The sequence below is a fragment of the Micromonospora sp. CPCC 205558 genome (genome assembly GCF_036902955.1).
Classification (GTDB): Bacteria; Actinomycetota; Actinomycetes; order Mycobacteriales; family Micromonosporaceae; genus Micromonospora.
In genome coordinates this window covers 1-55,943 of record NZ_JBAKHR010000041.1, presented here as the reverse complement: position 1 = coordinate 55,943, position 55,943 = coordinate 1, and the positions used below count along the sequence as shown (strand labels likewise).

The 55,943-nt window shown below is 71.2% G+C and carries 59 protein-coding genes, 3 pseudogenes and 1 riboswitch (1 of these 63 running past the window's edge); of the genes and pseudogenes, 40 read left to right on the top strand and 22 right to left on the bottom strand.

Annotated features, from left to right (window positions below; translation table 11 throughout):
* The 3 genes from V6U86_RS30600 to V6U86_RS30590 all read left to right on the top strand — a co-directional run.
* Positions 1-1,410, top strand: the 3' portion of a protein-coding gene (locus V6U86_RS30600; RefSeq protein ID WP_334509433.1) for a ComEC/Rec2 family competence protein. 969 nt of this gene lie to the left of the window's left edge; only the last 1,410 of its 2,379 coding nucleotides appear in the window; its start codon lies off the left edge, out of view; it ends in the stop codon at positions 1,408-1,410.
* Between the two features lie 134 nt (positions 1,411-1,544).
* On the top strand, positions 1,545-2,525 hold the full coding sequence (gene holA, locus V6U86_RS30595; protein WP_334509450.1) for a DNA polymerase III subunit delta: 981 nt from the start codon (positions 1,545-1,547) through the stop codon (positions 2,523-2,525).
* On the top strand, positions 2,522-2,944 hold the full coding sequence (locus V6U86_RS30590; RefSeq protein ID WP_334509431.1) for a hypothetical protein: 423 nt from the start codon (positions 2,522-2,524) through the stop codon (positions 2,942-2,944). The genes holA and V6U86_RS30590 overlap by 4 nt, the downstream gene beginning before the upstream one ends.
* A 245-nt stretch (positions 2,945-3,189) precedes the next feature.
* On the opposite strand, the gene rpsT is transcribed toward V6U86_RS30590, so the two are convergent.
* Together rpsT and V6U86_RS30580 are read right to left on the bottom strand one after the other, a co-directional pair.
* Positions 3,190-3,456 (bottom strand): 30S ribosomal protein S20, encoded by a 267-nt coding sequence (gene rpsT / locus V6U86_RS30585; protein ID WP_030336508.1) that lies wholly within the window; start codon positions 3,454-3,456, stop codon positions 3,190-3,192.
* A 158-nt stretch (positions 3,457-3,614) separates the two neighbouring features.
* Positions 3,615-4,601 carry a phosphotransferase family protein gene (locus V6U86_RS30580; protein WP_334509429.1) on the bottom strand — a complete coding sequence of 329 codons (987 nt, stop codon included), beginning with the start codon at positions 4,599-4,601 and terminating at the stop codon, positions 3,615-3,617.
* Between the two features lie 61 nt (positions 4,602-4,662).
* Between V6U86_RS30580 and V6U86_RS30575 the strand changes: the two genes are divergently transcribed.
* From V6U86_RS30575 to V6U86_RS30540, 8 genes are all read left to right on the top strand, one after another.
* A complete protein-coding gene (locus V6U86_RS30575) occupies positions 4,663-5,199 on the top strand; it encodes a DUF4240 domain-containing protein (protein WP_112588292.1) in 537 nt (178 codons plus the stop codon).
* 116 nt (positions 5,200-5,315) lie between these two features.
* Positions 5,316-7,193: a translation elongation factor 4 gene (lepA, locus tag V6U86_RS30570; RefSeq protein WP_334509424.1), complete on the top strand. Its 1,878-nt coding sequence runs from the start codon at positions 5,316-5,318 to the stop codon at positions 7,191-7,193.
* A 660-nt stretch (positions 7,194-7,853) separates the two neighbouring features.
* Positions 7,854-8,138: a GlsB/YeaQ/YmgE family stress response membrane protein gene (locus tag V6U86_RS30565; RefSeq protein WP_334509422.1), complete on the top strand. Its 285-nt coding sequence runs from the start codon at positions 7,854-7,856 to the stop codon at positions 8,136-8,138.
* 916 nt (positions 8,139-9,054) lie between these two features.
* Positions 9,055-9,339, top strand: a complete 285-nt coding sequence (locus V6U86_RS30560) for a GlsB/YeaQ/YmgE family stress response membrane protein (RefSeq protein WP_279519895.1) — start codon at positions 9,055-9,057, stop codon at positions 9,337-9,339.
* Positions 9,340-9,587: 248 nt separating this feature from the next.
* Positions 9,588-10,874: a sugar ABC transporter substrate-binding protein gene (locus V6U86_RS30555; RefSeq protein WP_334509421.1), complete on the top strand. Its 1,287-nt coding sequence runs from the start codon at positions 9,588-9,590 to the stop codon at positions 10,872-10,874.
* The gene (locus V6U86_RS30550) at positions 10,871-11,857 is read left to right on the top strand and encodes a carbohydrate ABC transporter permease (RefSeq protein ID WP_334509419.1); all 987 of its coding nucleotides are present in this window, start codon (positions 10,871-10,873) and stop codon (positions 11,855-11,857) included. The genes V6U86_RS30555 and V6U86_RS30550 overlap by 4 nt, the downstream gene beginning before the upstream one ends.
* Positions 11,854-12,684: a carbohydrate ABC transporter permease gene (locus V6U86_RS30545; protein ID WP_334509417.1), complete on the top strand. Its 831-nt coding sequence runs from the start codon at positions 11,854-11,856 to the stop codon at positions 12,682-12,684. Before V6U86_RS30550 ends, V6U86_RS30545 begins: the two co-directional genes overlap by 4 nt.
* 55 nt (positions 12,685-12,739) lie before the next feature.
* Positions 12,740-13,381 carry an MOSC domain-containing protein gene (locus V6U86_RS30540; protein ID WP_334509414.1) on the top strand — a complete coding sequence of 214 codons (642 nt, stop codon included), beginning with the start codon at positions 12,740-12,742 and terminating at the stop codon, positions 13,379-13,381.
* 95 nt (positions 13,382-13,476) lie between these two features.
* Here the strand turns inward: V6U86_RS30540 and V6U86_RS30535 are convergent, their stop codons facing one another.
* Both V6U86_RS30535 and V6U86_RS30530 read right to left on the bottom strand, forming a co-directional pair.
* The gene (locus V6U86_RS30535) at positions 13,477-14,379 is read right to left on the bottom strand and encodes a phytanoyl-CoA dioxygenase family protein (RefSeq protein WP_112604298.1); all 903 of its coding nucleotides are present in this window, start codon (positions 14,377-14,379) and stop codon (positions 13,477-13,479) included.
* Positions 14,380-14,601: 222 nt separating this feature from the next.
* Positions 14,602-15,462, bottom strand: a complete 861-nt coding sequence (locus V6U86_RS30530; RefSeq protein WP_334509410.1) for a hypothetical protein — start codon at positions 15,460-15,462, stop codon at positions 14,602-14,604.
* Between the two features lie 325 nt (positions 15,463-15,787).
* Between V6U86_RS30530 and V6U86_RS30525 the strand changes: the two genes are divergently transcribed.
* A complete protein-coding gene (locus V6U86_RS30525) occupies positions 15,788-16,552 on the top strand; it encodes an SDR family NAD(P)-dependent oxidoreductase (RefSeq protein ID WP_334509408.1) in 765 nt (254 codons plus the stop codon).
* A 77-nt stretch (positions 16,553-16,629) separates the two neighbouring features.
* On the opposite strand, the gene V6U86_RS30520 is transcribed toward V6U86_RS30525, so the two are convergent.
* Positions 16,630-17,439 carry an enoyl-CoA hydratase-related protein gene (locus V6U86_RS30520; protein ID WP_334509406.1) on the bottom strand — a complete coding sequence of 270 codons (810 nt, stop codon included), beginning with the start codon at positions 17,437-17,439 and terminating at the stop codon, positions 16,630-16,632.
* Between the two features lie 19 nt (positions 17,440-17,458).
* Here V6U86_RS30520 and hemW point away from each other — a divergent pair, with 19 nt between their 5' ends.
* The gene (hemW, locus tag V6U86_RS30515) at positions 17,459-18,682 is read left to right on the top strand and encodes a radical SAM family heme chaperone HemW (protein ID WP_334509448.1); all 1,224 of its coding nucleotides are present in this window, start codon (positions 17,459-17,461) and stop codon (positions 18,680-18,682) included.
* A gap of 66 nt (positions 18,683-18,748) precedes the next feature.
* Here the strand turns inward: hemW and V6U86_RS30510 are convergent, their stop codons facing one another.
* The gene (locus V6U86_RS30510; RefSeq protein WP_334509404.1) at positions 18,749-19,378 is read right to left on the bottom strand and encodes a DUF4870 domain-containing protein; all 630 of its coding nucleotides are present in this window, start codon (positions 19,376-19,378) and stop codon (positions 18,749-18,751) included.
* Between the two features lie 225 nt (positions 19,379-19,603).
* Here V6U86_RS30510 and hrcA point away from each other — a divergent pair, with 225 nt between their 5' ends.
* The 3 genes from hrcA to V6U86_RS30495 all read left to right on the top strand — a co-directional run bounded on the left by hrcA (position 19,604) and on the right by V6U86_RS30495 (position 22,583).
* Entirely contained in the window at positions 19,604-20,626 is a 1,023-nt protein-coding gene (gene hrcA, locus V6U86_RS30505; protein WP_030336470.1) for a heat-inducible transcriptional repressor HrcA, read from the top strand.
* A gap of 75 nt (positions 20,627-20,701) precedes the next feature.
* A complete protein-coding gene (dnaJ, locus tag V6U86_RS30500) occupies positions 20,702-21,847 on the top strand; it encodes a molecular chaperone DnaJ (RefSeq protein WP_181518639.1) in 1,146 nt (381 codons plus the stop codon).
* A gap of 1 nt (position 21,848) precedes the next feature.
* Positions 21,849-22,583, top strand: coding sequence for a 16S rRNA (uracil(1498)-N(3))-methyltransferase (locus tag V6U86_RS30495; protein WP_334509401.1), 735 nt, complete (start codon positions 21,849-21,851; stop codon positions 22,581-22,583).
* A 60-nt stretch (positions 22,584-22,643) separates the two neighbouring features.
* Here V6U86_RS30495 and V6U86_RS30490 read toward each other — a convergent pair whose 3' ends face one another.
* Positions 22,644-23,405, bottom strand: a complete 762-nt coding sequence (locus V6U86_RS30490; protein ID WP_334509399.1) for an SDR family NAD(P)-dependent oxidoreductase — start codon at positions 23,403-23,405, stop codon at positions 22,644-22,646.
* A gap of 47 nt (positions 23,406-23,452) precedes the next feature.
* On the opposite strand from V6U86_RS30490, the gene V6U86_RS30485 reads away from it, so the two are divergent.
* The 10 genes and pseudogenes from V6U86_RS30485 (at position 23,453) to V6U86_RS30440 (ending at position 31,900) form a co-directional block, all read left to right on the top strand.
* Positions 23,453-23,812: a histidine triad nucleotide-binding protein gene (locus V6U86_RS30485; protein WP_088949690.1), complete on the top strand. Its 360-nt coding sequence runs from the start codon at positions 23,453-23,455 to the stop codon at positions 23,810-23,812.
* A gap of 14 nt (positions 23,813-23,826) precedes the next feature.
* Positions 23,827-25,194, top strand: a complete 1,368-nt coding sequence (locus tag V6U86_RS30480) for a serine hydrolase domain-containing protein (protein WP_334509394.1) — start codon at positions 23,827-23,829, stop codon at positions 25,192-25,194.
* A gap of 131 nt (positions 25,195-25,325) precedes the next feature.
* A pseudogene (locus V6U86_RS30475) lies at positions 25,326-26,072 on the top strand (PhoH family protein); the annotation flags it as partial.
* 207 nt (positions 26,073-26,279) lie between these two features.
* Positions 26,280-26,834, top strand: a pseudogene (locus V6U86_RS30470) (LAGLIDADG family homing endonuclease); the annotation flags it as partial.
* Positions 26,835-27,089: 255 nt separating this feature from the next.
* Positions 27,090-27,455 (top strand): annotated as a pseudogene (locus V6U86_RS30465) (PhoH family protein); the annotation flags it as partial.
* Positions 27,456-27,470: 15 nt separating this feature from the next.
* Entirely contained in the window at positions 27,471-27,944 is a 474-nt protein-coding gene (gene ybeY, locus V6U86_RS30460; RefSeq protein ID WP_030491788.1) for an rRNA maturation RNase YbeY, read from the top strand.
* A complete protein-coding gene (locus V6U86_RS30455) occupies positions 27,920-29,344 on the top strand; it encodes a hemolysin family protein (protein WP_334509445.1) in 1,425 nt (474 codons plus the stop codon). The genes ybeY and V6U86_RS30455 overlap by 25 nt, the downstream gene beginning before the upstream one ends.
* Positions 29,337-29,723: a cytidine deaminase gene (locus V6U86_RS30450; protein ID WP_112619633.1), complete on the top strand. Its 387-nt coding sequence runs from the start codon at positions 29,337-29,339 to the stop codon at positions 29,721-29,723. Before V6U86_RS30455 ends, V6U86_RS30450 begins: the two co-directional genes overlap by 8 nt.
* 5 nt (positions 29,724-29,728) lie before the next feature.
* On the top strand, positions 29,729-30,625 hold the full coding sequence (era, locus tag V6U86_RS30445; protein WP_442935034.1) for a GTPase Era: 897 nt from the start codon (positions 29,729-29,731) through the stop codon (positions 30,623-30,625).
* Between the two features lie 153 nt (positions 30,626-30,778).
* A complete protein-coding gene (locus V6U86_RS30440; RefSeq protein WP_334509386.1) occupies positions 30,779-31,900 on the top strand; it encodes an acyltransferase family protein in 1,122 nt (373 codons plus the stop codon).
* Here V6U86_RS30440 and V6U86_RS30435 read toward each other — a convergent pair.
* A complete protein-coding gene (locus V6U86_RS30435) occupies positions 31,887-32,696 on the bottom strand; it encodes a DUF4097 family beta strand repeat-containing protein (protein WP_334509384.1) in 810 nt (269 codons plus the stop codon). The genes V6U86_RS30440 and V6U86_RS30435 overlap by 14 nt on opposite strands.
* A gap of 102 nt (positions 32,697-32,798) precedes the next feature.
* On the opposite strand from V6U86_RS30435, the gene recO reads away from it, so the two are divergent.
* The 5 genes from recO to V6U86_RS30410 all read left to right on the top strand — a co-directional run bounded on the left by recO (position 32,799) and on the right by V6U86_RS30410 (position 36,212).
* Positions 32,799-33,665, top strand: coding sequence for a DNA repair protein RecO (recO, locus tag V6U86_RS30430; RefSeq protein WP_334509381.1), 867 nt, complete (start codon positions 32,799-32,801; stop codon positions 33,663-33,665).
* Positions 33,666-33,669: 4 nt separating this feature from the next.
* Positions 33,670-34,482 (top strand): isoprenyl transferase, encoded by an 813-nt coding sequence (locus V6U86_RS30425; protein WP_334509379.1) that lies wholly within the window; start codon positions 33,670-33,672, stop codon positions 34,480-34,482.
* Between the two features lie 71 nt (positions 34,483-34,553).
* Positions 34,554-34,739, top strand: coding sequence for a hypothetical protein (locus V6U86_RS30420; protein WP_334509377.1), 186 nt, complete (start codon positions 34,554-34,556; stop codon positions 34,737-34,739).
* A 487-nt stretch (positions 34,740-35,226) separates the two neighbouring features.
* Positions 35,227-35,454, top strand: coding sequence for a thioredoxin reductase (locus V6U86_RS30415; protein WP_334509376.1), 228 nt, complete (start codon positions 35,227-35,229; stop codon positions 35,452-35,454).
* On the top strand, positions 35,451-36,212 hold the full coding sequence (locus V6U86_RS30410; RefSeq protein ID WP_334509374.1) for a pirin family protein: 762 nt from the start codon (positions 35,451-35,453) through the stop codon (positions 36,210-36,212). Before V6U86_RS30415 ends, V6U86_RS30410 begins: the two co-directional genes overlap by 4 nt.
* Before the next feature lie 280 nt (positions 36,213-36,492).
* Here the strand turns inward: V6U86_RS30410 and gndA are convergent, their stop codons facing one another.
* The gene (gene gndA, locus V6U86_RS30405) at positions 36,493-37,935 is read right to left on the bottom strand and encodes an NADP-dependent phosphogluconate dehydrogenase (RefSeq protein ID WP_334509372.1); all 1,443 of its coding nucleotides are present in this window, start codon (positions 37,933-37,935) and stop codon (positions 36,493-36,495) included.
* 189 nt (positions 37,936-38,124) lie between these two features.
* Positions 38,125-38,421: a thiamine-binding protein gene (locus tag V6U86_RS30400; RefSeq protein WP_196919265.1), complete on the bottom strand. Its 297-nt coding sequence runs from the start codon at positions 38,419-38,421 to the stop codon at positions 38,125-38,127.
* Positions 38,422-38,711: 290 nt separating this feature from the next.
* Here V6U86_RS30400 and V6U86_RS30395 point away from each other — a divergent pair, with 290 nt between their 5' ends.
* Entirely contained in the window at positions 38,712-39,209 is a 498-nt protein-coding gene (locus V6U86_RS30395) for a hypothetical protein (RefSeq protein WP_334509367.1), read from the top strand.
* Positions 39,210-39,423: 214 nt separating this feature from the next.
* On the opposite strand, the gene V6U86_RS30390 is transcribed toward V6U86_RS30395, so the two are convergent.
* From V6U86_RS30390 to V6U86_RS30380, 3 genes are all read right to left on the bottom strand, one after another.
* Positions 39,424-40,224, bottom strand: coding sequence for an energy-coupling factor transporter transmembrane component T family protein (locus V6U86_RS30390; RefSeq protein WP_334509364.1), 801 nt, complete (start codon positions 40,222-40,224; stop codon positions 39,424-39,426).
* Positions 40,221-41,651: an ABC transporter ATP-binding protein gene (locus V6U86_RS30385; protein ID WP_334509362.1), complete on the bottom strand. Its 1,431-nt coding sequence runs from the start codon at positions 41,649-41,651 to the stop codon at positions 40,221-40,223. Before V6U86_RS30385 ends, V6U86_RS30390 begins: the two co-directional genes overlap by 4 nt.
* Before the next feature lie 115 nt (positions 41,652-41,766).
* Positions 41,767-42,354: an ECF transporter S component gene (locus tag V6U86_RS30380; RefSeq protein WP_442935033.1), complete on the bottom strand. Its 588-nt coding sequence runs from the start codon at positions 42,352-42,354 to the stop codon at positions 41,767-41,769.
* Between the two features lie 75 nt (positions 42,355-42,429).
* Positions 42,430-42,534: riboswitch (TPP riboswitch) on the bottom strand.
* Positions 42,535-42,641: 107 nt separating this feature from the next.
* Between V6U86_RS30380 and V6U86_RS30375 the strand changes: the two genes are divergently transcribed.
* From V6U86_RS30375 to V6U86_RS30360, 4 genes are all read left to right on the top strand, one after another.
* Positions 42,642-43,472 carry an alpha/beta fold hydrolase gene (locus tag V6U86_RS30375; protein WP_334509360.1) on the top strand — a complete coding sequence of 277 codons (831 nt, stop codon included), beginning with the start codon at positions 42,642-42,644 and terminating at the stop codon, positions 43,470-43,472.
* A gap of 117 nt (positions 43,473-43,589) precedes the next feature.
* The gene (locus V6U86_RS30370) at positions 43,590-44,339 is read left to right on the top strand and encodes an SIS domain-containing protein (RefSeq protein WP_334509358.1); all 750 of its coding nucleotides are present in this window, start codon (positions 43,590-43,592) and stop codon (positions 44,337-44,339) included.
* Between the two features lie 119 nt (positions 44,340-44,458).
* On the top strand, positions 44,459-44,962 hold the full coding sequence (locus tag V6U86_RS30365) for a DUF6328 family protein (protein ID WP_334509355.1): 504 nt from the start codon (positions 44,459-44,461) through the stop codon (positions 44,960-44,962).
* A gap of 86 nt (positions 44,963-45,048) precedes the next feature.
* The gene (locus V6U86_RS30360; protein WP_334509353.1) at positions 45,049-47,055 is read left to right on the top strand and encodes an acyl-CoA dehydrogenase family protein; all 2,007 of its coding nucleotides are present in this window, start codon (positions 45,049-45,051) and stop codon (positions 47,053-47,055) included.
* A gap of 47 nt (positions 47,056-47,102) precedes the next feature.
* Here V6U86_RS30360 and V6U86_RS30355 read toward each other — a convergent pair whose 3' ends face one another.
* The 9 genes from V6U86_RS30355 to V6U86_RS30315 all read right to left on the bottom strand — a co-directional run bounded on the left by V6U86_RS30355 (position 47,103) and on the right by V6U86_RS30315 (position 52,056).
* Entirely contained in the window at positions 47,103-47,270 is a 168-nt protein-coding gene (locus tag V6U86_RS30355; protein ID WP_167337361.1) for a hypothetical protein, read from the bottom strand.
* A gap of 9 nt (positions 47,271-47,279) precedes the next feature.
* Positions 47,280-47,888: a hypothetical protein gene (locus V6U86_RS30350; RefSeq protein ID WP_334509350.1), complete on the bottom strand. Its 609-nt coding sequence runs from the start codon at positions 47,886-47,888 to the stop codon at positions 47,280-47,282.
* Between the two features lie 91 nt (positions 47,889-47,979).
* Complete coding sequence (locus V6U86_RS30345; protein WP_334509348.1) at positions 47,980-48,423, bottom strand: GNAT family N-acetyltransferase; 444 nt, start codon at positions 48,421-48,423, stop codon at positions 47,980-47,982.
* Positions 48,424-48,436: 13 nt separating this feature from the next.
* Positions 48,437-48,835, bottom strand: coding sequence for a Fur family transcriptional regulator (locus tag V6U86_RS30340; RefSeq protein WP_334509346.1), 399 nt, complete (start codon positions 48,833-48,835; stop codon positions 48,437-48,439).
* Complete coding sequence (locus V6U86_RS30335) at positions 48,832-49,131, bottom strand: ArsR/SmtB family transcription factor (protein WP_030338189.1); 300 nt, start codon at positions 49,129-49,131, stop codon at positions 48,832-48,834. The genes V6U86_RS30340 and V6U86_RS30335 overlap by 4 nt, the downstream gene beginning before the upstream one ends.
* Positions 49,132-49,174: 43 nt before the next feature.
* The gene (locus V6U86_RS30330) at positions 49,175-50,041 is read right to left on the bottom strand and encodes a metal ABC transporter permease (RefSeq protein ID WP_334509343.1); all 867 of its coding nucleotides are present in this window, start codon (positions 50,039-50,041) and stop codon (positions 49,175-49,177) included.
* A 3-nt stretch (positions 50,042-50,044) separates the two neighbouring features.
* Positions 50,045-50,806: a metal ABC transporter ATP-binding protein gene (locus V6U86_RS30325; protein WP_334509341.1), complete on the bottom strand. Its 762-nt coding sequence runs from the start codon at positions 50,804-50,806 to the stop codon at positions 50,045-50,047.
* On the bottom strand, positions 50,803-51,744 hold the full coding sequence (locus V6U86_RS30320) for a metal ABC transporter substrate-binding protein (protein ID WP_334509339.1): 942 nt from the start codon (positions 51,742-51,744) through the stop codon (positions 50,803-50,805). Before V6U86_RS30320 ends, V6U86_RS30325 begins: the two co-directional genes overlap by 4 nt.
* A gap of 54 nt (positions 51,745-51,798) precedes the next feature.
* Positions 51,799-52,056 carry a hypothetical protein gene (locus V6U86_RS30315; protein WP_030338196.1) on the bottom strand — a complete coding sequence of 86 codons (258 nt, stop codon included), beginning with the start codon at positions 52,054-52,056 and terminating at the stop codon, positions 51,799-51,801.
* 29 nt (positions 52,057-52,085) lie between these two features.
* On the opposite strand from V6U86_RS30315, the gene V6U86_RS30310 reads away from it, so the two are divergent.
* The 4 genes from V6U86_RS30310 (at position 52,086) to dusB (ending at position 55,662) form a co-directional block, all read left to right on the top strand.
* On the top strand, positions 52,086-52,427 hold the full coding sequence (locus V6U86_RS30310; RefSeq protein ID WP_334509335.1) for an antibiotic biosynthesis monooxygenase family protein: 342 nt from the start codon (positions 52,086-52,088) through the stop codon (positions 52,425-52,427).
* Between the two features lie 24 nt (positions 52,428-52,451).
* Positions 52,452-52,931 (top strand): hypothetical protein, encoded by a 480-nt coding sequence (locus tag V6U86_RS30305; protein WP_334509332.1) that lies wholly within the window; start codon positions 52,452-52,454, stop codon positions 52,929-52,931.
* A 114-nt stretch (positions 52,932-53,045) separates the two neighbouring features.
* Entirely contained in the window at positions 53,046-54,425 is a 1,380-nt protein-coding gene (locus tag V6U86_RS30300) for a glycine--tRNA ligase (RefSeq protein ID WP_334509329.1), read from the top strand.
* Positions 54,426-54,489: 64 nt separating this feature from the next.
* On the top strand, positions 54,490-55,662 hold the full coding sequence (dusB, locus tag V6U86_RS30295) for a tRNA dihydrouridine synthase DusB (RefSeq protein WP_334509327.1): 1,173 nt from the start codon (positions 54,490-54,492) through the stop codon (positions 55,660-55,662).
* Positions 55,663-55,943 lie beyond the last annotated feature (281 nt).

Here is a 55,943-nt window from a genome sequence, read left to right as displayed (position 1 = left end):
CTTGCCGCCGGTCGTCCTCGGGCGGCGCTTCCCGCGTTGGCCGCCGCCGTGACCGTGCTGGTGCTCGTCGACCCCGAGTTGGCCGGGGATCCCGGGTTCGCGCTCTCCGTGCTGGCCACCGGTGGCCTGCTGCTGCTCGCGCCACGCTGGCGGGACGGGCTGCGGCGGCGAGGCGTCCCGCCCGGGCTGGCCGAGGCGCTGGCCGTGCCGGCGGCCGCCCAACTGGCCTGCGGTCCGGTCGTCGCCGGGATCTCCGGCACGGTCAGCCTGGTGGCGGTGCCCGCGAACCTGCTGGCGGTGCCGGCCATCGCACCAGCGACCGTGCTGGGCGTGCTGGCGGCCGTGATGTCGCCGATCTGGCCGGCCGGTGCCGAGTTCGTCGCCTGGCTGGCGAGTTGGCCGGCGTGGTGGCTGGTGGTCATCGCCCGGCAGGGTGCCCGACTGCCGGGCGGCACCCTGCCGTGGCCGGGCGGGGTGCCCGGTGCGCTGCTGCTGACCGGCCTGACCGTCGCGCTGCTGATCGCGGTGCGCCGGCCACTCGTCCGACGGCTGGTGGCGGTGGTCGGGGTCGCTGCCGTGCTGGGCGCCCTGCCGGTTCGGCTGGTGGCTGCCGGCTGGCCGCCCGCCGGATGGGTGGTGGTGGCCTGCGCGGTGGGCCAGGGCGACGCCCTGGTGCTCCCGGTCGACTCCGGCCGGGCCGTGGTGGTGGACGCCGGGCCGGAACCGGGTGCGGTGGACGGTTGCCTGCGTCGGCTCGGCGTACGGGAGGTGCCCCTGCTGGTGATCAGCCACTTCCACGCGGACCACGTGGGCGGGGTGGCCGGGGTGTTCCGCGGGCGGCGGGTGGGTGCCGTGCTGACGCCGTCGTCCACCGAGCCGGAGAGCGGCCGGGACCTGGTTCGGGCGGCGGCCACCAGCGGGCGGGCGGCGCTGCTGACCACCGTGGCCGGAGCTCGCCACCCCGTGGGCGGGGTCGATCTGCTGGTGCTCGGCCCGCCGTACCCGCTGGGCGGGACCAGGTCCGACCCGAACAACAACTCGCTGGTGCTGCGCGCCACGGTGGCCGGGGTGCGGATCCTGCTGGCCGGCGACGCGGAGACCGAGGAACAGCACGCGATGGTGACGCGGGCGGCGCCCGGTCAATTGCGGGCGGACGTGTTGAAGATCGCGCACCACGGTTCGGCGTATCAGGACCAGGGTTTCCTCGATGCGGTGCGGCCGGCGGTGGCGCTCGTGCCGGTGGGCGCGGGCAACACCTACGGGCACCCGAGCCCGGGGCTGCTTGCCCGACTGGGCAGGGGCGGCGTGCGGGTGCTGCGCACCGACACGGACGGCGATGTGGCGGCGGTCCGAACGGGCGACGGCCTGGCGGTAGCCCGGCGAGGTGTGCCCGCAGGCCGGCAACCCTGAGCAGCACTCAGATTCGGTGGACGATTTGCGAATTAAATGGTAATCGAGGTGGATGTCTGGATTTGCACTGTGTGCGGGCTGCGCCGATCAAGCAGCGAATGAGCAGGCACGATCCCGCCGCAGGCCGTGCGAATATGGGCGTCGTGACCCCCGCCAGCCTCGCCCCCATTCTGCTCGTCCTCGGTGACGAGGAACTGCTCGCCACGCGCGCGGTCACCGAAGCTGTCGCGAAGGTTCGTGGTGTCGACCCCGAAGTGGACGTCCGCGAATACCAGGCCAGTGCGCTCACCGTCGGTGAGATCGCCGAGATGCTCAGCCCGTCGCTGTTCGGGGGGCGGCGGCTGCTGATCCTGCGTTCCGGCCAGGATGCCCGCAAGGACCTGGTCGCCGCACTGTTGGCGTACGCGAAGAATCCCGACCCCGACGTCCAACTGCTGGTGCTGCACCTGGGGGGTGCCAAGGGCAAGGCGTTCGCCGACGGCCTACGGGCGGCTGGCGCGACTGTGGTTCCGGCCGCCAAGCTCAAGGGGCACCGCGACCGGGTGGCCTTCGTCCGCGACGAGATCCGCCGGGCTGGCGGAAAGTGCACCGACGACGCCGCCGAGGCGCTCATCGCCGCGGTCGGCAACGACCTGCGCGAGCTGGCCGCCGCCTGCTCCCAACTGGTCGCCGACACCGATGGGCGGATCAGCGCCGAGACGGTGTCCCGTTACTACCGGGGCCGGGTCGAGGTGACCGGCTTCACGGTCGCGGACGCCACCATGGTCGGCGACGTGCCGGCCGCGCTTGAGGCACTGCGCTGGGCCCTGCACGTCGGGGTCGACCCGGTGCCCATCGCCGACGCCCTGGCCGACGGGGTGCGTACGGTCGCCCGGGTGGCATCGGCCGGGCGGGGTAATCCGTACCAGCTCGCCAGCAGCCTCGGCATGCCCGCCTGGAAGATCGAGCGGGCGCAGCGGCAGGGGCGGGGCTGGACGCCGGAGGGCCTGGTCCGGGCCATGCAGGTCGCCGCCGAGTGCAACGCGGCCGTCAAGGGCGGCTCCGACGACCGGGCGTACGCCCTGGAGCGGGCGGTCTTCTCGGTCGCGGCGGCCCGGCAGGGCAGCACCAGGTGACGGGGGCGAACCGCCCAGCCTGGGCCACCATCGGAGTGAACGAGGAACGTTACCGGCCGCTCTATGCCCGGCTCCTCGGCCTGCGGTTCGTCAACCCCGGCGGCGTGCTGTGCTTCCTCTTCTTCGAAGGTGCCATCGCCCTGGCGGTCCTGCTCGCCCTCGCCGAGTTGGTCACCTGGTGGGCGGTGCTGGTGCTGCCGGTCGTGGTGGCCGCCATGGTCAAGCTCAACGACATGGTGGCCGCGATCGTGGTCCGCTCCGCCGCGCTCGTGCCCGAGCAGGAACGGGATCGGTTTCGCCGGCAGATGGAACCGGTGGTCGGCCGAGCCCGGGTGGAATGGGTCTCGCACAGCGTGCCCGGCGTGGTGATCACCGCCGACCCGGTGCCACCTCCTCGGCGCACCGACCCGTCAGACTGAGCGCCGACCCCGTCGCGGCAATGACGCGCCGGAAGGCCGGCCCGGGCGAACGGCGGGCGGCCAGGGCGACGCGCCGGAAGGGCGGCCCGGCGACGCGCTGAATGGCCGGCCAGGGCGACACAGCGGAAGGCCGGCCAGGGCGACACAGCGGAAGGCCGGCCCGCAGGAACACGGCCGGCCTCTGGACACACGGAAGCCCCGGGCCTGGGCCCGGGGCTTTCCGAATCAGTCTGACGGTAAAGTCGTCAGGCGGAGAGCGCAACCACGCGCTTTGCGATCGCGGACTTGCGGTTCGCGGCCTGGTTGGAGTGGATCACGCCCTTGCTGACAGCCTTGTCCAGCTTGCGGGAGGCGTCCAGCATGAGCGCGGTCGCCTTCTCGACGTCACCGGCCTCGGCAGCCTCGTGGAACTTCCGGACGGCGGTCTTCAGCGACGACTTGACCGACTTGTTACGCAGCCGGGCCTTCTCGTTCTGCCGGTTGCGCTTGATCTGGGACTTGATGTTCGCCACGCGACAGCCTCGTCTTGATAGCTCGGGTTGGTCAGCTTATTGCGCGTGGTGACGAACATGCGTCATCGCCGCGCGAAAAGCCAGGTTACCAGGTCGCCTGGGACGAGCCAAAACGGCTCGGTCTGAACGTCGTTCGCCCGGCGCGCCGGAGGGCGCTGTCACCGCCAGCCCCGACGGCGGGCCAGCCAGTCGAGCAACTGCTCGCCGCTCCACCGTTGGTGGGCCGGCTGGTGCGGCGAGGCCGTCGGCGGTGCCGCCGCAGCGCCGGTGAGGTAGTAGCCGGCCAACGCGGCCAGGGTCGCGTCCAGGGCGTCCGCAGGCGCGCCGGTGGTGGCCGGGTGCGCGGCGAAGAGCCGGTCCGCATCCAGCCCACTGGCGTACGCGGTGAGCAGCAGGCCGGCCAGGTCGAACCAGGCCGGCCCGGAGCAGACCCAGGTCCAGTCGCAGAACCAGGCTCGGCCGTCCGCGCCGATCAGCACGTTGTCGATCCGCAGGTCGCCGTGGATCAGGCCGGTCGCCTCGGCGGCGTACCGGGGGAGGAGCGACTCCAACTCCACCAGCTCGGGCAGTCGGCCCAGGATCGGCGCGGGCAGTGGCGGGGTCGGCTCACGACCGGCGGCGACCTCCTCCCACCAGAGGATGTCCGACCGGGCCAGGTCGGCCAGGTGCGGCAGGCCGAGCGCGGTCAGCTCGCCCGGCGGGTCGGCCAGGGCGGCGGCGACCTGCGCGTACCCGGCGAGGGTGGCGTCCAACTCGGCGGGCGCCCAGGGCAGGCGTGGGGTGTGCCCGTCGACGGCGTCGGTGCAGAGCACGAACCAGCCGGCTGCGGAGAGGGTCCACCGGGGGCGGGGCGCCGGCAGGTCCGCCGGCAGCCGGTCGAGGATCGCGGCCTCTCGGGCGTACCAGTCGACCAGGTGCGGTTGCTCGGCGGCGGGTGCCGCCTTGACGAAGGCCCGGCCACCGGCGGCGGTATGGAGAACTGCGGCGAAACCGCGGGTGAAGCCCGCGGCTGCGACCCGGGCGGTTACCACCGGCGCGCCGAGCCGTTCGGCGACCGCGGCCCGCAGCTCCGCCGGCAGCGCCGACCAGGACGGTCGCTGGGCGCTCGCGTGGTACGGCACCGGCGGCAGCAAACGAGGGGACACCCCACCATGCTGCCCCGGGGTGCGTGCGCGACGCGCGGCGACACTGCCAGACTGCCAAGCCATGAGGACCGAGGACTTCTGGCAGCTGATCGACGAGGCGCGGGCCGGGGGCGGGGGAGAGCCCGGGCCGGTCGCCGCGCGGGCCGTCGCCCTGCTCGCCGAGCGCGACCCGGAGGACATCATCGGGTACGCGCGACACCAGACACGGGTGTTGGCCGCCTCGCACAAGGCGGATCTGTGGGGCGCGGCGTACCTGATCAACGGTGGTGCCTCGGCCGACGGCTTCGAACACTTCCGGGGCTGGCTGATGACCCAGGGTCGGGCCGTCTTCGCCCGCGCGGTCGCCGAACCGGACTCGCTGGCCGAACTGCCCCAGGTGCGGGCGGCCTCGCTCAGCGGTGAGGAGTTCTCCGCCGAGCAGATGCTCTCGGTGCCCTGGGACGCGTACCGCAAGGCCACCGCGACCGAACTGCCGGCGGACCGCGACCCGGTGCGGACGCCCGACCTCAACGACTTCTGGGACTTCGACGACGAGGACGAGGCGCGTCGGCGGCTGCCCCGGTTGGCCGCGCTCTTCGTCGAGCCGCCGATGGAGTGAGGGGTCCGCGGGCCGTTCCATCGCCCGCGCAGCGGGCGCACCCCGGCGGCGTGGGAACATAGAGGGGGTCGGCGGCGCGCCGGCCTGTTCACGTCAGCCGACCAGAACGGACCGCTGTGCCACCGAAGCTCGATCCCGGCGCGAACGCCCCTGGTGCCACCGACCCCGGTCGCATCCGGAACTTCGGCATCATCGCCCACATCGACCACGGGAAGTCGACCCTGGCCGACCGGATGTTGCAGCTCACCGGTGTGGTCGACCCCCGACAGATGCGCGCGCAGTACCTGGACCGGATGGACATCGAGCGCGAGCGCGGCATCACCATCAAGAGCCAGGCCGTCCGCATGCCGTGGACCATCCGCGAGGGTGAGCGGGCCGGCGAGCACGCCGTGCTCAACATGATCGACACCCCGGGGCACGTGGACTTCACCTACGAGGTGTCCCGGTCGCTTGCCGCCTGCGAGGGCGCTGTGCTGCTGGTCGACGCCGCCCAGGGCATCGAGGCGCAGACCCTGGCCAACCTCTACCTCGCGCTCGAGAACGACCTGCGCATCATCCCGGTGCTCAACAAGATCGACCTGCCGGCCGCCCAGCCGGAGAAGTACGCCGAGGAGTTGGCCCACCTCATCGGCGGCGACCCCGCCGACTGCATCCGGGTCTCCGGCAAGACCGGCGAGGGCGTCCCGCACCTGCTCGACGAGATCGTCCGGCAGTTCATCCCACCGGTCGGCGACGCCGAGGCGCCCGCCCGGGCGATGATCTTCGATTCGGTGTACGACGTCTACCGCGGCGTCGTCACCTACGTCCGGGTCATCGACGGCCGGATCAGCGCCCGTGACCGGATCAAGATGATGTCCACCGGTGCCGTTCACGAGCTGCTGGAGATCGGCGTCATCTCACCCGAGATGGTCAAGGCCGAGGCGCTCGGTGTCGGCGAGGTCGGCTACCTGATCACCGGCGTGAAGGACGTCCGGCAGTCCCGGGTCGGTGACACGGTCACCATCAACAGCCGGCCGGCGGCCGAGCCGTTGGGTGGCTACAAGGACCCGAAGCCGATGGTCTACTCCGGCCTCTACCCGATCGACGGGTCGGACTACCCGAACCTGCGCGAGGCGTTGGACAAGCTCAAGCTCAACGACGCCGCCCTCGACTACGAGCCGGAGACGTCCGGCGCGCTCGGCTTCGGCTTCCGCTGCGGCTTCCTCGGCCTGCTCCACCTGGAGATCATCCGGGAACGGCTGGAGCGCGAGTACAACCTCGACCTGATCTCCACCGCGCCGAACGTCGTCTACCGGGCGATCACGGACGACGGCGAGGAGATCGTCGTCACCAACCCGAGCGAGTACCCCACCGGCAAGATCGCCGAGGTTTACGAGCCGGTGGTCCGGGCCACCGTGCTGACGCCCAACGACTACGTGGGCGCGGTCATGGAGCTCTGCCAGGGCCGGCGCGGCACCCTGCTCGGCATGGACTACCTCTCCGCCGACCGGGTGGAGCTGCGCTACACGCTGCCCCTCGCCGAGATCATCTACGACTTCTTCGACCAGCTGAAGAGCCGTACCAAGGGCTACGCTTCGCTCGACTACGAGCCCTCCGGCGAGCAGGCGTCCGACCTGGTGAAGGTGGACATCCTCCTGCACGGCGAGCCGGTGGACGCGTTCAGCGCCATCGTGCACAAGGACAAGGCGTACAACTACGGCGTCACCATCGCCGCCAAGCTGCGTACGCTGATTCCGCGCCAGCAGTTCGAGGTGCCGATCCAGGCGGCTATCGGCAGCCGGGTGATCGCCCGGGAAACCATCCGGGCGATCCGGAAGGACGTTCTCGCCAAGTGCTACGGCGGCGACATCAGCCGCAAGCGCAAGCTGCTGGAGAAGCAGAAGGAAGGCAAGAAGCGGATGAAGATGGTCGGCCGGGTCGAGGTGCCGCAGGAGGCCTTCATCGCCGCCCTCTCCTCCGACTCCGGCGACGGCAAGGCCGCCGGCAAGAAGTAGTTCGCGACGCCGTACGCGCCCGGGTGCCACACGCGCCCGGGCGTGTCGCGTTTCAGGGCGTCTCGTGCGCTCGTTTGCCGCTGCGTGTCGCTGTCGCCAGGGGTGGTGCCGTTGGCGACAGGGCCCTCGGATGTTGGGTTGTGGCGAAGATCCGCATTGGCGCGTCTGCCTGCCAGATTTGCCCTGTTCCGCCCGCTCTGCGCTGTTCTGCCCGCTCTGCGCTGTTCCGGCTGCTCTGCGCTGTCCCGCCCGCTCCGCGCTGTCGTGGCCGGTCTGCGCCGTCGTGGCCGGTCTGCGCTGTCGCGCCCGCTCTACCCGCCGTGATCGCCGGTTGCGCGGCGAGTGTGATTGCCGGTTGGCCGGCGTGGTCGCCGGAGTGGCGGCGTGATCGCCGGAGGGACGGCGGATCGCCGGTTGGGCGGCGAGTGTGAGCCGGGCGCGAAAATTCTGCCGTCGCTGTCGTGGAGGGAGACGGGCCGACGAAACAGCCTCCTACCTGTGTGGACGTACCCACGCGTCAACCGACGCACCTCAAAAACATCGACGGGTGGCGCTGCCGCTCAAGGTGAGTCGGTTTGGGTTTTCGCCGGGTCGGGCACTTAGCCGTCACGACAGGAAGCACGCACATCGTGTGTCAGACATTCTTGAAGGAGGGTGGCCGTGGAGCTCACCGTGTGGGGCATCATCACTGCGATCGTTGTTGGTCTCATCGTTGGCGCGCTCGGCCGTCTGGTCGTCCCGGGCCGGCAGAACATGCCGATCTGGCTGCACCTGCTGATCGGCATCGGCGCGGCGCTGCTGGGCACCGTTCTGGCGCGGGCCATCGGCATCGCGACCGAGACCAGCGGTGTCGACTGGGGCGAGCTGCTGGTGCAGGTCGTGCTGGCCGCGATCGCTGTCGCGCTGGTGGCCGGTGTGGGTGGCCGCCGCCGCGTGACCCGGTAACCACCGAGCATCAAGCCGCACCACCGCGCTATACCTCTGATGGGCGCCCGGCCGACAGGTCGGGCGCCCATCGGCGTTCTGCCCGCCACGATGGAACTCGCCGCTATCGCCCACCACGACGGCCTCGGCCCGACGGCTCCCGCCACGACGGCTCCCGCCACGACGGCTCCCGCCACGACGGCTCCCGCCACGACGGCTCCGCCTGACGGCCCCGGCCCGACGGCTTCCGCCACGATGGCCTCGGCCCGACGGCTCCGGGGTGTGGCCCGGCATTTGCCCTTGTGCGGTCGACGGTCGGGCGTTGCGTGGCCCGGCAGTTGGCGTTGTGCGGTCTGCCTGAGGCCGGTGGCGTGTCCGCCCGAGGTCTGCCGGTGCCATCTCAGGCGTCCCGGCGGGCTGGATCGCGGTGCTCGACTCGGGTTTGGTGATGTCGGGGTGTCCGGGGCGGGATCGCCGCACAAGCCACCCACCGACCCCCACAAAGGTCCCTCTCGCAGCCGCGCATCGAGAGATCTTGGACAGTTTCCGTTACGGCCTAACGGAAACTGTCCAAGATCTCTGGTCAACTCTTGGTTGGACGACGTCGGACGCCTCCGCTGGATGCAGCGGCGTCGATTGGCCGACGCCGGCGGCCTCCACCGGCGGCCTTCACCGGCCGCCTCCGCTGGCGGCCTTCACCGGCCGCCTTCACCGGCCGCGGTGGCGTCGATGACGCTGGGTCGGAACGTGGCCGGGTGGTGGGGGCGGGGCGAGGTGGCCGGGTGGTGGGGGCCGTCGGGTGGAACGTGTTCATGTCGGCCAAATCGTGATCGTCTGGTGAGCGAAGTCGGTTTGGATTTTCGGTGGGTCGGGCAATTAACGGTCACGACAGGAAGCACACGCATCGTGTGTCAGACATTCTTGAAGGAGGGTGGCCGTGGAGCTCACCGTGTGGGGCATCATCACTGCGATCGTTGTTGGTCTCATCGTTGGCGCGCTCGGCCGTCTGGTCGTCCCGGGCCGGCAGAACATGCCGATCTGGCTGCACCTGCTGATCGGCATCGGCGCGGCGCTGCTGGGCACCGTTCTGGCGCGGGCCATCGGCATCGCGACCGAGACCAGCGGTGTCGACTGGGGCGAGCTGCTGGTGCAGGTCGTGGTGGCGGCGATCGCTGTCGCGCTGGTGGCTGGCGTGGGTCGCCGCCGCAGCATCACCCGATAACGACCCGGCATCATCTGGCAACAACCCACCACTGGTGGGACAGCACGACTGGAAAGAGCACCCGGCTGAGCCGGGTGCTCTTTCGTGTTGAAGCGCCCGACTTTGGCCTGACGTCCGAGTGTCGATCGATGGGCCGCTGCGGTACGTTCGCCACGCTTCGGCCAGTCCCACCACTGTCGTAAAGGAATTCTCCGTACTAGGGTGCGGCGGAGAAGGTTAGTTCCAGGCGGCGCGAGGGGAGAAGTGGCGTGAACAGGTGGAAGCGGTTGGCTCCGGTCACCGCCATGGTGGCCTCGGCCGCGATGGTGCTGACCGGCTGTGGAGGCTCCGGCGACGACGCGGCCGACGACAGCAAGCTCACGGTCTGGATGATGGGCGAGGGCGGGGACGCGCAGAACTCCTTCCTCGACGCGGTCGAGGCCGAGTTCCGCCAGAAGCACCCCGACACCGATGTGGTCGTGCAGTACATCCCCTGGCTGGAAGCGCCCAAGAAGTTCCAGGCCGCGCTCGCCGGCGGTGAGGGCCCGGACATCACCGAGCTGGGCAACACCGAAACTCAGGGTTGGGCCGCCCAGGAGGCGCTCGCCGACGTGAGCGGTCGGATGGGCGGCTGGGCCGACGGCAAGGACCTGCTGCCCGACCTGGTGCGCAACGCGCAGCTCGACGGCAAGCAGTACGGCGTGCCCTGGTACGCGGGTGTGCGGGCGATCTACTACCGCACCGACTGGTTCGCCGAGGCCGGCGTGCAACCCCCGAAGACCTGGGACGACCTGGTCAGCGTGGCCAAGGCCGTGCAGGCGAAGAAGAAGGGCACCTACGGCATCGCGTTGCCGGGCAATTCCGAGCTGCCCTTCTACTCCTTCCTCTGGGGTGCGGGCGGCGAGATCGCCAGCAACCAGGGCGGCGCCTGGAAGTCCGGCTACACCACGCCCGAGGCGCAGCGCGCCGTCAAGTTCTGGACCGACCTGGTGACCGTCCACAAGGTGGCCCCTCCGGCTGCCGCGGGTTGGAACGAGATCGACGCGCGTACCCAGTTCGCCACCGGCAAGGCCGCGATGGCCTTCGCCGGTAGCTGGCAGCAGGGCGCCATCAAGAAGGACAACCCCGAGATCGAGAAGGTCTGGGGTACGTTCCCGATCCCCGGCCCGGACGGCAAGGCGGCACCCGGTTTCGCCGGTGGCTCGGACGTGGCGATCTGGAAGGACAGCGAGCGGCAGGACCTGGCCTGGGACTACCTGACGGTGCTGCTGAACAAGAAGAACGCGCAGAGCTTCGCGAGCAGCCTCGGCTTCTTCCCGGTCTACCAGGATCTGGTTTCCGGTGACGCGTACGCGAACGACAAGGTGATGGCCGCGTTCGCCACGACCATGCAGAACACCAAGCTCACGCCGCTCACCCCGAAGTGGGTGGAGGTCAGCCGTACCAAGACGGTGACCCAGGCGATGAACAGCTCGGTCATGAAGGGTCAGAAGACGGTCGAGAAGGCCACCGCCGACGCGGCCGCCGAGATGGAAGGCATCTTGAACAGCAAGTGAGCGTCCTGACGAAGACCTCGCAGACGACCGCCGCGCGGGAGAACCCCGCGCGGCGGCGTCGCCGGGTGGACCGCCTGCCCTACCTGCTGCTCCTGCCCGCCCTGCTGATCATCGGGGTGCTGCTGCTCTGGCCGCTCGGCCAGGTGGTGGTGATGTCCTTCTTCCGGCTGAACAGCGTCCGGCAACTGCGCGGCGATCGGGAGTGGCCGTGGGTGGGGTTCGCCAACTACACCGACATCCTCTCCGATCCGTTCTTCCTGACCGTGCTGCGCAACACGGTCCTGTTCGCCGCGGCCAACGTGCTGCTCACGATGGTGCTCGGCACCCTGGTGGGACTGCTGCTCAACCGGCTCGGTCGCAAGATGGCGACGTTCGTGGCCAGCTGTGTGATGCTCGCCTGGGCCACGCCGGCGCTGACCGGCACCATCGTCTGGAAATGGATCTTCGACGATACGAGCGGCCTGGTCACGTGGCTGTTCAATGCGTTGCCGGACGGGCTCTCGAACAGCCTGTTCGGGCGCAGCGACTGGACCGGCTACGGCTGGTTCAACTCGCCGCTGCTCTTCTTCGCCATCCTCACGCTGGTGGTGGTCTGGCACTCGTTCCCGTTCATCGCGGTGAGCGTGCTCGCCGGTCTGAAGAGCGTTCCGAGTGAGCTGCACGAGGCGGCCCGGGTGGACGGCGCCAGCCCGTGGCGGGTTTTCTGGAAGATCACCTTCCCGTTGTTGCGCCCGGTCTTCGGAATCCTGATCGTGCTCTCCACGATCTGGGACTTCAAGGTCTTCACCCAGCAGTTCGTGCTGGCCGGCGGCACCCAGGACCGGCCGACGTTCATGCTCGCCATCTACTCGTACGCCGAGGCTTTCTCTCCGCCGCCGAAGTACGGGCTCGGCGCGGCCATCGCGGTGATCCTCACGCTGATCCTGCTCGTGGTCACCGGCTTCTACGTACGTATGGTGCTCAGGCAGGAGGACGAGTCGTGAAGAAGGTCGCCCTCAACGGTGCCGGGCTGCTGGTCGCGCTCTTCGCGGCGTTCCCGGTCTACTGGATGATCTCCACTTCGCTGAAGCCCAGCAACGAGATCTTCTCGGCCACCCCGCAGCCGGTGCCGACCCATCCGACGTTGGCGCACTACCGGGAGATCCTGACCGGCAACCTGATCCCTGGCGTCAGCTTCCTCGACTTCTTCCTCAACAGCGTGCTGGTCGCTGTCTCCACTGTGGTGCTCAGCGGTCTGGTGGCGTTGCTCGCCGCGACCGCGGTGGCCCGGTTCCGGTTCCGGCTGCGGACCAGCTTCCTGATCATGCTGCTGGTGGTGCAGATGATTCCGTTGGAGGCGTTGGTCATTCCGCTGTTCCTGATGATCCAGCGGCTGGGGCTCTACAACACCCTGCCCAGCCTGATCCTCACGTACCTCGGTTTCTCGCTGCCGTTCGCGGTCTGGATGCTGCGCGGCTTCGTCGCGGCGGTGCCGAAGGAGTTGGAGGAGGCGGCGGCGATCGACGGGGCCAGCCGGGCCCAGACCTTCCGCAGGGTGCTCTTCCCGCTGGTCGCGCCCGGCCTGGTGGCCACCAGCATCTTCTCCTTCATCACGGCGTGGAACGAGCTGATCTTCGCGTTGACGTTCATCAACGACCAGAGCAGCTACACACTGCCGGTGGCGATGACCTTCTTCTTCGGTCGGGACGACACCAACTGGGGGCCGGTGATGGCCGCGTCCACCCTGTTCACCCTGCCGGTCATCATCTTCTTCCTGCTGGTGCAGCGTCGGATGGTCTCCGGCCTGGTGGCGGGCGCGGTCAAGGGCTGACCCGCGCCGTGCGGGCTCGACCGACGCCCTCCGGCGCGCCGTTAGGCTGACCGTCATGACGGGCAGGGTGGCAGCGGTGAACCTCGGCATCGTGACCGAGGCGGGGTGGGCCGGCGACGCGAGTGGTCGCAGCGGCATCGACAAGCGACCGGTGGACGGCCCGGTGTCGCTGCTGACCGGCGGCGTGGCGGGTGACTTCATCGGCGAGCGGGCCCATCACGGTGGTCTTGACCAGGCGGTCTACGCCTACGCGGAGGAGGACGCCGCCTGGTGGGTGGCCGAACTGGGCCGCGCCGTACCGCCCGGCGGCTTCGGCGAGAACCTGACCACCTACGCGGTCGACGTGACGGGTGCGGTGATCGGCGAGCAGTGGCAGGTGGGTTCCGCCCTGCTCCAGGTCACCAAACCGCGCACCCCCTGCACCACCTTCGCCGGGTTCTGGGGCGTACCGGATCTGATCAAGCGGTTCACCGTCCGGGCGTCGCCCGGGGCCTACCTGCGGGTCCTGCGTGAGGGCGAGGTCGGCGCGGGCGACCCGGTCGAGGTGGTGGACCGGCCGGCGCACGGTGTCACGATCGGCGAGGTCTTCCGGGCGACCAGCCTGGAGCCGGAGCTGTTGCCTCGGCTGCTCGACGCCGAGGGCCTGCCGGAGCCGATCCTGGAGAAGGTCCGTCGCCGCCTCGCCTCCCGGGGCTGATCGGCCGTCCAGGGCGCTCGCTCAGGGACTGGACGTGGAACGGCCCCCTGCCATCGCATAGCGTGAGCAGGGGGCCGCGTCCTACGAGCAGGGGGTCAGCGGAGCCAGGGGATGTTGCGGTCGAGCAGGCCGCGCTCCTTGAGCTCCTTGCGCAGCGGGATCTCGTCGTCGACGTACCCGTCCCAGTTGATGCCCCAGTAGTTGGCGGTGTGGGTGCCCTCACCGATCAGCTGGCGCTGCACGGGGGTGCGGTTGCGGTACCACTCGCCGTTCACGTCGGGGTGCAGCTCGTCCAGCGGTCGAATCCACCGGTAGGTGTAACCGACGAAGAGCATCTTGCGGGTGATGGTCGACAGGTTCGTCGACCGCGAGTGCCACTGCCGGCGGTCGAAGATGAAGGCGTCGCCCGGGTTGGCGGTGATCTCCACCGTGCCCTCCGGGTCGGGGTTCTGCACGGTGAGGTCCGCCGGCCGGGGCAGCGAGTTCTTCAGGTGGCTGCCCGGGATGACCTTGGTGGCGCCACGGCCGGTCTCGGAGAGGTCCGACAGCACGTACGCGACCTTCAGCGAGAACATCGGCCGGGGCAGGTTCGGGTCCATCGTCTCCGGGTCGGAGTTCTGCCGGTACCCGTCCTGGTGCCAACCCCAGTACGGCTTCTCCGGCTCCGCGGCCGGCGGGGTGACGTCCAGGTGGTTGTGGTGGGTGTAGATGTTCCAGCCGGCCAGCCCCCACATGTACGGGAAGGCGATCGGGTGGGTCAGCAGCTCACCGAAGAGCTCGTCGCGCTCCAGGAAGCCCAGCAGGTGCAGGGTGCCGTCCTTCTTGGTGGTGCCCTTCGCCTGCTCCTCCGCGTAGACGCGGTCGACCGCTGCCTCCAGCGCCGCCCGGTGGTCCTCCGTCAGGACGTTGCGCAGCAGGAGGAAACCCTGCTCGTGGAACTCCTTGCGGTCAATGTCGCTGATCGGTTCGTAACCGGTCCGGTCGCCGTAATCGAACACCGTGTCGTACCCCTCCCCATGAGGTGAAACCTTTTCTGGCACAGGCCGCCGATCGTAACGCGGCGACCCGGGCATCGGGGAGGGTGTGTTCCGGGATCGGGCGGCAGCGGGACCCCGCGCAGCGAGAGAAACGCACAGAGTGAGATCTGGGCGATCAATAGCGTGATTTCATGCACTTTGCCGGATTGTGCGGTCACTGCCGGTTAAGAGATCCGGGGGTGGTCAGCCCTCGTTGAACACCTCGGCCACCACCTGGCCGGCGGGGCTCTGCTGGCCGTTCACCCGGCCCCACGAGCCATCGCGTGCGGTCCACTCCAGGTCGCCGAAGCGGACCCGCTTCACCCCGTGGTCCTGGGCGTGCGACACCAGCCAGTGCGCGTACCGCCAGCCGTCGCGTTGGTCGCCCGGGGTGACCGCCAACCCGGTCGGGTCGGTCGGGTCGGTGCCCTTCAACCCCCAGTCCAGCACCAGGTTGCGGGTCAGCTGCGCGGCTGCCGCCGCGCCACGCATCACCGGGGTACGCCCCACCGTGCAGGCGACCGCGCCACTGGCGTCGCCGAGCAGCGCCCGGCTGAGCACCTCGGAGTTGTCGGCCCACTTCTGGTACGCCTCGGGGAAAGCCGAGCGCTGCACCCGCTGGGCGGCATCGGTGACCCGCATCTTCTCCCAGCCGCGCACCTTCTTCAGGGCCGCGTAGAACCGGTTGGCCGCGTAGCGCGGATCGCGGATCTGCGCCGGGGTGCCCCAGCCCTGGCTCGGTCGCTGTTGGAACAGGCCGACCGAGTCGCGGTCGCCGTCGGCGAGGTTGCGCAGCCCGGATTCCTGGTACGCGGTGGCGAGCGCGACCACGACGGCCCGCTCGGGCATTCCACGCTTCGCGCCGATCGCCGCGATGGTCGCCGCGTTGGCCATCTGGTCGGCGTCCAGCGCGACCCGCCCATCGGCCTGCACGGTGCACTTCCGCGCCACCAGGGGCAACTTGAGGTTGTCGCCGACCTGCCGTACGACGAGCCAGATCGCGATCACGGCGACGAGGATGAGCACCACTCCACCCGCCACGGTTGCCCGAGTTCGCACCCACACCCCCCGCTCGACAGTCTGCCAAGCGTACGTCCCCGCACGCCCTCTCCGGGTCGTCCGAGCGGTTCGGGCCCGACTCACCCCACTCCGACCGGTTCGGGGTCGGCTCCCTTGCCGCGTACCGGTTGGCGACGTTCCCGCTTCGGCGGCGATCTCACCTGCTCGGTGGTTCTGTCACCCGTCGCGGTGGGCGGCTGTTGTGCGCGTCACCGGGTAAGCGACAACGGGAAGCGATTGACGGGTCAAGGACTTGACGCTGTTGACATGTCAATCCGACCGACCGCCCATCGCTGGGCCCGCGTTGGTCACCGAAATGAGGAGGAGTTCCATGGGAACGCTCGATGGCAAGGTCGTGCTGATCACCGGCACCGGCGGTGGCCTGGGCCGCGTCGCGGCGCTGACCTTCGCCCGCGAGGGCGCGAAGGTCGTCGGGGCCGACCTCCAGGTCGCCGGTAACGACGAGACGGTCGAACTCGTCCGTCGCGCCGGCGGCGAGATGACCGGCATCGCGCCGGTCGACCTCACCGACCCCGAGCAGGTACGCAAGCTCGTCGACGACGCTGCCGCCGCCTACGGCGGGCTCGACGTCGTCTACAACAACGCGGCGGCGCTCCGCTTCGGCCCGATGCCCGACTTCTCCGTGGCGGACTGGCGCTACACCATCACCGGCGAACTCGACATTCCGTACTTCGTGTCGAAGTTCGCCTGGCCGCACCTGGTCCGGCGCGGCGGCGGTGTCATCATCAGCGCCGCCTCCATGGCCGGGATGATCGGCGGTCACGTCCCGCCGATGGTCGGTCACACCGCCGCGAACGCCGGCATCATCGGGATGACGCGACAGCTCGCGCTCGAAGGGGCGCCGCACGGCATCCGCGCGGTGGCGGTCAGCCCCGGGCCCACCCTCACCCCGGCCAGCGAACGCGATCTCGGTGACAACCAGGAGGCGCGGGACGCGATCACGGCCAAGACGCTCCTCAAGCGGTTCGCCCGACCCGAGGAGGTCGTCGAGCTGGTGGTCTTCCTCGCCTCCGACCGGGCGTCGTACATCACCGGGGCGAACTACCCGGTCGACGGCGGCGCGACCGCCTGGTGACCCGACCGAAACCGGGGCGCCGCCCACCAACGGCGGCGCCCCGACGCTCACCGACGAACCGGCCGACGCCCCCGGTCCTACCCGGCGTGATCGCCGGACTCAGCGTCCACGGCGGGCACCCAGCTCGCCGGTCGACGTTCGCGGAAGGCCATGACCCCCTCGCGCCCCTCGTCCGAGAGGAAGTAACCGGTCGAGACGGCGGACAGCCGGGCCAGCTCGGCACGCAGCTCGGCGGTGCCCGGTCGACGCAGCAGCTCCTTCGCGCCGGCCAACGCACCCGGTGCGCCGCGTACCAGCGAGTCGCAGTAGCCCCGTACCGCGTCGTCCAGCCCGTCCGCCGGAACCGACGCCGTGACCAGGCCGATCTCGGCGGCCCGGCGACCGTCGAAGGTGTCCCCGGTCAGGTACAGCTCGGCGGCGGCGCGGGGATGCAGCCGGGGCAGCACGGTCGCCGAGATCACCGCGGGGATCACCCCGATGCGTACCTCGGTGAACGCGAACGTCGCCTCGTCGGCGCAGACGGCCAGGTCGGCGGCGGCGATCAGGCCGAGCCCACCGGCCCGCGCCGGCCCGCCGACCCGGGCCAGCACCGGCTTCGGGCACTCCCAGAGCGCCGCGAGAACGTCGCCCAGCATGCCGGCCGGCACCGTCCCGCTGGCGTACGCCGCAGCGGTCTCCTTCAGGTCCGCGCCCGAGCAGAAGACCGGGCCGGTGTGGTCGAGCACGATCACTCGGACCGCCTCGTCGGCCACCGCGTCCGCCAGCCCGGTCAGCAGCTGCGTCATCAGGCCGGTGGAGAGGGCATTGCGGTTGTGCGGGCTGTCCAGGGTGAGGGTGGTCACCCCACGGGCCGTGGCGACCCGCACGAGGACGTCGGGAGAGGTCATGCCGGGCACACTAGTGGCCATGCCCGGCGTCCTTCCAGATGGTGAGACCGTCCCCGTCGACGGATCGTTGCCCGCCACCGCCACCCGTGCGGTCGGCGCGCGCGGCTTCGGCGTGTACGTACACGTGCCGTTCTGCGCCAGTCGCTGCGGCTACTGCGACTTCAACACCTACACGGCTGCCGAACTGGGCGGCGGTGCCAGCCGCGAGGGGTACGCCGACACCGTCCTGGCCGAGCTGGCCCTCGCCGCCCGGGTGCTGGGCGACAACCCGCCGCCCCGGGTCGACACCGTCTTCGTCGGCGGCGGCACGCCCACCCTGCTCCCCGCCGACGACCTGGCCCGCATCCTCGACGGCATCGACCGCACCTGGGGGCTGGCCGCCGACGCCGAGGTGACCACCGAGGCCAACCCCGAATCGGTCACCCCGGAATCGTTGAAGCTGCTGCGGGCGGCCGGCTACACCCGGATCTCACTGGGCATGCAGTCCGCCTCCCCCGGTGTGCTGGCGATCCTGGACCGCAAACACAGCGCCGGTCGGGCCACCGCCGCCGCCCTGGAGGCGCGCGACGCCGGGTTCGAGCACGTCAACCTGGATCTGATCTACGGCACCCCGGGGGAGCGGGCCGAGGACTTCGCCGCCTCGCTGGAGCAGGTCGTCGCCGCCGGGGTGGACCACGTGAGCGCGTACGCCCTGATCGTCGAGGACGGCACCCGGCTCGCCGCCCGGATGCGGCGCGGCGAGCTGGCGTACCCCAGTGACGACGTGGCGGCGGACCGCTACCTGGCCGCGGAGGCCGCGCTCGACGCGGCCGGGCTCTCCTGGTACGAGGTCTCCAACTGGGCCCGCACCGAGGAGGCCCGCTGCCGGCACAACCTGCTCTACTGGACCGGCGCGGACTGGTGGGGGCTGGGGCCGGGGGCGCACAGCCACGTCGGCGGGGTGCGTTGGTGGAACGTCAAACACCCCTCGGCGTACGCCCAGCGGTTGGCCGCCGGCGCGTCTCCCGGCCTGGCCCGCGAGGTGCTCACGGTCGACGAGGCGCACATGGAGGACGTGATGCTCCGGCTGCGCCTGGCCAGCGGCCTCCCGCTGGCGGTGCTCGACGCCAGCGGCCGGGCCGGCGCCGAGCGTGCGCTGGCCGACGGCCTGCTGGCCGGCGACGAGTACGCCGCCGGCCGTGCGGTGCTCACCCTGCGCGGGCGGCTGCTCGCCGACGCGGTCGTCCGCGATCTGCTGCCCTGACGCGGCCCGCCGCCCCCACACGGGGGCGGCGGTGAAACGAGCCGGCCGGGGGAGCGGCCGGCCCGTTCACTTGATGAAGCTGGCGGAGAGCGGGTAGCGGTAGAGCTGACCCTCGTTGGCCTTGATGCCGGCGATGATGCCGAACACGGCGCCGACGATGAGGGCGGCCGCGACCCCGAGGAACCCGATCAGGATGCAGGACAGGACCCAGCCGATCAGGCCGACGATCGACCAGATGAGCTGGAAGTTGAGCGCCGCCACAGCGTGTGCCCGGACCGTCGGGGACTGGCTGCCCCGGGCCAGCATCGCCACCAGCGGGCCGATCCAGCCGAGCACACCACCGCTGATGATCATTCCGGCGGCGCCGCCGAAGTGCGCGACCAACGCCCAGGTCTTGTCCTCGTTGTTGGCGTAGCCGCCGCCGGGGCCGCCGTAGGCCCCACCGGCCGGATAGCCGCCGGGCGGGGGATAGCTCCCCGGTGGGGGATAGCCGCCTGCCGGAGGGTAGCCACCTGACGGCGGTTGGTCACCGGTGGGCGGCGGATAGCCACCGGCCGGGGGATAGCCGGCCGGGCCGGGTGCGCCGGACAGTGGTGCGGTGGGCGGCTCGGCCGACGGGGGCAGGCCCGGGGAAGTGGGGTCCGGCGGGTAGTTGCCGGGGTCACCCGATCCGGGAGGGCGAGGAGGTTCAGTCATGGATGTCACGGTAGGGGCCCGTGGCAACGCCGCACCAGAGCGACACCGTCCGGCAGTGCGGGCCGATCGGCCCAGTGGGGTGGCGCGGGCCGCACCGACCGGTGGCCGTTGATCATCGCGTCGGCGGGCCTGCCGACGTAGACTGGCACTCGCTACAGTCGAGTGCCAGGACGGCTCGGCCGGCCCAGGGCGCCGGCGGCCGACGTGCGACAGGAGGTGCGGAGGATGGGTCTCGACGACCGGAAACTCGCCGTGCTCCGCGCCATCGTCGAAGACTACGTCTCCACCCAGGAGCCGGTCGGCAGCAAGGCGCTGGTCGAGCGGCACCAGCTCGGGGTCTCCCCGGCCACGGTCCGCAACGACATGGCCGTGCTGGAGGAGGAGGGCTACATCCGGCAGCCGCACACCAGTGCCGGCCGGGTGCCCACCGACCGTGGTTACCGCCTCTTCGTCGACCGGTTGTCCCGGGTCAAGCCGCTCAGCCCGGCCGAGCGCCGGGCCATCGAGCGCTTTCTGGTCGGCGCGGTCGACCTCGACGACGTGGTGCACCGCACGGTGCGGCTGCTCGCCCAGTTGACCCGGCAGGTCGCCGTCGTGCAGTACCCGAGCCTGGCCCGCTCCTCGGTGCGGCACCTGGAGCTGGTGCCGATCTCCACCACCCGGTTGATGCTCGTCATGATCGCGGACACCGGGCGGGTGGAGCAGCGACTCGTGGAGCTGCCCGGGCCGGTGCCCGCCGACGACGTCACCGACCTGCGCCGACTGATCAACGAGAAGCTCGCCAACGCCCGACTGTCCGAGACGCCACCGCTGGTGCAGGCGCTGGTCGAGGAAGCACCGACCGGGCTGCGGCCGACAATGACCACGCTCGCCAGCGTGCTGCTGGAGACGCTTGTCGAACGGCACGAGGAGCGGATCGCGCTCGCCGGCACCGCCAACCTCACCCGGGGTGGCCTGCTCGACTTCCAGGGATCCCTGCGGCCGATCCTTGAGGCTCTGGAGGAGGAGGTCGTGCTGCTCAAGCTCATCGGTGAGACCGAGCCGAGCACGACCCGGGTGCTGATCGGCGACGAGAACGAGTTCGACAACCTGCGCGCCGCCTCGGTGGTCAGCACCGGGTACGGCCCGGGCACCACCATCGTGGGCGGCCTGGGGGTGCTGGGGCCCACCCGGATGGACTACCCCGGCAACATCGCCACGGTGCGCGCCGTGGCACGCTACGTGGGCGAGTTGCTGGCCCAGAACTGATTGGTCAGGGCCGACGAGGCCGGCTGCGGCCGCCGACCGGCGCAACGCGAGACGAACATGAGGACACGGAACGCAGTGGCCAGGGACTACTACGGCATTCTCGGTGTGAGCCGGGAAGCCTCCGATGACGAGATCAAGCGCGCCTACCGCAAGCTGGCCCGCCAGTTCCACCCGGACGTCAATCCGGACCCGGAGGCTCAGGAGAAGTTCAAGGACATCAACGCCGCGTACGAAGTCCTCTCGGACGACCGGAAGCGGCAGATCGTCGACCTGGGTGGCGACCCGCTCGCCCCGGGTGGCGGCGGGGCCGGCGGCCCGGGCGGCCCCGGCGGTGCCGGACCGTTCGTCGGTTTCCAGGACATCATGGACGCGTTCTTCGGTGGCGCGGGAGGTGGCGCCCGTGGCCCACGGCCGCGTACCCGCCCGGGTGCCGACGCGATCCTGCGGCTCGAACTCGACCTGCACGAGACGGCGTTCGGCGTCGAGGCCCCGATCACCGTCGACACCGCTGTGCTCTGCACCACCTGCTCGGGCGCCGGAACGGCCGCCGGCACGCACCTGGCGACCTGCGAGGCGTGCGGCGGGCGGGGCGAGGTGCAGTCGGTGCAGCGCACCTTCCTCGGCCAGGTGGTCTCCGCCCGGCCGTGCACCGTGTGCCAGGGCTACGGCACCACCATCCCGCACCCCTGCCCCACCTGCGCCGGCGACGGCCGGGTGCGCACCCGCCGCTCACTGACCGTCAAGATCCCGGCCGGCGTCGAGGACGGCATGCGGATCCGGCTGGCCCAGCAGGGCGAGGTGGGCCCCGGTGGCGGCACCGCCGGCGACCTCTACGTGGAGATCCACGAGCGCCCGCACGACGTGTACTCCCGCAAGGGCGACGACCTGCACTGCCGGGTCACCGTGCCGATGACGGCGGCGGCGCTCGGCACCCGGCTGACCATCAAGACGCTGGACAGCGAGGAGACCGTCGACGTCAAGGCCGGCACCCAGCCGGCCAGCACGCTGCGACTGCGCGCCCGGGGCGTGCCGCACCTGCGCGGCACCGGCCGAGGCGACCTCTACGTGCACCTGGACGTGCGGACGCCGACCAAGCTCGACCCGGACCAGGAGAAGATGCTGCGCGACTTCGCCAAGACCCGCGGTGAGGAGGTCGCCGAGCTGTCCAAGCAGGGCGGCTTCTTCTCCCGGATGCGCGACGCGTTCAACGGGCACGCCTGAGGTGTCCGCACCGCTGTTCCTGGTCGAGGCGCTGCCCACCGGCGACGCGCTGACCCTGGACGGCCCGGAGGGGCACCACGCCGCCACCGTCCAGCGACTGCGCGTCGGCGAGGAACTGCTGCTCGCCGACGGCCGGGGCGGCACGGCCGCCGCCGTGGTCACGGCCGTCGGCCGGGGCAGCCTGGAGGTCAGCGTCACCTCCCGGGGGTACGCGGACGCGCCCGTACCCCGGCTGGTGACGGTGCAGGGCATCGCCAAGGGCGACCGGGGCGAACTGGCCGTGCAGGCGATGACCGAGGTCGGGGTCGACGAGATCGTGCCCTGGGCGGCATCGCGTTCGGTGACCCAGTGGCGCGGCGACCGGGGCGTACGCGCCCGGGAGAAGTGGGTGGCCACCGCCCGGGAGGCGGCCAAGCAGGCCCGCCGACCGTGGCTGCCGGTCGTGGCCGGTGCGCCGGACGAGTCCACCGCCACGGTGGCCCGCCGGATCGCCGGTGCCGCCGCCGGGTTCGTGCTGCACGAGGAGGCCGAGGAACGGCTCACCACCGCCGAGCTGCCCTCCACCGGCGAGATCGTGCTGGTGGTCGGCCCGGAAGGTGGCATCGCCCCGGCCGAGCTGACCGCCTTCGCCGAGGCCGGCGGGCGACCCGTACGCCTCGGGCCAGCCGTGCTGCGCACCTCCACCGCCGGGGTGGCGGCCCTCAGCGTGCTCGCCACCCGGCTCGGCCGCTGGTAGTCCGACCGCTCGGGACCGGCCCCGGGTGCGAGGCCAGTGCCTGACCAGCAGCCCTCCGGGTCAGCTGCGCAGGTACGAGGCGCCGTTGAGGTCGACGATCGTGCCGGAGGCCCACTCGGCCTGCGGCGAGGCCAGCCAGTGCACGGCGGCGGCGATCTCCTCCGGTCGACCCACCCGGTCGAACGGGCTCTGCGCCCGGATCGCCGCGCCCTCCTCACCGCGCAGGTACTCGGTGACCATGTCGGTCGCCACGAAGCCCGGCGCGACCGTGGCCACCGCGATGCCGTACGGCGCGAGCGCCACGGCGAGGGACTGGCCCAGCGCGTTCAGCCCCGCCTTGCTGGCGCCGTACGCCGGCTGGTGCGGCTCCCCGCGGAACGCGCCACGGGACGAGACGTTGACGATCCGCCCGCCGCGTTCGCGCATGTGCTGGGCGGCGCACCAGGTGACGTTGCCGGCGCCGGTCAGGTTGGTCTCCAACACCTGCCGCCAGCGCTGCTGCCACTCCTCGTACGAGGCGCCGAAGATCGGGTGCGGGTCGTCGCGGTCGCCGTACGTTCCGGCGTTGTTGACCAGCACGTCCAGCCCGCCGAGCAGCTCGGCGGCCCGGTCGACCATGACCCGGATCGCGTCCGGATCGGTGAGGTCGGCGCGGACCACCACGTGCCCGGCGCCGGGTAGCTGCGCGCGCAGCTGTTCGGCCGCGTCGGCCGAGTCGCGGTGGTGGATGGCCACCCGGTCGCCGCTGGCCGCGAACGCCATCGCCACCGCGCGGCCGATCCCGCGCGAAGCCCCGGTTACGAGTACCGCCCGATCCGTCATGCCGGCCATCCTGCCTCAGCCGTACCTTCCCTCCTTACACTGCCCCGATGGGATCCGACTGCCTGTTCTGCCGCATCGTCGCCGGGGAGATCCCGGCCACCGTGGTCCGGGAGACCGACACCACGCTCGCCTTCCGCGACATCGACCCGAAGGCGCCGGTGCACGTCCTGGTCATTCCGAAGGAGCACTACGCCGACGTCGCCACGCTCGCCCAGGGTGACCCGGCGCTGGCCGCGGACGTGCTGGCGACGTCCGCCGCCGTGGCCGAGGACGAGGGCCTGCTCGGCGACGGTTTCCGGCTGATGTTCAACACCGGCGCGTACGGCGGGCAGGAGGTGTTCCACGTGCACGCGCACCTGCTCGGTGGCGCGCCGCTCGGCCCGATGCTCGCCCGGGACCTGACGTGACGGCAGGTCCTGCGATGCATGAGCGCCTGGGCCGGTTGGTCCGCCGGGTGCAGGCCGAAGCCCGGGTGCCGGCGGTGTCGGCGGCGCTGCACCGGGCCGACCGACCGCTCTGGAGCTGCACCGTCGGCGAGACCGGCACCGACAGCCCGCTGGGGCCGGGCACCCAGTTCCGGATCGGCTCGGTGACCAAGACGTTCACCGCGGTGCTGGTCCTGCAGTGTCGCGACGACGGGCTGCTGGACCTGGACGACCCGGTGGGCCGGCACCTGGACCTGCCGGCGCACGGCGAGCTGACCGTACGCCGGTTGCTGTCGCACACCGGTGGCCTGCAACGTGAGCCGTTCGGCGACGTCTGGGACACCCTGCGCGCACCGGACGCCGACCAACTGGTCGCCGAGCTGGACCGGGCCGAGCGGGTGCTGCCGACCGGCCGGCGGTTCCACTACTCCAACCTGGGGATGGCCGTCCTCGGCCACCTCGTCGCCCGGCTGCGGGGCGGGAGTTGGGCGCAGGCGCTCACCGAGCGGATCCTGACGCCGCTGGGGCTGACCGACACCACAGTTGCCCCACGGCCGACGGCGGCCACCGGCTTCCTGGTCGACGCGTACTCCGACGAGGCGCACCCGGAGCCGCCGACCGACTTCGGCGCGGTCGGCCCGGCCGCCCAGCTGTGGAGCACCGCGACCGACATGGCCCGCTGGGCGGCGTTCCTGGCCGACCCGACGGCGCTGGACCCGGGCGGCGCGGTCCTCGCCCCGGCCACTCTCGACGAGATGCGCTGGCCGTTGACCACCACCGACGAGGCGCTCTGGGGCGCGGGCTTCGGGCTCGGGCTGATCCTGATCCCACAGGGGGAGCGGGTGATGCACGTGGGGCACGACGGGGCGATGCCCGGCTTCCTCGCCGGGGTGTACGGCCGCCGCGGCGGTGACGGCACGGCCGGCGCGATGGGCGCTGCGGTGCTCGGCTCGTCCGGCACGGCGTCCGAACTGCTCGACCTGCCGCACCGGCTGCTCGCCGCGGCGGTCGAGCACGACCCGGCCGAGATCGAGCCCTGGCGACCTGGTCCGCCCGCGCCGGCGGCCCTGCGCGGTGTGCTCGGCCGTTGGTGGGGCGAGGGCTCCGAGTACGTCTTCTCCTGGCACGACGGCACCCTGCGGGCGCGCGGGGCCGGTGACCCGGCCGGACGGCCGCCGGCGATCTTCACCCCGGTGGCGGACCAGCCGGACGTGTTCCGCGTGGTCTCCGGCCGGGAGGCCGGTGAGCTGCTGCGGCTGACCCGGGACGAGGCCGGCGCGGTGGTCCGGATGCACTGGGCGACGTACCGGTTCACCCGCCACCAGGAGACCTTCGACCGGTACGACTTCCGGGCCGGGAGTTGATCGCGGCCAGCGGAAATGGGCGCGATGCGGCCCGTGTTGAACCGATACGATGGGTGTAACGTCCGCACGCCAGGCCAGCAGGCCGGCGCCGAGATCGAGAGCAGGTGGCGCAGGGCCCTTCGGCCCGACCTATGACCGGCACCCCACCTCCCGGCCCGCCCCGGGTGCAGACCAGGATCACTGTGCCCGACCCCAAGATCATGGTCAATCTGCTCGGCGCGGGCGACGAGATCCTCCGACTCGTCGAACGCTCGGTCAACAGTGACGTGCACGTCCGCGGCAACGAGATCACCATCACCGGTGACCCTGCGGACAACGCTCTCGCCGAGCGGGTCTTCAGCGAGCTCCTCGAACTCATCGAGAAAGGCGAGACCCTGACCACTGACGCCGTCCGGCGTACCGTCGGCATGCTCGAGCAGGGCAGCGCCGAGCGGCCCGCCGAAGTCCTGACGCTCAACATCCTCTCCCGGCGCGGGCGCACCATCCGCCCCAAGACCCTCGGGCAGAAGCGGTACGTCGACGCGATCGACACCCACACCATCGTCTTCGGCATCGGCCCGGCCGGCACCGGCAAGACCTACCTGGCGATGGCGAAGGCCGTCCAGGCGTTGCAGGCCAAGCAGGTCAACCGGATCATCCTCACCCGGCCGGCGGTCGAGGCGGGCGAGCGACTGGGCTTCCTGCCCGGCACGCTCAACGAGAAGATCGACCCGTACCTGCGCCCGCTCTACGACGCGCTGCACGACATGCTCGACCCGGAGACGATCCCGAAGCTGATGGCCGCCGGCACGATCGAGGTCGCCCCGCTGGCCTACATGCGGGGTCGTGCGCAGCCGTACGACGCGAAGGTCCTGACTCCGCAAGGATTCAAGCGGTTTGGATCGCTCCGGATCGGCGACCTGGTCATCGGATCTAATGGGCAGCCGACGCCAGTGATCGGCATTTATCCGCAGGGGCCCAAGCAGGTCTATCGGGTCACCGCACAGGACGGGTCGTCCACCCTCTGTTGCGGCGAGCATCTCTGGACCGTCGCCACCCCGGAGGACAAGCGCCGGGGGCGTCGGCGCACGCTTGAGACCCGCGAGATGATCGGTAAGGAGCGGCGGGGTGACATCCGTCGGTATGAACTGCCGGTCGTGGCGCCAGTGGAAATGGAGTCGACGGACGTTCCGCTCGACCCGTATGCGCTCGGTCTGCTGCTCGGCGATGGTTGCATCTCGTTGACGACTACGCCAACGTTCGCCACGGCGGACCCGGAGCTTGTCGTCGCGCTGGAGCAGGCGCTCACTGACATCGAAGTCGTACGCAAGAGTGCCTACGACTATGTCCTTCGGCACGTCAACGGCCACCGTGGTGGGGTGATTGTCGCAAACCCGGTGACGCTCGCGATCCGCGAGCTGGGTCTGGCAGGGACGAAGTCTGCGACCAAATTCGTACCCGAGGTATACAAGTGCAACAGTATCGCCGTTCGGCTGGCCGTTCTTCAGGGCTTGCTGGACACGGACGGGGGGCCGGTCACCCAGACGGGTCGCACCTGCCGGGTGCAGTACAGCACGACGTCACCCCAGCTGCGAGACGACGTGGTCTATCTCGTCCAATCGCTCGGTGGGGTCGCCACCTGGCGGGTACGGAGAGCCGAAGGACGTAAGCCGGGCCAGGCGTCAGGCCATCCCGTTCCCTATCGCGCCGACGCTTACGTCGTGGAGATCCGGCTGCCTGCCGGTGTGCCGCCGTTCCGTCTGGACCGCAAGCGTCGGCTCTATGACCAGCATGGGGGTGGTCGGCCGATGCGCTTCATCGATTCGATCATTCCGGCCGGCACGCAGGAGACGATGTGTATCCAGGTCGCGGCCGCGGACTCGCTGTACGTGACCGATGAGTTCCTGGTCACGCACAACACCCTCAACGAGGCGTTCATCATCCTGGACGAGGCGCAGAACACGACGCCCGAGCAGATGAAGATGTTCCTCACCCGGCTCGGCTTCAACTCCAAGATCGTCGTGACCGGTGACATCACCCAGGTGGACCTTCCCGGCGGGACGAGCAGCGGTCTGCGGGTCGTCCGGGAGATCCTGGAAAACGTCGACGACGTGCACTTCTCGCAGTTGTCCAGCTCCGACGTGGTCCGCCACCGGCTGGTCGGGGAGATCGTCGACGCGTACGCCCGCTGGGACGCCGAGCGGGAGAACCAGCAGGCGCAGGGCGTTCACGCCGTGCCTGGGCGACCCGCCCAGGGCGGCCGGGCCGGCCGCCGCCGCTAAAGCAGAGGAAAGCAGTTGTCCATCGAGATCGCCAACGAGTCCGGTGTCGACGTCGACACCGACGCCGTGCTCGCCGTCGCCCGGCACGCCCTCGACGAGATGGGGGTCAACCCCCTCGCCGAGCTCTCCGTGCTGCTGGTCGACATCGACTACATGACCGAGTTGAACCACCGCTGGATGGGTGGCGACGGCCCGACCGACGTGCTCGCCTTCCCCATGGACGAGGGCAGCGTCGACCACGGCCCGGGTGAGTCCGCGCCGGCCGGCGGCGAGCCCGCCCTGCTCGGTGACATCGTGCTCTGCCCCGAGGTGGCGGCCAAACAGGCGGCCACCGCCGGGCACGCGCCGGCCGACGAGCTGCACCTGCTCACCGTGCACGGGGTGCTACACCTGCTCGGTTACGACCACGCTGAGCCGGAGGAGGAGCGGGAGATGTTCGCACTCCAGGCTCGGCTGCTGGCGAGCTGGCGGTCGACCCGCACCCAGTGATGTCAACTCCTCCGTTACTGGCGGCCGGCGCCACCGCCGGCCTTCCCGACTTCCAGCTGATCGTCTTCGCGGCCGGCCTGGTGGTGTTGGCCGGTCTGATCGCGATGACCGAGGCGGCTCTCGCCGCCGTCTCACCGGCCCGAGCCGCCGAGCTGGCCCGCGACGGCGTGCGCGGCGCCCGGACCCTCCAGGTCGTCGCCGGCGACGTCGTCCGGCACCTCAACCTGCTCCTGCTGTTGCGGCTGCTCGCCGAGCTGACCGCCACCACGTTGGTGGCGCTCGTGGCGGTGGACAGCTTCGGCGCCGGCTGGTGGGCGGCGCTGGTGACCGCCGGCGCGATGACCGTGGTCAGCTTCGTGGTGGTGGGCGTCGCCCCGCGTACCCTCGGCCGGCAGCACGCCTACGCGGTGGGCCGTGCGGTGGCGCCGCTGGTCCGTTGGCTGGGCCGGGCGCTCAACCCGCTCGCGTCGTTGCTGATCCTGATCGGCAACGCGGTCACCCCTGGGCGCGGCTTCCGGGAGGGCCCGTTCGCCACCCAGGTGGAGCTTCGGGAACTGGTCGACCTGGCCGAGCAGCGCGGCGTTGTCGAGCACGGCGAGCGTCAGATGATCCACTCCGTCTTCGCGCTCGGCGACACCATCGCCCGTGAGGTGATGGTGCCGCGCACCGAGATGGTGTGGATCGAGGAGGGCAAGACGCTCGCGCAGGCGCTGGCGCTCTTCCTGCGGTCCGGCTTCTCCCGCATCCCGGTGATCGGCGAGAGCGTCGACGACGTGCTGGGTGTGCTCTACCTCAAGGACCTGATCCGGCGTTCCCGTGGCGGCGACCCGAGGGCCGAGCAGCTGCCGGTTGCCGAGCTGATGCGCCCGGCGACCTTCGTACCGGAGTCCAAGCCGGTCGATGACCTGCTGTCCGAGATGCAGGCCGCCCGCAACCACCTGGTCATCGTGGTCGACGAGTACGGCGGCACCGGCGGTCTGGTCACCATCGAGGACATCCTGGAGGAAATCGTCGGTGAAATCACCGACGAGTACGATGTCGAGCGCCCGCCCGTCGAACGTCTGGCGGACTCCTCGGTGCGGGTGACCGCTCGACTGCCGGTGGAGAATCTCGGCGAGATGTTCGACACCGACCTGCCCACCGACGAGGTGGAGACGGTCGGCGGCCTGCTCGCCCAGTCGCTGGGGCGGGTGCCGATCCCGGGTGCCGCGGCCGAGGTCGCCGGCCTCCGACTGGTCGCCGAGGGCACCACCGGCCGGCGCAACCGGATCGACACCGTGCTGGTCAGCCGGGTGGAGCCGGGCCATGAGCAGGACACCGCGGGGCGCGGCGAGCACGCCGGCCCCGGGGACGACACGGACAACTATCGAGACGACGAGAGGCAATCCGCCGATGCCTGACACACCCGCCGCGCCTGCCGCCCGGCCCACCCCCACCGCGTCGGGAGCGTTGAGCGCCGAGGACGGCAAGCTCGTCGTCCTGGCCCGGGGAGCCCGTGCCCGGGTCGGTGCCGTGGAGGGCGCCGCGGTCCGCGACCAGGACGGCCGGACGTACGCGGCGGCGAGTGTCGCGCTGCCGTCGCTGACGCTCACCGCGTTGCAGTTGGCTGTCGCTTCGGCCGTGGCGGCCGGGGCGAGTCGGCTGGAGGCTGCGGTGGTGGTGACCGAGGCGTCGACGCTGGACGGTGCCGGGCACGCCGCCGTGCGGGACCTCGCGGCTGACGCGCCGGTCCACGTGGCCGCTCCGGACGGCACGGTCCTCGGCACGGTGACCCAGTGAGCCCGGTGCAGGATCCGCAGGCGCGACCGTACCGGGCCGGGTTCGGCTGCTTCGTCGGCCGTCCCAACGCCGGCAAGTCGACGCTGACCAACGCCATCGTCGGCACCAAGATCGCCATCACCTCGAACAAGCCGCAGACCACCCGGCACGTCATCCGGGCGGTGCTGCACCGACCGGAGTCGCAGCTGGTCCTCGTGGACACGCCCGGCCTGCACCGCCCCCGTACGCTGCTCGGCGAACGTCTCAACGACCTGGTCCGGTCCACCTGGACCGAGGTCGACGTGATCGGCCTGTGCATTCCGGCCGACGAGCCGGTGGGGCGCGGTGACCGGTTCATCACCGGTGAGCTGGCCGAGCTGAAGGCGACCGTGCTGGCGGTGGTCACCAAGACCGACCTGGTCGACAAGCGTCGCCTGGCGGAGCAGCTGCTCGCGGTCAGCAAGATGGGGGAGTTCGCCGAGATCGTGCCGGTGAGCGCGGTGTCCGGGCACCAGGTGGACACCCTTGTCGACGTGATGACCAGTTACCTGCCGCCGTCGCCGCAGCTCTACCCGGACGACATGCTCACCGACGATCCCGAGCAGGTGCTGGTCGCAGAGCTGATCCGGGAGGCCGCCCTGGAGGGGGTCCGCGACGAGCTGCCGCACTCCATCGCCGTGGTGGTGGAGGAGATGATCCCCGAGGGTCAGGTCATGAAGATCTACGCCGACCTGTACGTGGAGCGGCCCAGCCAGAAGGCCATCGTGCTCGGGCACAAGGCGAGTCGACTCAAGGAGGTCGGCACCACCGCCCGCAAGCAGATCGAGGAGCTGCTCGGCAGCCGGGTCTACCTCGACCTGCACGTGCGGGTCGCGAAGGATTGGCAGCGCGACCCGAGGCAACTGCGCAAGCTCGGCTTCTGACCCACCTCGTCGGCGGTGCCCGACCGGCGGCGCGATCGCCTTCGGTCGGGCGGCGAAGGGTGTCCACGTCCGGTCGAGGTGGGGCCGTTTGGTGGGGGTGTGCGCCAGGGTAGGTACGTTTATGCCCAGCGTCCCCAACCCAGATGCAGGCTGATGCGTAACAGGTACCTCGACCTCCTCCGTTCCCTGGCCATCGTGCGAGTGGTGGTCTACCACGTCACCGGGTGGGCGACCCTCACCCTCGTCTTCCCCGCAATGTCGGTGATGTTCGCGCTGGCGGGCTCGCTGATGGCCGCGTCGCTGACCCGCGCCGGACCGGCTGCGGTCGGGCGTCGGCTGCGTCGGCTGCTGCCGTCGCTGTGGGTGGCCGCGGTGGTGTTCGTGCCGGCCATGCTGTTCACCGGGCTGCCGGTGAGCCCCCGGGTGCTGCTGTGGCTGTTCCCGATCGCCGACCCGCCGGCCAACAACTGGGGTGCGCTGGCGCTGAGCGTCATCTGGTACCTGCGCGACTACCTGTGGTTCGTGTTCGCCTCACCGGTGGCGTTCTGGCTGTTCCGGCGTGCCCCGCTGCCGACCCTGCTCGCCCCGTACCTCCTGCTGGTGACGATCGAGGTGGGGATCTACCCGGCGCCACCGATGCTGCGCGAGTTCGGGCTCTACTTCGGAGCGTGGCTGCTCGGCTTCGCCCACCACGACGGAATGCTGCGCCGACTCTCCAGCCGGGTGCTGTTCCCGTTGGCCCTCGCCCTCGCCGCGGCCGGCGGTGCCTGGATCATCGCGCATCCCGGGCCGCGCGGTTACGACCTGAACGACAACCACCTGGGCAACGCCCTCTGGTCGGCCGCCTTCATCCTGATCGTGCTGGGTCGGGCACCAGCCGGGGTTGCCTGGCTGAGCCGGAGCCGACTGGCCGACCGGGCGGTGACCGTGCTCAACCGGCGGGCGCTCACCGTCTACCTCTGGCACATGCCGTTCGTGGTGGCGCTCACTCCGCTGGTCGACGTGGTGGGCTGGTCCCACCAGGACCCGGTGGGCCTGGCCATCCGAGTGCTGCTGGTCTTCGCGCTCGTCGGGTTGGTCACCCTGGCCGTCGGCTGGGTTGAGGACGTCGCCGCCCGTCGCCGCCCGGAGCTGATCCCCGGTGGCTCGGTGCCACCGACCGACGTGGCGGTCCAGCCGGGCGGCGAAGCGGCGGACGGGGAGACCGCGGGACGAGCGGTGGTGCCGGCGCAGCGGGTCGCCGGGGAGGCCAGCGCCGAGATCAACGCTCGCTGATCGTGACGTTGCCGCTGTCGGCCGAACCGTCGAGCACCAGGGACGCGGCCGGATTGTTGGTGACAGTGATGGACTCGTCGCCGGAGTCGGCGTTGGACCGGACCCGGTAACTGCCCTGGGGCACCAGCAGCGTGACGTCGCCGCTGGAGGCGTGGACCCGCGCCGAGGCGGGCTGGTCCAGCTCGACGTGGACATTGCCGGAGCGGGCCTCGGCGTCGACGGTGCCGCCCAGCCGGCGTGCGGTGATGTCACCGGACGAGGCGCGCAGCCGTACCGCGGCGGCGGCCTCGTTCAGCTCGATGTTGCCGGAGCGGGCCTCCACCCCGACCGCGCCCGACACATCGGAGATCCGCACGTCGCCCGAGCTCACCTGCAGCTCCACGGTGCCGACCCGGCTCAGCTCGACGTTGCCGGAGCTGGTCTCGCCCTGCACCGCCACGCCCTCGGGCACCGTCACCTCGTAGGAGATGCTGCACCGCGAGCCGCAGTCGGTGTCCAGCACCAGCTCGGTGCCCTTGATCTCGTACCGGGTGTTGTCCGGTTCACCGCCCTGGTAGCGCACCACCCGCTTGATCCGCACCTCGGACGCCGGGCCGGTGCCGCGGACCACCACGTCGCCCGAACCCCCGGAGAGTCGGACCGTGGTGATCCGGACCGCCTCGGTGTTGTCGTAGTCGAGCCGGCGGAACGACAGGTTGTCGCACCCGGAGAGCACGATGAGGGTGGCGGCGAGCCCCAGGGCGACGGGGGCGGCGACGCGACGGCGGCGCGGGGTGGTGGTCAGGTGCAGTGCCATGACCAGCACGCTACGGTCGAGCACGAGCCGGCCGCATCGGGGTTCATCCGCGCTTGCACCCCGAACCAACCCTGATTTCCCACCCCGAGGGAGAATGGCCCGATGGCCGGGTATCGCCGACAGCTCTACCGCGACGACGCGGTGGTGCTGCGTGTGCAGAAGCTCGGCGAGTCCGACCGGATCATCACCCTGCTCACCCGCCGGCACGGCCGGCTGCGCGCGGTGGCCCGCGGGATCCGCCGCACCACCAGCAAGTTCGGCGCGCGGCTGGAGCCGTTCGGCCACGTCGACCTCCAACTCGCCGGTGACCCGAAGGGCAACCACGGCAGCTCACTGCACACCGTCAGCCAGGTCGAGGGCATCGACCTGTACGGCAAACGGTTCCTGGGTGACTACCCGCGCTACACGGCGGCCAGCGCGATCGCCGAGACCGCCGAGCGGCTGACGCCGGTGGAGCGGGAGCCGTCGCTGCGACTGTTCCAGCTCACCGTCGGCGCGCTGAAGGCGCTGTCCCGGGGCGAGCACGCCACCACCCTGGTGCTCGACGCGTACCTGCTGCGCGGGATGTCCCTGGCCGGCTGGGCGCCGGCGCTGGTCGCCTGCGCGGTCTGCGGCACACCCGGGCGGCACAGGGCGTTCTCGGTGCCGGCCGGCGGCGCGGTCTGTCCGGATTGTCGGCCACCAGGGGCGGCTCATCCCGCGCCGGCCACAATCGATCTGATGTCAGCGCTGACCAGCGGCGACTGGGTGATCGCCGACGCCACCGACGCCGCCGTACGTCGGGAATGCAGTGGGCTGGTCGCGGCTCACCTGCAGTGGCACCTGGAGCGCGCGCTACGCTCGCTGCCGCTGGTCGACCGGGGTTCCTCGGCGGCCGGTGCGGCCTCGCCGCCGGAAGGCACCGGGGCCGTGGTGCTCCGGCCACATGGCGACGTCGAGGCCGGGGCGGACGGCGCGAACAGGGAGTGACCGAGTGATCCGATCGAAGAAGGCTGGTCGGCGCGAGCCGACGCCACCGGTGCCACACCCGTCCGGGGCCCGACCTCCGGCGCTGCCCACCGAGGCGGTGCCGAGGCACGTGGCGGTGGTGATGGACGGCAACGGCCGCTGGGCCAAGGACCGCGGGCTGCCCCGCACCAAGGGGCACGAGGCGGGGGAGCACAGCCTCTTCGACACCATCGAGGGCGCCATCGAGATGGGCATTCCGTACCTGTCGGCGTACGCGTTCTCCACCGAGAACTGGCGGCGTTCGCCGGACGAGGTCCGGTTCCTGATGGGGTTCAACCGGGATGTGATCCGTCGCCGTCGTGACCAACTGGTCGACCTCGGCGTACGGGTGGTGTGGTCGGGCCGGCCCGGTCGGCTGTGGAAGAGTGTCATCTCGGAGTTGCAGACCGCCGAGGAGATGTCCCGCGACAACTCGACGTTGACCCTGCAGTTCTGCGTGAACTACGGCGGGCAGGCCGAGATCGGTGACGCCGCCGCCGCGATCGCCCGGGACGTGGCGGCCGGCCGGCTGGACCCCGCGAAGGTCACCGAAAAGACCGTGGCGAAGTACCTCTACCACCCGGAGATCCCGGAGGTGGATCTGTTCCTGCGCCCCTCGGGGGAGGAGCGGATCTCCAACTTCCTGCTCTGGCAGACCGCGTACGCGGAGTTGGTCTTCCTGGACACGCTCTGGCCCGACTTCGACCGCCGCCACCTCTGGTATGCGTGCGAGTTGTACGCACAGCGGGACCGACGCTTCGGCGGCGCGCTGCCCAACCCCGTCGCCCCGGCTATCTGAGCCGACGCGCTTACCCGCACGTCACTCTGGGTATCAGAGACGTCAGGAGCCACTGACGGAGGTGAACCCACATGATCCAGAAGCGCATTGCCCAGTGGGCGGTGATGGCGGTCGCGGTGCCGTTGGCCGCGGCCGGTGCCCGCCGACTCAGCCACACCCTGGAGGCCCGGCGTGGTCCCTCCGGGACGACCCGGCTGCTGACCAGGGGTGCGGACCTGATCCGTCCGCAGAAGGCCAAGCGCCGCCGCCTCTTCTGACCAAATCCCCTGTCCCCGGCGCCGTCCGCATCCCGTGCGGGCGGCGCCGTTGCGTCCCCACCCACTCCACCTCGCGCGCTCCCCGCCGGCCGTTCATCCTGCCTACCCGTGGGCTCCCCACGCCTGCCCCGCTCGCCCCCGCCCTCGCCTCGCCCTCGCCTCGCCCTCGCCTCGCCCTCGCCTCGCCCTCGCCTCGCCCTCGCCTTGCCCTCGCCTCGCCCTCGCCCCGCCCTGACCCAGTCGATCATGGAGTGGCCTGAGCAGGGCTGGGCAGAGCAGGGCTGGGCAGAGCAGGGCTGGGCAGAGCAGGGCAGGGCGAACGGCTGGGGTGGGCCGCAGGGCGGGTGGGCCGCGCGGTCGGGGTCAGCCCTTGATCGGGGGTGGGATACGCATGGGTGGGTTGGGGTGGGTGCGGTCGTTTCGGGGTGCTGCGGAAGGGCGGCGGGTAGGGTCCGGAGGTGGTGGGGCGACGGCGGTGGGGGTGGAAATGCGGGATCTCCGATTCAAGATGATCATGGCGTTGAACGCCGCCGATCTGGGCGACCCGATCTGCGAGCAGGTGGCCGAGATCTGTGCCGAGATCGCCGAGCAACACTGCGCCGAGTTCGGCCACACACCGCAGCTGCGCACCGGTGAGATCGCCGAACTGGCCGTCGGCGAGCCCGCCCTGGGTTGGGCGCCGTCGACCCCCGACGCCGGGCAGCGTGCCTGGTGACCGCGCCCGCGCCCACGGTCGACATCCGCCGGGCCGATGATCGCTTCGCCACCCGGATCTCCTGGCTGGACTCCAAGCACTCCTTCTCGTTCTCCCGGCACTACGACCCGGCCAACACCCACCACGGCCTGCTGCTGGTCAACAACGACGACGTGGTCCGACCGGGGGCCGGCTTCGAGACCCACCCGCACCAGGACATGGAGATCGTGACCTGGGTGCTGCGCGGTTCGCTGGTGCACCAGGACTCCACCGGGCACTCCGGGGTGATCTACCCGGGTCTGGCCCAGCGGATGAGCGCCGGCACCGGCATCCTGCACTCGGAGAAGAACGACGCCTGGCGGCTCAACAACCAGGAGCCGCACAGCGACCCGGTGCACTTCGTGCAGATGTGGGTGCTCCCCGACGAGCAGGGCGTCGACCCCGGCTACGAGCAGCTGGAGATCGAGGACGAGCTGCTCCGCGGCGGTCTGGTGCCGATCGCCTCCGGGATGGACCGCTACGACGGCGCGTCCGCGATCCGGATCCGCAACCGGTACGCGACCCTGCACGCCGCCCGTCTCGCCCCCGGCGACGAGGTCACCATCCCCGATGCGCCCTACGTGCACCTCTACGTGCCCAACGGCACGGTGACACTGGAGGGCAGCGGCCCACTCGGCACTGGCGACGCCGCCCGGCTCACCATGACCGGTGGCCGGCGGGTCACCGCCGACGAACCGGCCGAGATCCTCGTCTGGGAGATGCACGCGACGATCAACTGACGGGTGCCGCGCATGCGCCGTCTGCCGTGCTGTGCCGTCTGCCGTGCTGTGCCGTCTGCCGTGCTGTGCCGTCTGCCGTGCTGTGCCGTCTGCCGTGCTGTGCCTGCCGTGCTGTGCCTGCCGTGCTGTGCCTCTGCCGTGTTGCGTCTCCGGTGCTGCGCCGTCTCCCATGATCGTGCTCGAACACTGATGTAGTGGCCTCCCTTCATCGGGGAGACCACTACATCAGGGATCGAGCACGATCATGCCGTGGGCCGTGGGCCGTGGGCCGTGGGTTTGTTTACGCCGGGGACTCGGTGCGGTCGCCGGCCCAGGTGGTGTGGAACGAGCCGTCGCGGTCCACCCGCTGGTAGGTGTGCGCGCCGAAGTTGTCCCGCAGACCCTGGATCAGCGCGGCGGGCAGCCGCTCCGCGCGCAACGCGTCGAAGTACGCCAGCGACGACGAGAACGCGGGCGTCGGCACACCGGCCCGCGTGGCGTCGGCCACCACCCGCCGCCAACTCGGCACGCCGGCGCTGACCGCCTCGGCGAAGTACGGCGCCACCAGCAGCGTCGGCAGGTCGGGCTGCTCGTCGTACGCCTCGCGGATCCGGTTGAGGAAGCGGGCCCGGATGATGCAGCCGCCCCGCCAGATCGTCGCGGTGCCGCCGAGATCGATGTCCCAGTTGTATTCCTGGCTGCCCGCACGGATGTGGTCGAAGCCCTGCGCGTACGCGACGATCTTGGAAGCGAGCAGCGCCCGACGAACGTCCTCGACGAAGGTCTCCCGGTCGGTGACCTGCCACTTCTCACCCGCGTCGGGGAACGCCCGGCGGGCCGCCTCACGCTGGTCGACGTGCCCGGAGAGCGAGCGGGCGAACGTCGCCTCGGCGATCCCCGTGATCGGGATGCCCAGGTCCAGGGCGCTCTGCACGGTCCACCGACCGGTGCCCTTCTGCTCGGCCCGGTCCTGCACGATGTCCACGAAAGACCGGCCGGTCGCCGCGTCGGTGTGCGCGAGCACGTCGGCGGTGATCTCGATGAGGAACGACTCCAGCTCGCCGTTGTTCCACTCACGGAAGATCTCCGCGATCTCGGCCGGCGTCGCGTCCAGGCCGGCCCGCAGCAGGTCGTACGCCTCGGCGATGAGCTGCATGTCGGCGTACTCGATGCCGTTGTGCACCATCTTGACGAAGTGCCCGGCGCCGTCCGGCCCGACGTGCGTGCAGCACGGCACGCCGTCCACCTGAGCGGCGATCTTCTCGAACATCGGCCCGAGCTTCGCGTACGACTCGGCGGAGCCGCCCGGCATGATGCTCGGCCCGCGCAGCGCGCCCTCCTCGCCGCCGGAGACGCCGGTGCCGCTGAAGTGCAGCCCCTGGGCCCGCAGCGCCTCCTCCCGACGGCGGGTGTCGGCGAAGTGGGCGTTGCCACAGTCGACGATGATGTCGCCCTCGTCGAGAAGCGGCACCAACTCGTCGATCACCGCGTCGGTGGGTGCGCCGGCCTTGACCATGACGATGACCGCGCGGGGCCGTTCCAGTGACGCCACGAAATCGGCCATCGTCTCGCCCGGCACGAACGTGCCCTCGTCGCCGTGCTCGGCGACCAGGCTGCGGGTGCGCTCCGGCGAGCGGTTGTGCACTGCCACCGTGAAGCCGTTGCGGGCCAGGTTGCGGGCCACATTGCGACCCATCACCGCCAGCCCGGTCACCCCGATTTGTGCCCTCGCCTGATCAGCCATTCGTGCCGCCACCTCTCGTCACACCACTATCTGCGTTTGGAAACTTACCGTGATGTGAGCCGATACGGACCAGTGACGGGCGTCCCGTTACTGCACGTGATGTGGGCGTTGCCGCTGGCGGCGCGGGCTGTCGGCACTGGTCGGTGTGCCCCGCGCAGGGAAACGTTTCGTCATTCCGCGCTCCGCGCGTCAGCCTTCGGCAAGACGGGCTTCGATTCGGGCGATCTTCCCGGTGAGCGCGTCGGTGACTCCGGGCCGGACGTCGGCCTTGAGCACCACACTCACCCGGGGCGCCCGCGCGGCGACGACGTCGACCGCCTGCTTCACCACCGCCATCACCTCGTCCCACTCGCCCTCGACTGTGGTGAACATGGCATCGGTCCGGTTGGGCAGGCCGGACGCACGGACCACCCGAACCGCCTCGGCGACCAGGTCACCCACGGAGTCGTCACCGCCGAGCGGGGTGATCGAGAACGCGATCAGCATGTGCCGATCGTGCCAGTAAAAACGGATGCGTGGCAGTCGGGCGGTGGTTAGGCTGCGGACATGCGTAACTGACGCCCTACTTCCGAGCCGGCCCGCCATCCCGCGTCGCGGTCCGTGCGCTCCCGGGCGTCCCGCATCCCCTTCCCGCCGATCGGCGGCGACGGCCCTGCCTGGCCCCGGTGAGCAGTCCCTTCCCCATTCGACCGTCGCGCGACGGCGGTCACCAGCCGATCCGACCGACCGCCGCAGCGCGGGACCGGCCGTGCCGGTCGGCTCTGAAGGAGGCCCGGATGCCTGCCAGGCGTAACCCGAAGAAGACCCGTACCCCGAGAACGACGCCGCTCGGCGTCGACCCGGCGGTCGGCAACGGCCCGCTCCCACCCACCCGCCCGGCCCTCGACCTCGCGGTCGAACCGGCCCTGCCGACGGTGCTGGTGGAGCCGGCCCTGCCAGCGGTGTTTGGCGAGCCGGCGTTGCCGGCGGCGGTCCTGGACGAGGTGCCGCCGCCGGTCGACGTGCCGGTGGCAGTCGACGTGCCGCCGCCTGTCGACGCGTCGGCGGTAGTCGACGTGCCGCCGCCGGTCGACGTGCTGGCAGTAGTCGACGTGCCGCCGCCGGTCGACGTGCCGGCAGTAGTCGACGCGCCGACGATGGGCGATCTGCCGAAGCCGACCGGGCGACCGAAGGCACCGACGGCCGGCCCGCCACAGGGCGGCGGCAACCGCTCCGGCGGCGGCCGCAGCCAGCAGGCCGGCCAGGCCCGCCGCTACGCCTTCCGCCGCAGCTGACCGCCCACCCCACCCGCCCCGCCCCCGCCCTCGCCCTCGCCCTCGCCCTCGCCCCCGCGATCTTGCGCTTTCTGTCGTCCCATCACGGGCATATCGGGTCGAATCAACGACAGAAACCGCAAGATCGGCGGGGCAGGGGCGGGGCGGGGCGGGGCAGGGGCGGGGCGGGGGCGGGGGCGGGGCGGCAGCGGGCAGGGGGCGGGGTGGGGTGGGTTTAGCTGATCAGGGGGCGGAAGGTGCCTAGGAGGATGCTCGTGGTCAGGGCTGCCGCGGCGAGTACGACGGCTCCGGCGATGAGGAGCGCGTCGGCGCGGGTGAAGTGCTGCCGGCGGGCGAGGGTACGGGGGGTGCCGGCGTCGAAGCCACGCGCGTCCATTGCCACGGCCAGCCGGGTGCCTCGACGGATTGCCCCCACCAGCAGCGCGAACGCGGTGGAGGTGAAGAGCCGCAGCTTCGCCACGGGGTTGCGTCCCGCGTCGACGCCCCGCGCGCGCCGAGCCATGCTGATCATCTGCCATTCCTGGCCGAGCAGCGGCACCAGCCGGAACGCGGCCAGCGCCCCGATGGCGAACCGGGCCGGCGCCTTCGCGTTCTGGATCAACGCGTCGGCCAGGTCGGTGGGGTCGGTGGTCGCGAAGACGATCACGCCGGGCAGTGCTACCGCGAACACCCGCAGCACCAGGCCGAGCGCGGTGAGCAGCACGCCGGTGCTCACCAGCACCGGCCCCGCGTCCAGCAGGACCCGGCCGGACCGGTCGGCGGCGAACAGCACCAGGGTGACCAGGATGCCGGCGGCACTGAGCAGCAGTGGCCAGGCCCGTCGGGCCAGCACCCGGTAACGGATGCCGAACAGCGGCAGGACGGCCAGTTCGAGGGCGATGGCGATCGCTGGCGCCACCGGGTCCAGGGTCGCCAGCAGGGTGAACGAGAAGACCAGTGCGGCGGCGACCTTCGCCACCGGGTTGCGGCGGGCCAACGGCGCGTCCGGAGCGGCGACCGGCTCGATGCTGATCATCGGTCGTCGTCCGGGGCGCGGTGCAGGGTGACGGTGCGGTCGGCGAGCGCGGCGACGAAGTCCGCGTCGTGGGTGACCGTGACCACGCCGTGCCCGGCGTCGCGCAGGTCGGCGAAGAGGTCGACCAGCTCCCGCCAGGTCCGTCGGTCCTGGCCGAAGGTGGGTTCGTCGCAGATCAGCAGGCGTGGCGCGGTGGCCAGGGCGGTCGCGACGCTCAGCCGTCGCGCCTCACCACCCGAGAGGGTGTACGGGTTGGCGGCGGCGAGCCGGGCCAGCCGCAGCCGTTCCAGCAGCCCGGCCACGGTCTCCTTGACCGCCGCCTCGGGTTGGCCGGTGCGGCGCGGGCCGAGCGCCAGCTCGTCGAAGACCGTGCTGGTGACGAACTGGTGCTCCGGATCCTGGAAGACCGACCCGATCCGCCGGGCCAGCGCGGGGGCTCGCCACCGGTGCGGGGGAGTGCGGTGGTCCGGGCCGGCCAGCTCGGCGGACGCGGTGACCCGCCCGGACCTCGGCCGGAGCAGACCGCCGAGCAGCAACGCCAGGGTGGACTTGCCGGCCCCGTTCGGTCCGCGTACGGCGAGTGCTTCACCGGCGCGTACCGCCAGATCGGTGCAGCCCAGCCGGGGTGGCAGGCCGAGCCGGTCGGCGGTGAGCAACAGGTCCCCGGGCCCGGTGGTGGCGGCCCGGGGCGCGATGGGGTGACCAGGCACCCAGACCCCCTCGGCGGCCAGGGCGGCACCGTGGGCGGCGAAGACCGCCTCGGGTGTGCCGTCCGCGCGGACGCCGCCACCCGGTTCCAGGACGACCACCCGGTCGACAAGTGGTAACGCCTCGGCGACCCGGTGCTCGACCAGGATCAGCGTGGTGTCGGCGTCCAGCGCGCCGGCCACCGCCTGTCGGACCAGGTCGGCCCCGGCCGGGTCGAGGTTGGCGGTCGGTTCGTCGAGGAGCAGCAGTGCGGGGCGCAGGGCCAGCGCGCCGGCCAGGGCGAGGCGTTGCTGCTCGCCGCCGGAGAGGGCCGCGGTGTGGCGGTCCCGGGAGTATGGGAAGCCGACCCGGTGCAGCGCCTCGTCAACCCGAGGCCAGATCTCGTCGGCCGGCACTCCCCGGTTTTCCAGCCCGAACGCCACGTCGTCGCCGCAGCGCGCCATCACCAGTTGGGTTTCCGGGTCCTGGAAGACGATGCCGACCCGTTCCCGGCCCTTGCGCGGGTCGAGTCCGTCGATCTCGACGGTGCCCTCCTGCTCGCCGGAGTCGTCGGGAAGCAGCCCGGCCAATGCGCTGAGCAGGGTGCTCTTGCCGGCTCCCGAGGGCCCGAGCAGCAAAACCCGCTCTCCGGCCTCAACCCTCAGGTCGACCCCGCGCACCGCCCATGCGCGCCGCCCGGCGTGCCGCCACCCGAACCCCCGCAGCAGTACCCCACCCACAACCCCACCCCTCCCGGCCCTCCCAGCCCCTGCCCACCTCGTTGATCAAGAGGTTTGCGTCAGCGGAAGCCGATTTGCTGACGCAAACCTCTTGATCAACACCGTTGGGTGGGGGTTAGACCAGGGCTCGGTTTCGGCCTGCTGGGAAGCGGTCCAGGACGCCGGTGTTGGCCAGGGCCTTCGTCAGCAGCCAGCCGCCGAAACCGGCGATCACGGTGGCGCTGACGATGGTGAGCAGCGCGTACGGGATGCGGTAGTCGGTCAGCGCGTAGTCGACGTTCCACACGAAGAAGTCGAACAGCGCGGCGCTGAGGCCGGTCAGCGCGCCCGCGAACACGGCGGTCGGCAGCCGGAACGACCGGTACCGGAAGGCGGCGAAGGCCAGCTCGGCGCCGATGCCCTGCACGATGCCCTGCGGGATCACCGTGCCGGCCCACTGGCTGCCCAGCAGCGCGGACAGGACCGCGGCCACGGTCTCGCAGTAGAGCGCGGCGCCGGGCTTGCGGATGACCAGCCCACCGATCACCGCCGGCATCAGCCAGACGCCGTAGAGCAGCGTCTGCGCCGGCGGGAAGAAGGCGAACGCGCCCTCGGTGGCGCTCCAGACCAGGCCCCAGGCCCAGAAGATGACGCCGAAGGCGACCGCGATCACCGAGGCGACCACGATGTCGATGGTGCGCCAACGGTTGGTGGTGTTGTCCATGATTTGCTCCCAGTTCAAGTGAAGAGAACCAGGAGAAGACGCACGCCGCGTCCGGTGGCACCGGACTGCGGCGCGGCTGGAGGTCGACCGAACTCCCTGCGCTGGCATTACCCAGATCAGGTTCGAGGGTCTGCGGGCGTGCCCGCACTCTCAGCGCTGTGCGCTCCCCTGTCGGATATGAAGTTGTCTCGCTGACGCTAACACCGACCAGGGTCGCGGGCCCAGCAGGGCATCCGCCTGACCTGCGGGAGCGACCGGCCGACCGCCGGCTGGGTACGCTTCCGATCATGCGGGTTGACGCGCGAGGCTTCACGTTCGAGGTGACCGTCGGCGGTCCGGCGGACGGCGTACCCGTCCTGCTGCTGCACGGTTTCCCTCAACACAGTGGTGAGTGGGACGACGTGGTGCCGAGGCTGCACGCGGGTGGGCTGCGCACGTACGCGCTGGACCAGCGCGGCTACTCGCCCGGCGCCCGGCCGACGGCGGTGGCCGACTACCGGATCCCCGAACTCGTTACCGACGTGGTGGCGGTGCTCGACGCGCTCGGGCTGGACGCCGTACACCTGGTCGGTCACGACTGGGGCGCGGTCGTGGCCTGGGCGGTTGCCGCCCGGCACCCCGACCGTGTCCACACGCTGACCGCGGTGTCCGTGCCGCATCCGGCGGCCATGGCGCACGCCCTGAGCACCGACGCCCAACAGAAGGCACGCTCGTCGTACATGGCGCTGTTCCGTAAGCCGGACAAGGCGGAGAAGGTGCTGCTGGCGTGGCACGCAACCGCCCTGCGCAAGCTGCTCGGCGGGGTGGGCGACCCGTCCCGGGTGAACCGTTACGCCGACCCGATGCGCGAGCCGGGGGCGCTCACGGCCGCGCTGAACTGGTACCGGGCGATGTCCCGCGCCGACCTGGCCGACGTCGACCCGGTCGCGGTGCCCACCACGTACGTCTGGAGTGACCGGGACGTCGCCATCGGCCGGACCGCCGCCGAGGCGTGCGCGGCGAACGTCACCGGGGAGTACCGCTTCGTGCAGCTGGCCGGGGTGAGTCACTGGATCCCGGACGCGGCACCGGCCCCACTCGCCGAGGCGATCCTGGCCCGAGCCGGCGGAACGGTCTGAGCCGGCGGAACGGCCTGAGCCGTGCGGGTCAGCGGGGGAGGGCCGAGGTGACGACGGACGGCGGCGGTCGACGTCGCGGTTCGCTGGCTGGCCCGCAATCGAAACGACGGAGGACGTATGACGGTGAGTGCCGAGGACTACCTGGCCGTGGTGACCGAGACGATCGGCCGGGTGGCTGCCAGTCAGCGGGAGGCGGTGGGGCGGGCCGCCGACCTGATCGCCGAGGCCGTTCGAGCCGACGGCGTGGTGCACGCGTTCGGCACCGGGCACTCGGAGGCCCTTGCGATGGAGATCGCCGGCCGGGCGGGCGGCCTGGTGCCGACCAACCGGATCGCGCTCCGCGACCTGGTGCTGCTCGGCGGCGAGCCGGCCGAACGGCTCGGCCCGCTGCTGGAACGGGACCCGGCTGTCGCACACCGCCTCTACGAGCTGGCCCCGGTGCGCCCCACCGACGTCTTCGTGCTCGCCTCGAACTCCGGGGTCAACGGCGCGATGGTGGAGTTCGCCACCCTGGTGAAGGAGCGCGGTCACGGGCTGGTGGCGATCACCTCGGCGCAGCACTCCGGCCGGATGACCTCACGGCACCCGTCCGGGCGCAAGTTGGGCGACATCGCCGACGTGGTGCTCGACAACGGCGCTCCGTACGGCGACGCGACGCTGCCGCTGCCCGGCGGTGGCGCGGTCGGTGCGGTCTCCTCGATAACCGCGGCGCTGCTGGCCCAGCAGGTGACCGTCGAGGTGGTGGCGCGGTTGCTGGCGGCGGGGGAGCGGCCCCCGGTCTACCTGTCGGCGAACATCCCGGACGGCGACGCACACAACAATGAGCTGGAAGCTCGGTACGCGGGCCGCATCCGACGCGGATCCTGACGCCGCCACGAGATGAGCGGCCGATGCCGTGAACCTGTTTCGCGCTCGGCCGGGTGGGGCATTGGCGTTGCTGCCGGCGGCCGGGACCGCCGGCAGTAGCGTCTCACCGGAGGTAGCGCGTGTCCAAGGAGACCGAGAAGCAGCGCTGGCAGCGCAATTTCGCTGATCTGCTGCAGGAGTTGCGGGTCGCCCAGACCGGCGTGCAGATCCTCTTCGCCTTCCTGCTCACCCTGCCGTTCAGTAACGGGTTCACCGAGACCACGGAGTTCCAGCGGGACGTCTACATCGTGGCGTTGCTGGCGGCGGCCGCCGCCACCGCACTGATCATCTCGCCGGTGGCGTTCCACCGGGCGCTGTTCCGGCAGGGCCGAAAGCCGGAGCTGGTCCGCTTCGCGCACCGGATGGCGACCGGTGGCCTCGCCTTCATGCTGATCGCGATGGTCAGCGCCGTGCTGCTGATCACCGACTTCGTGCTGGACCGGCCGATCGCGTTCGTGCTCAGCGCCCTGGCCGGGCTCTGGTTCCTCACCTTCTGGGTGGCGCTGCCGTTCGCGCGGCGCAACTGGGGTGACGAAGACATCGACGATGATGACGACGACCCGGACACGACCATCGGCCGCTGACCGCCACGATCTTCACGCAGCGCTACCCCTGGGTAACAACCGGGGGTAGCGTGGCGGTAGCCGCATCGAGCTTCGAGGGGGCAGCCGTGACCACGACGCAGAACGGCCGACCGGCACCGGACGGCCCCGACTCCGAGCCCGCTCCGAGCGCCGGTGGCGTGGCCGCGCCCTTGCCGACGGAGGCCGGGCAGGTCTCCGAGAAGGAGGCCCGGCAGGTCGCCGAGGCCGCCCGCGAATCCACCTGGGACCGACCCAGCTTCGGTAAGGAGTTGTTCCTCGGCCGGTTCCGGCTCGACCTGATCGACCCGTGGCCCCGATCCGATCCGGACGACGTGGCTCGCGCGGAGGAGTTCCTTGGTCGGTTCCGCGCCTTCCTGACGTCCGAGGTGGACGGTGCCGCCATCGAACGGGACGCAGCCATACCCGACTCGGTGTTCCACGGCCTGGCCGACCTCGGCGCGTTCGGCATGAAGATCGACCGGAAGTACGGCGGTCTCGGGCTGAGCAACCTGCACTACTGCCGGGCGCTCATGCTGGCCGGTTCGGTCAGCCCGGCCATCGGCGCGCTGCTCTCGGCACACCAGTCGATCGGCGTGCCGCAGCCGCTGAAGATGTTCGGCACCGCCGAGCAGAAGCAACGCTTCCTGCCCCGGCTCGCCGCCGGTGAGGTGTCCGCGTTCCTGCTCACCGAGCCCGACGTGGGCTCCGACCCGGCCCGCCTGGGCACCATCGCCGAGCCGACCGAGGACGGCACGGGTTACCGGCTCAACGGGGTGAAGCTCTGGGCCACCAACGGCATCGTGGCCACCCTGCTGGTGGTGATGGCCCGGGTGCCGGCCACCGAGGGGCGTCGCGGCGGCATCACCGCGTTCGTGGTGGACGGCGACAGCCCGGGCATCACTGTCGAGCGGCGCAACGAGTTCATCGGCCTACGCGGCCTGGAGAACAGCCTGACCCGCTTCCACGACGTGTTCGTCCCCGCCGAGAACATCATCGGCGGCGAGGGCAAAGGGCTGAAGATCGCCCTGACCACCCTGAACACCGGTCGGCTCTCGCTGCCGGCGATGTGCGTGGGCGCGGGCAAGTGGGCGTTGAACGTGGCCCGAGGCTGGGCTGCCGACCGGGTCCAGTGGGGGCGGCCGGTGGGTGAGCACGAGGCGGTCGCGCAGAAGCTGTCCTTCATCGCCGCCACCACGTACGGCATGGAGACCATGCTCGACCTCTGCTGCCTGCTCGCCGACGACGACCGTAACGACATCCGGATCGAAGCGGCGCTGGTCAAGCTGTACGCCAGCGAGATGGCCTGGAAGATCGCCGACGAGCTGATCCAGATCCGGGGTGGGCGCGGCTACGAGACGGCCGACTCGCTGGCCGCCCGCGGCGAACGCCCGGCCGCCGTCGAGCAGATGCTGCGCGACCTGCGGATCAACCGGATCTTCGAGGGCTCCACCGAGATCATGCACCTGCTGATCGCCCGGGAGGCGGTCGACGCCCACCTGTCGGTGGCCGGCGACATCATCGACCCGGACGCGGGGCTGGGCCGCAAGGCCCGAGCCGGCGCGCGAGCGGGTGCCTTCTACGCGAGGTGGCTACCCACCCTCGCCGTGGGTCGAGGGCAGAGTCCTTCGGCGTACGCCGAGTTCGCCCCGCTCGCCGCGCACCTGCGCCAGGTGGAGCGTTCGTCGCGCAAGCTGGCCCGGTCGACGTTCTACGCGATGTCTCGTTGGCAGGGAAAGATGGAGCGTAAGCAGGCGTTCCTCGGCCGAGTGGTGGACATCGGCGCCGAGTTGTTCGCGATGTCCGCAGTCTGCGTCCGCGCCACCGCCGAACGGGACAGCCGCCCGGAGAACGTCGAGCTGGCCGACCTGTTCTGCCGGCAGGCGCGGGTGCGGGTGGACGCCCTGTTCGCCGCACTCTGGGACAACACCGACTCGGTCGACACCGCCGCCGCGAAGCGCATCCTCGCCGGCCGCTACGCGGGCCTGGAGGAGGGCGTGCTCACCCCGACCGAGGAGCTGCCCTGGGTGGCCCGCTGGACGCCGGGCCCGTCCGCCGCCGAGGACGTCCGCCGCCGCATCCCACCGAAGCCGTAAGCCCCGCCGGGCAGGCTGGCCGCCGCGCGGGGCGGCGGCGGCGTCGATCAGCGGGAGACCGCCCAGGCCAGCACGCCCGCCAGGATCAGGCCGTTGAGCCCGGCCAGCGCCAGGTACGCCGCGGGTGGGATCTTCTTGCCCCGGCGTACGAAGGAGACCAGGACGGCGGCGTAGCCGAGCAGCAGGACGGCGATGACGACGAGGAAGTAGAACACCCGAAGACCTTAGCGGCCCCGGCCGCGCAGCCCCAGTTGGCGCAGCTCCAACGCGGCCAGCGCGTCGACGGTGGCGTCGTCGCCGCGCCGCCACGCCTCGGCCACGTCCGGCGCGATCCGGGTCAGCCGACCCAGCGGCTGGGTGGCCAATGCGCGCAGGGCGAGCAGGTCCCGGCCGGCCGGCCCGGCAGCCAGTTTCGCGGCCGACCCGGCGCGGCGCATCCAGCGCACCCGCAGCGGCAGCCAACCGAAGAGCACCAGGCCGAGCGGGAAGATCAGCACTGCGATGGTGAGGGCGAGCGCGAGTTGGTCGACCAGGTGCTGCTGGTCCCGGCCGGCGTCGGCGAGCCCTCGGGCGGCGTCGGCGGCCTGCCGGAAAGGCGCGGTCAGCTCGTCACCGACCAGCGGAATCCGGCGGACCTTGCCGCCGGCGTCGGCCAGGTTGTCGGCGAGGCCACTGCCGGCGCCCTCCAGCTTCTGCCCCGGTACGGCGAGCTTCTCAACCAGGTCGTGCAGCCACAGCGCGCCCCGGATCGCCGCGTAGACCCAGGCGACGACGAGCAGGTCGGTGAGCAACTGACGGGCGGCGGTCGGAAACCGATCGGCATAGATCTTCACGCCGGACAGCGTGCCACGAACGGTGCTGACCCGGCACCCGTCGATCGGCGGCCAGGTGACACCGTCGGAGGGCGGTGGCCTGCGTTGTCGATCAGGCCAGCCGTAGGTCCACGAACGCAACGGTGTCACCCGGCAGGACGTACCGCTCGATCTCGACGAAGCCGTGGTGACGGGCGAACCGGAGGCCATCGTCGTTGGATGCCAGGACGACGGTGTGGATGACCTGCGCGCCGAGCTCACGGGCCTTGGCCAGCCCGCGATGGTAGAGCTGCTGCCCGAAGCCCTGCCGACGCTTTCCGGGCAGCACTCGTGCGATCACGGTCGCCGGGTCGGACGTCGGGGGTCGTACCGTCGAGCAGCCCACCGCCACCCCGTCGGCGTACGCGACCTCAAGGATGTTCCGCTGCGCGCGGACCGCGATCTCGTCGGCCGACAGCGGATCGGTGGGGATGATCAGATTGTGGATGTGTTGCCAGTCGAGCAGGGTCTCTTCGCTGCCCACCGGGCGGACCGGCACGAACTCGAGATCTGTCACGAGGGCAGGCTAGTCAACGAACGCAGGTCGGGCAGGTGCCGAAGATCTCCAGGGTGTGACTGACGTCGGCATAGCCGTGCTGCGCGGCGACCCGGTCGGCCCAGCTCTCCACGGCCGGGCCGGCCACCTCGACCGTACGACCGCAGACCCGGCAGACCAGGTGGTGGTGGTGCCCCTCGCTGCACCGGCGGTAGAGGTGCTCGCCGCCCGGCGGACGCATCACGTCGATCTCGCCCGCGTCGGCGAGCCCTTGCAGGGTGCGGTAGACGGTGGTCAGGCCGACCCGCTCGCCGCGCTGCCGCAGCATCGCGTGCAGGTCCTGGGCGCTGTGGAAGCCCTCCATCTCGCCCAGCAGCGCGCTCACCGCTGAGCGCTGCCGGGTGTTGCGCACGGCGGCGCCGCTCTCGCTCATGATCCCTCCCCGGCGTGGCTGACCGCGTCCGCCACGATGTGCGCGACGTGCTCGTCGACCAGGCTGTAGGCGATCTCCCGACCTCGGCGGGAGCCGCGCACCACGCCCGCCCCGCGCAACACCCGCAGGTGTTGGGAGACCAGTGGTTGGGCCGCGCCGAGCTTTTCCACCAACTCGTGCACGCACCGCTCGCCGCCGGCCAGCTCACTGACGATGGCCAGCCGAATGGGAGCGGACAGGGCGCGGAGCAGCTCGCTGGCCCCGTCGAACCCGTCGTAGCCCGTCGCGCTGGTCATCCTGCAACGATAACCAATACCACTGACGTCGCGCTGATCAGGCTCAGCTCAGCACGACCTCGTGCGGTTCCGGCGTCGGCGCGGCGGTCGGCGTCGTCCGACGGCGCATCACCCGCCAGACAGCGCCCGCCACGGCCACCACCAGGAACGAGGCGATCGCCACCAGCACCACCGAGGCGCCCGGCGCGGTGTCCGCCGTGGCCGCCACCCAGACACCCGAGCCGGCGGCGAAGAACCCGAGCGCCATCGCGGCGGCCATCGTGCTGCGGAAGCCCCGGGTGATCTGCTGGGCGGTGGCGACCGGCACCACCATCAACGCGCTGATCAGCAGCACTCCGACGGCCCGCATGGCGATGGTCACGGTGACCGCGGTGGCGACCGCGATCAGCAGGTTCAGCGTCCGGACCGGGAGGCCGGAGACGCGGGCGTACTCCTCGTCGTGACTGACCGCGAAGAGCGCCGGCCGCAACGCGATCATCGTGATCAGGATCGCCGCGCCGAGCACCGCGATGGTGGTCAGGTCGGCGGGCGAGATGGTGGTCAGCGACCCGAACAGGTAGGCGTTGAGGTTCGCGCTGGTCGCGTCGGAGAGGCCGACCAGGAGTACGCCGCCCGCGATGCCGCCGTAGAAGAGCAGAGCCAGGGCCAGGTCACCGGAGGTACGCCCGCGGGCGCGGACGATCTCGATGGCGATCGCGCCGATGGTGGCGGCGATCACCGCGACCAGCACCGGTGAGCGGTTGAGCAGCAGCCCTGCCCCGACGCCGGTCAACGCCACGTGCCCCACACCATCGCCGATCAACGCCAGCCGGCGCTGCACCAGGTAGATGCCGAGCGCCGGCGCGGCCAAGCCGATCACCAGCGCGCCGATCAGGGCGCGCTGCATGTAGGGGTACTGGAAGAGTTCCATGGGTCAGTTGCTCCACAGCCCGGCGGGCTCGTCGTAGCAGTGCGGGTGCACGTGGTCGTGGTCGGGCTCCGCGTGGTGGCCGGCCGGGTCCGGGACCGCGCCGTCGTGAGCGATGCGACCCTCGTGGACGACGACGGCCCGGCTGATCACCGGGCGCAGCGGGCCCAGCTCGTGGGCGACGAGCAGCACCGTTCCGCCCCGGGTGACGAAGTCGCGCAGCGCGCCGGCGAACGCCTCCTGGCTGGCCGCGTCCACCCCGGCGGTGGGCTCGTCGAGAACCAGCAGTTCCGGTTGGCCGGCCAGGGCGCGGGCGATCAGGGTGCGCTGCTGCTGGCCGCCGGAGAGCGTGGAGACCGGGTCACCGGCCCGGTCGGCGAGCCCGACCGCGCGCAGTGCCGCGTCGACGGCGGACCGGTCGGCCCGACCCGGCGGACGCAGCACCCCTCGACGGGCCAGCCGGCCGGAGGCCACCACCTCGCGGACGGTGGCCGGCACGCCGCCGGCGGCGCCCAGGCGCTGCGGGACGTACCCGATGCGCGCCCACTGCCGGAAACGGCGCAACGGCCGGTCGAAGAGGGTGACCGAGCCGGCGCTGATCGGCACCAGCCCGAGCACGGCGCGGATCAGGGTGGACTTGCCGGAGCCGTTGGCGCCGAGAATCGCGACCACCTCGCCGGCGGTCACGGTGAGCGAGATGTCCCGGAGCACGGGGCGGCCGTCGTAACCGACCACCCCGTGCTCGACGGTGATGACAGGTGAGGTCACGAGCAGCTCAAGGCCGTCTGCAGGGTCCGCAGGTTGGTGCGCATCACCGAAAGGTAGTCCCCGTTGCTGCCGGCGGCGAGCCCTTCGATCGGGTCGAGCACGGCGGTCTGCGCGCCGACCTGACCGGCGATGGTCTCGGCCACCTTCGGGCTGACCAGGGTCTCGAAGAAGATGGTGGTGGCCTGGTGCTCCTTCGCCTCCTCGATCACGTGCGCGAGGCGCTTCGGCGAGGGCTCGACGTCGGGGCTGAGCCCGGTGATGCCGACCTGGTCGAGCTGGTAGCGGTCGGCGAGGTAGCCGAACGCGGCGTGGCTGGTCACGATCTCCCGCCGCTGGCAGGTCGCCAGACCGTGCTTGAACTCACTGTCCAGGGTCGTCAGGTCGGCGCGCAGGGTCGCCGCCCGGGCGGTGTAGTCGGCGGCGTGGTCCGGGTCGGCCTTGCCGAGCCGCTCGGCGAGCTGATCGCCGATGCCGGCCAGCCGGGTCGGGTCGAGCCAGACGTGCGGGTCCTTGCCGCCGCTCTCCTCGGTGTGTCCCTCTTCGCCCTCGTGGTCGTGCCCGCCGGCGGACGCGTCCAGCAGCGGCTGCACGGTGGTCACGTCGAACGCCCGGTCGCCGCCGTTCTGGGCCACGGCGTCGTCCACCGCCGGCTGGAACCCCTTGAGGTAGACGATCAGCTCCGCGTCGCTGACCTCACCGACCTGGCTCGGGTTGAGTTCCAGGTCGTGCGGCTCCGCACCGGGCTTGGCCAGGTTGGTCACCCGGACGTCGTCGCCGCCGATCCGCTCGGCGAGGAACTGGAGGGGGTAGAACGCGGCCACCACGTCGACTCGCTCGGGGTCGGCGCCGGCGCCGGCGGTGGAGCAGCCGGCCCCGGCGCTCAGGGCGAGGAGGGTGGTCGCGGCGGCCAGGACACGGTACGTGGTGCGGTTGGTCATGTCCCCAACTGTCCGTGGCAACGATAATGATTGTCAAAAACGCATGATTGCATGTCAGAGGAGCTTCGCGAGGCCCACCGTCACCAGCAGGGTCAGCATCACCAGTCGGATCAGCCGGGTCTGTGGCGCCTGAACCGCCCAGGTCGTCGCCAACAGGGCGATCAGGACCCCGGCGAGGGCGAGCGTCAGCAGCCCGCCGATCACCCCGGGCGTGAAGAACGCCACCAGCACCACCACCAGGGTGAGCAGGAACACCGACGTCGGGTTCGCCCCGGCCAACCGGGCGAGCAGAGGGCGCTGCGTACGCTGCATCCCACAGACTCTACGAGGAGGAACCCCCGGTGCTGGTGACCAACCGGTTCGTGGTCGACGTCGATACCGCCGACGACTTCACCGAACGGGCGCACGCCGCCCTCACCGCGCTGGCCGCCCGGCCCGGCTACCTGCGCGGCCAACTGGTCCGGGCGCTGGACGACCCCCGGCACTGGTCACTGGTCACCGAATGGGAGTCGGTCGGCACCTACCGGCGGGCGCTCGGCGCCTTCGAGGTCAAGGTCAGCGCCGTGCCGCTGCTCGCCGAGTCCATCGACGAGCCCTCCGCCTACGAGGCGCTGGCCACCGCCGCCCCCGGCGGGGCCGTGATCATCGCCGAGAGTGATCGGGCTGCGGGTCCTTACCGCTGAGCCGCCGGACACTACGCTGCTCCTATGACCGCACCCGCCCCGCCACCCGGTCCCGGGGTGGCTCCGCCGTTCGCCGCGCCCCCCACCGAGGGCCGCCGGACCCGGCTCTGGATCGGCCTCGGCGTCGGCGCTCTCGCCGTGGTGCTCTGCTGCGGCGGGGGTGGCACCGCCGTCGTCGGCCTGGCCGTCAGCGGCGTGCAGGCGATCCGGGAACAGGGCCGCACCGTTACCGGCGACTACTACCAGGCGCTGGTCGAGCGGAACTACGGGCGGGCGTACGACCAGCTCTGCGACGACGCGCAGCGGCGTGAGTCCCGGCCGGAGTTCGAGCGGCGCGCTGCTGCCGAACCACAGGTGACCGCGTTCCGGGTGGGCGAGGTGGACACCACCTACCTGACCGTCCCGGTCGACGTGACGCTCGCCGGCGGCGACCGGGAGCGGCAACAGGTCAGCCTCGGGCAGGACGGGCAGACCGGCGGCATGGAGGTCTGCGAGGTCAACTGACCCGCCCCCGGTATTCTGCTGGGCTCGGGGGGTCGATCGTCGTACCGTTGTCCCCGAACCGACCGTTCCATCCACACTCGCCCCCGCCGACCGCCAGCCGGCGTAGGAGGAAACATGCCAGCCGACCGTATCGACGCCGTCGTCAGCCTCGCCAAGCGCCGAGGCTTCGTCTTTCCCTCCAGTGAGATCTACGGAGGCACCCGATCGGCGTGGGACTACGGCCCGCTCGGCGTGGAGCTCAAGGAGAACGTCCGCCGGCAGTGGTGGAAGACCATGGTCCAGCAGCGCGACGACGTCGTGGGCCTGGACTCCGCGGTGATCCTGGCCCGCAAGGTGTGGGAGGCGTCCGGCCACATCGCCGAGTTCGTCGACCCGCTCACCGAGTGCCAGTTCTGTCACAAGCGGTTCCGCGCGGACCACCTTGAGGAGGCGTACGCCGAGAAGCACGGCAAGCCGCTGACCTCACTGTCGGAGCTGAACTGCCCCAACTGCGGCAACAAGGGCACCTTCACCGAGCCGAAGATGTTCAACGGCCTGATGAAGACCTACCTGGGCCCGGTGGAGAGCGACGAAGGGCTGCACTACCTGCGCCCGGAGACCGCGCAGGGCATCTTCGTCAACTACAAGAACGTCGAGACGGTCGCCCGCAAGAAGCCGCCGTTCGGCATCGCGCAGACCGGCAAGTCGTTCCGCAACGAGATCACCCCCGGTAACTTCATCTTCCGGACCCGCGAGTTCGAGCAGATGGAGATGGAGTTCTTCGTCGAGCCGGGCACCGACGAGCAGTGGCATGAGTACTGGCTCCAGGAGCGCTGGAACTGGTACCTCGACCTCGGCCTCTCGGCGGACAATCTGCGGCTCTACGAGCACCCCAAGGAGAAGCTGTCGCACTACTCGAAGCGGACGGTGGACATTGAGTACCGCTTCCAGTTCGGCGGCACCGAGTTCGCCGAGCTGGAGGGGGTCGCCAACCGCACCGACTTCGACCTCTCCACGCACAGCAAGCACTCCGGCGTCGACCTGTCGTACTTCGACCAGAGCAAGAGTGAGCGCTGGATGCCGTACGTCATCGAGCCGGCGGCGGGTCTGACCCGCGCGGTGCTCGCCTTCCTGCTGGAGGCGTACGACGAGGACGAGGCGCCGAACACCAAGGGCGGCGTGGACAAGCGCACCGTGATGCGGTTCGACCCGCGGCTCGCCCCGGTCAAGGTGGCGGTGCTGCCGCTGTCCCGCAACGAGGCGTTGTCGCCCAAGGCGAAGGACCTCGCCGCGCTGCTGCGCAAGCGCTGGGTGGTGGAGTTCGACGACTCGCAGGCGATCGGTCGCCGCTACCGCCGGCAGGACGAGATCGGCACCCCGTTCTGCGTCACTGTCGACTTCGACACCCTGGACGACAACGCGGTGACGGTGCGCAACCGGGACACCATGGCCCAGGAGCGCGTCTCCCTGGACCAGGTCGAGCGCTACCTGATCGAGCGACTTCCGGGCTGCTGAGACTCCGCCCACGGGGCCTCGGCCGACGCGATGAGCGCCGGTCGGGGCCCCGTACACTTGTCCGGTGACTGCCTCGACCGTGCCGGCGCTGCGCCCGCTGACTCTCGGCCAGCATCAGGTGTGGCCGCCGGTCGTGCTCGCGCCGATGGCCGGGATCACCAACGTCGGGTTCCGTCGGCTCTGTCGGGAGCAGGGCGGCGGCATCTACGTCTGCGAGATGATCACCACTCGGGCGCTGGTCGAGCGCAACCCGAAGACGCTGCGCATGATCGCGTTCGGCGACGACGAGAACCCTCGCAGCCTCCAGCTCTACGGCACCGACCCGGAGATCACCGCCGCCGCCGTGCGGATCGTCGTCGAGCGCAACCTGGCCGATCACATCGACCTCAACTTCGGCTGCCCCGTACCCAAGGTCACCCGGCGTGGCGGCGGCGCGGCGCTGCCGTGGCGACGCCGGCTCTTCGCGCGGCTGGTGCGGGCCGCGGTGGCTGCCGCGGCGCCGTCCGGGGTGCCGGTCACGGTCAAGATGCGCAAGGGCATCGACGACGACCACCTGACGTACGTCGAAGCCGGGCTCGCCGCCCAGGAGGCCGGCGTGGCGGCGGTGGCCCTGCACGGGCGGACGGCCTCGCAGCGCTACTCGGGCACCGCCGACTGGGACGCGATCGCCACCCTGAAGCAGGCCCTCGACGTGCCGGTGCTCGGCAACGGCGATATCTGGGAGGCCGACGATGCGCTGCGCATGGTGGCCCACACCGGCGTCGACGGCGTGGTCATCGGGCGCGGCTGCCTGGGCCGACCGTGGCTCTTCGCCGACCTGGAGGCCGCCTTCAACGGTCGGCCCGAGCGGCGGCTGCCCACCCTCGGCGAGGTGGCGGTAACCATGCGCCGGCACGCCGAGCTGCTGGTCGACCAGTTCACGGCCGGCGCGCGCAACCCGGCCCGCGGCGAACGGGACGGCTGCACCGACTTCCGCAAGCACGTCGCCTGGTACCTCAAGGGCTTCCCGGTCGGCGGCGAGTTGCGCCGCTCGCTGGCGATGATCGAAAGCCTGGCCCAGCTCGACGACCTGCTCGGCAAGCTCGACCCGGCGGAGCCGTTCCCGGTGACCGCCCTCGGGCAGCCGCGCGGGCGTACCAACTCGCCCGGCAAGGTTTTCCTGCCAGAAGGCTGGCTGGCCAGCCGCGACGACGACACGGTCCCCGAGGGCGCCGAGATGGACGACTCCGGCGGCTGAGCCCCTGGCCGTTCGGGTGGAGGCGCTCCGCGACAGTTCCTCCGGAACGCGGGCTCGAAGCAGAGCCCGTGCCGGCGTGCGCCGGTCACCCCCGAGTCCTCGCGTGGTGGCGCTCGGCCCTCCGTCGACACTCCGCGCAGAGGCTGGCAGATGAGTGTGACGCCCTATCGAGCTGATGTCGTAAACGAATCATCAGCTCGGCTGGGTCGGTCATGCCCTTGATCGGCGATGCGCCTGATCGGTCATGCCTTTGATCGGCGATGCGCCTGATCGGTCATGCC

Coding starts and splice junctions, on each gene's coding strand:
- V6U86_RS30420 (WP_334509377.1), top strand. CDS start 34,554: ATGATCCAGAAGCGCATTGCCCAGTGGGCGGTGATGGCGGTCGCGGTG.
- V6U86_RS30330 (WP_334509343.1), bottom strand. CDS start 50,041: ATGGAACTCTTCCAGTACCCCTACATGCAGCGCGCCCTGATCGGCGCG.
- V6U86_RS30450 (WP_112619633.1), top strand. CDS start 29,337: ATGCCTGACACACCCGCCGCGCCTGCCGCCCGGCCCACCCCCACCGCG.
- V6U86_RS30335 (WP_030338189.1), bottom strand. CDS start 49,131: ATGACCAGCGCGACGGGCTACGACGGGTTCGACGGGGCCAGCGAGCTG.
- recO (WP_334509381.1), top strand. CDS start 32,799: ATGGCCGGGTATCGCCGACAGCTCTACCGCGACGACGCGGTGGTGCTG.
- V6U86_RS30415 (WP_334509376.1), top strand. CDS start 35,227: ATGCGGGATCTCCGATTCAAGATGATCATGGCGTTGAACGCCGCCGAT.
- V6U86_RS30480 (WP_334509394.1), top strand. CDS start 23,827: ATGCATGAGCGCCTGGGCCGGTTGGTCCGCCGGGTGCAGGCCGAAGCC.
- V6U86_RS30340 (WP_334509346.1), bottom strand. CDS start 48,835: ATGAGCGAGAGCGGCGCCGCCGTGCGCAACACCCGGCAGCGCTCAGCG.
- V6U86_RS30485 (WP_088949690.1), top strand. CDS start 23,453: ATGGGATCCGACTGCCTGTTCTGCCGCATCGTCGCCGGGGAGATCCCG.
- V6U86_RS30435 (WP_334509384.1), bottom strand. CDS start 32,696: ATGGCACTGCACCTGACCACCACCCCGCGCCGCCGTCGCGTCGCCGCC.
- V6U86_RS30320 (WP_334509339.1), bottom strand. CDS start 51,744: ATGACCAACCGCACCACGTACCGTGTCCTGGCCGCCGCGACCACCCTC.
- gndA (WP_334509372.1), bottom strand. CDS start 37,935: ATGGCTGATCAGGCGAGGGCACAAATCGGGGTGACCGGGCTGGCGGTG.
- V6U86_RS30520 (WP_334509406.1), bottom strand. CDS start 17,439: ATGACCTCTCCCGACGTCCTCGTGCGGGTCGCCACGGCCCGTGGGGTG.
- V6U86_RS30395 (WP_334509367.1), top strand. CDS start 38,712: ATGCCTGCCAGGCGTAACCCGAAGAAGACCCGTACCCCGAGAACGACG.
- V6U86_RS30525 (WP_334509408.1), top strand. CDS start 15,788: ATGGGAACGCTCGATGGCAAGGTCGTGCTGATCACCGGCACCGGCGGT.
- V6U86_RS30300 (WP_334509329.1), top strand. CDS start 53,046: ATGCCAGCCGACCGTATCGACGCCGTCGTCAGCCTCGCCAAGCGCCGA.
- V6U86_RS30375 (WP_334509360.1), top strand. CDS start 42,642: ATGCGGGTTGACGCGCGAGGCTTCACGTTCGAGGTGACCGTCGGCGGT.
- V6U86_RS30490 (WP_334509399.1), bottom strand. CDS start 23,405: ATGACGGATCGGGCGGTACTCGTAACCGGGGCTTCGCGCGGGATCGGC.
- V6U86_RS30315 (WP_030338196.1), bottom strand. CDS start 52,056: ATGCAGCGTACGCAGCGCCCTCTGCTCGCCCGGTTGGCCGGGGCGAAC.
- V6U86_RS30440 (WP_334509386.1), top strand. CDS start 30,779: ATGCGTAACAGGTACCTCGACCTCCTCCGTTCCCTGGCCATCGTGCGA.
- V6U86_RS30510 (WP_334509404.1), bottom strand. CDS start 19,378: ATGACTGAACCTCCTCGCCCTCCCGGATCGGGTGACCCCGGCAACTAC.
- hemW (WP_334509448.1), top strand. CDS start 17,459: ATGCCCGGCGTCCTTCCAGATGGTGAGACCGTCCCCGTCGACGGATCG.
- V6U86_RS30380 (WP_442935033.1), bottom strand. CDS start 42,354: ATGGACAACACCACCAACCGTTGGCGCACCATCGACATCGTGGTCGCC.
- hrcA (WP_030336470.1), top strand. CDS start 19,604: ATGGGTCTCGACGACCGGAAACTCGCCGTGCTCCGCGCCATCGTCGAA.
- V6U86_RS30400 (WP_196919265.1), bottom strand. CDS start 38,421: ATGCTGATCGCGTTCTCGATCACCCCGCTCGGCGGTGACGACTCCGTG.
- V6U86_RS30575 (WP_112588292.1), top strand. CDS start 4,663: ATGAGGACCGAGGACTTCTGGCAGCTGATCGACGAGGCGCGGGCCGGG.
- V6U86_RS30540 (WP_334509414.1), top strand. CDS start 12,740: ATGACGGGCAGGGTGGCAGCGGTGAACCTCGGCATCGTGACCGAGGCG.
- V6U86_RS30305 (WP_334509332.1), top strand. CDS start 52,452: ATGACCGCACCCGCCCCGCCACCCGGTCCCGGGGTGGCTCCGCCGTTC.
- V6U86_RS30390 (WP_334509364.1), bottom strand. CDS start 40,224: ATGATCAGCATCGAGCCGGTCGCCGCTCCGGACGCGCCGTTGGCCCGC.
- holA (WP_334509450.1), top strand. CDS start 1,545: ATGGGCGTCGTGACCCCCGCCAGCCTCGCCCCCATTCTGCTCGTCCTC.
- V6U86_RS30370 (WP_334509358.1), top strand. CDS start 43,590: ATGACGGTGAGTGCCGAGGACTACCTGGCCGTGGTGACCGAGACGATC.